The organism is Burkholderia sp. BCC0398, from assembly GCF_902833245.1.
Taxonomy (GTDB): domain Bacteria; phylum Pseudomonadota; class Gammaproteobacteria; order Burkholderiales; family Burkholderiaceae; genus Burkholderia; species Burkholderia sola.
This window is the reverse complement of record NZ_CADFEM010000010.1, coordinates 285,820-343,490: the sequence shown is the minus strand read 5'-3', so window position 1 is coordinate 343,490 and position 57,671 is coordinate 285,820. Positions and strand designations below refer to the sequence as shown.

Sequence of the window (57,671 nt, the reverse complement as noted above, 5' to 3'; positions counted from 1 at the left end):
CGGTCGCAAGCGACGTGGACAACTGCGCGACGGCCGGCAGCACGGCGGGCGTCAGTTCGCGATGCTGCACGTAGTATTCGACATCGGCGCGCGGGTTCGCGGACGGCGCGACGCCGTTCGTGTATTTCCCGAACGTCGCGGCCGCCTGGTTCGCGACCGCCACGAAGGTCTGCGATTCGGCGGGCGTGACGGCCTTGTTCAGCGCATACGCGGTGGGCACCGTGCCGATCAGGATCAGCATGATGAGGCCCATCCCTTTCTGTCCGTCGTTCGACCCGTGCGCGAACGACACGCCGGTGCAGGTGAGGATCAGCAGGCAGCGAATCCAGAACGGCGGCGGCTGATCCTTCGGCGGCTCCTTGTACAACTCAGGAATCCGCACGGCGGCCTTCAGCACGAGCAGCAGCAGCGACGCACACAGGAAGCCGACGATCGGCGACAGCAGCAGCGACTTGCCGACGCCGAGCGCCTGGCCCCAGTCGACACCGCTCGTGCCGGACGGCCCGTGCAGCAGCTGGTTCATCAGCCCGACGCCGATGATCGACCCGATCAGCGTGTGCGAGCTCGACGACGGCAACCCGAAATACCAGGTCGCGAGGTTCCAGACGATCGCGGCGATCAGCAGCGCGAACACCATCGCGAAGCCCGAGCCGCTGCCGACCTGCAGGATCAGCTCGACCGGCAGCAACTGCAGGATCCCGAACGCGACGGCGCCGCTCGAAACCATTACGCCGAGGAAGTTCCACATGCCCGACCAGATCACCGCGACGTTCGGCGTCAGCGAGTGCGTATAGATCACGGTCGCGACCGCATTCGCGGTGTCGTGGAAGCCGTTGACGAATTCGAAGCCGAGCGCGATCAGCAGCGCGGCGCCGAGCAGCAGGTACGGGAACAACGTCCCTTCGCGGACCGGCGCCAGATCGTCGATCAGGTGCGTGGCGATATAGACGGCGCCGAGCACGAGCACCAGCAGGAACGCGGCATAGCCGATCTGCCGGGTGCGTGCGACGGAACCCAGATTGTTCGGGGCGGATGAAGCAGGTTGATTCATGACGGCATCTCGTGAGGGAACCGCGTCCGATCCTAGCTGCGGCTAGCAGTCAGTTTGATGACAGTCGGGATGACGAACGGTGTGTCTTACGGGATGTAAGGCGAGCGGCGACATGCGACGCGTCGGCGCGCATCGTTCGCTCACATAGTGAGCAGGACAGTGAGTTTACGCGCCGGTGTCGCGCACGTTGGCGGCCGTCGCGGCCAACGTCCAGCCGCTCGGCGACGCGACGAATGTCGTGCACGACAGCGGCGCGACGTCGAGACGCGCGGCGGCCTCGAGGCTCATCCGCCGCACGTGCGCGAGGGTTGCGCGGACGATCGGCGCATGCGTGATCGCGACGACATCGCGATCCGTCGGCAGCGTGCTCAACCATGTGCCGACCCGATGCGCGGCGGCGTCGAACGATTCGCCGCGATGCGGCGACGCGGACGGCGTGCCGATCCACGCGGCCAGTTCGTCGGGCAGGTCGCGCGCGAGATCGTGCAGCCGCTTGCCGCGCCAGTTGCCGTAGTCGATGTCGCGCAGCGCGTCGTCGATGTCGGCGTGCAACCCGAGCGCATCGGCGGTCTGCGTTGCGCAGCGTGCCGGGCTGCACAGCACGAGCGAGCCGGCAGCACCCGTCAGCCGGCCGCGCAGCGCAGCGGCTTCGGCGAGCCCGTGCGCGTCGAGCAGGTCGTCGTCGGGAAACGTGCCGGTGCGCATCGCGCGGGTCGATGCGTGTGCGATCAGGCAGAGCGAGGCAGGTTTGGTCATGTCGGTTGTCGGATGATCCGGAGCGGGACGCGCTTACCCGTGTGTCATCGCTTCAATACGCGAACGTTCGCGCGTACAATTCGCCCGATACGAAGCGCGGAAGCCGGTGCAATTCCGGCGCGGTCGCGCCACTGTAACCGGGGAATCGACGATCCCGGAAGCCAGACCTGCCTTCGTACCCATCCATCATTTGTCGGGGCGCGATTCCCCTGAGGTGCATCCATGAGCGAAGCAGTGCTGAAGCCGGCGGTCGTGCCGGCCCCCATCCCCGTCCGCGAGCTGTTGCCCTGGGCCGTGTTCGTCGGCCTGATCCTGCTGCTCGCGCTGTATTTCGTCGGTGCGGAACAGGGCGCGACGTCGCTCGTGCCGGGCATGTATGTCCACGAATTCGTCCACGACGGCCGCCATCTGCTCGGCTTTCCCTGCCACTGACGCGGAGCCTGCGATGGTCGGAAAGCTACTCATGCGCGGGATGCTCGCAGGCATCGCCGCGGGCCTCCTCACGTTCGGTTTCGCCAGGATCGTCGGCGAACCGCAAGTCGATCAGGCGATCGCCGTCGAAGAGAAAACCGCCGCCGCCCAAGGCGAGGCGCCGGAACCCGAGCTGGTCAGCCGCCACACGCAGGCCGGCCTTGGGCTGCTGACGGGCGTCGTGACGTACGGCGCGGCATTCGGCGGGCTGTTCTCGCTGGTGTTCGCGTATGCGTACGGACGCGGCAGCCGCCTGCCGGCACGGCCGCTGGCCGCGTGGCTCGCGCTGGCGGCGTTCGTCGCGCTCGTGATCGTGCCGAACCTCAAGTACCCGGCCAATCCGCCGTCGGTCGGCGACCCCGACACGATCGGCTATCGCACCGGCCTGTTCTTCCTGATGATCGCGATCTCGGTCGCGACGATGGTGTTCTCGGTCGGCGTGCGCCGCCATCTGCTGGCGAAGCTCGGCCCGTGGAACGCATCGATCGTCGCCGGGCTCGTGTTCGTCGCGATCATCGTGGCCGTGCAGATCGGGCTGCCGTCGGTCAGCGAGTTGCCGGCCGATTTTCCGGCGACCTTGCTGTGGAAGTTCCGCGTGGCGGCCATCGGCATGCAGGTGATCATGTGGACGACGATCGGCCTGCTGTTCGGCGCGTGGGTCGAGCGCGGCGAACGCGCCGGCCTGCGCGCCGCCTGACGCGCGGGGCAACCGGGCGCGCCTAGCGCAGCATGCGCGGCGCGCTCCACGTCGATTCGCGCGCCAGCGCGACGAACGCGGCCAGATAGTCGATCGCTGCGTCCGCTTCGCGGATGCCGAGGAAGATCTGCTTCGCGATGCCGTTCTTGCCGAGCTTGACCGGCACGACCGGCATCCGGTCCGCATACTCGTCGGCAAGCCACCGCGGCAGCGCGGCCACGCCGCGCGCGCTCGCGACCATCTGCAACATGATGTCGGTCGTCTCGATCGACTTGTGCCGCCTCGGCACGATGCCGGCCGGCGTCAGGAACTGGTTGTAGATGTCGAGCCGGTCGGTCTCGACCGGGTACGTGATCAGGATTTCGTCGGTCAGTTGTTCGGGCGTCACGTAGTCGACGTTCGCGAACCGGTGCGAATCCGCGACCACCAGCACCTGTTCGTAGTCGAACACCGGGTCGAAGCGCAGCCCCGGCTTGTTCAGCGGATCGGGCGTCACGAGCACGTCGATGTCGTAACCGAACAGCGCGCCGATGCCGCCGAACTGGAAGCGCTGCTTCACGTCCACGTCGACGTCGGGCCAGCGCGACAGGTACGGCGACACGACCTTCAGCAGCCACTGATAGCACGGGTGGCACTCCATCCCGATGCGCAGCGTGCCGCGCTCGCCCTTCGCGTACTGCTTCATCCGCTCCTCGGCGAGCTCGAACTGCGGCAGCAGCCGGTTCGCCAGCTTCAGCAGATAGTGCCCGCCCTGCGTGAGCCGCAGGCCGCGGCCTTCGCGGTCCCAGATCGCCGTGCCGAGCTGCTGCTCGACTTTCCTGACGGTGTGGCTGAGCGCCGATTGCGTGAGGTGCAGCGCATTGGCCGCCGCGGTCAGCGAGCCCTGGCGCTCGACTTCACGTATGACGACGAGATGGAATCGTTCCAGCATGGATTGCGTGCATCGGGTAGAGGCATGAAAAATGTTAATGGATGAATGAAATAATGCCATTTTATTTCATGGTTTGAAATCCCTATGATGGCTGCCGGATCTACACTTTCTTCTGGACGGCAGCTTCATGGTCACGACACACAACCTCGGTTTTCCGCGCATCGGCGCGAAGCGCGAACTCAAGTTCGGTCTCGAACGCTACTGGAAGGGCGAATCGTCGCGCGACGAACTGAAGGCGCTTGGCGCCGAGTTGCGCCGGCGTCATTGGCACGACCAGCGCGATCTCGATCTCGCGCCGATCGGCGACTTCGCGTTCTACGACCAGGTGCTCGACATGAGCTTCACGCTCGGCAACCTGCCGAAGCGCGTGCAGGATTTCCACGGCGATGCGCTCGACAACACTTTCCGCGTCGCACGCGGCCGTTCGGCGCAGTCGACGGAGGAGCACGCCGCGTGCTGCGGCGGGGTCGCGGCCGGTGAAATGACGAAGTGGTTCGATACGAACTACCACTACATCGTGCCGGAGTTCCATGCGGACACGAATTTCTCGCTCGATCCGTCGCGTCTGCTCCAGCAACTCGCCGAAGCGACCGCGCAGGGCGTGAATGCGAAACCGGTGATTCTCGGCCCCGTCACGTACCTGTGGCTCGGCAAGGCGAAGGACGATTCCGACCGCCTCGCGCTGCTGCCGAAGCTGCTGCCGGTGTACGGCGCGCTGCTCGACACGCTGACCGCGCAGGGTGTCGAATGGGTGCAGATCGACGAACCGATTCTCGTGACCGAGCTCGATGCCGAATGGCGCCAGGCATTCCGCATCGCGTACGAGGCGCTGGAAACGCGCCGCATCAAGCTGCTGCTCGCCACGTACTTCGGCCAGCTTCAGGACAACCTGACGCTCGCGGCGTCGCTGCCGGTCGACGGCCTGCATATCGACGCGATCAACGCACGCGACGAAGCCGACGCGCTGGTGCGCGAACTGCCGCCGGAGCGCGTGCTGTCGGTCGGCGCGATCAACGGCCGCAACATCTGGAAGACCGACCTGAACGCCGCGCTCGACTGGCTCGAGCCGTTCGCGAAGCAACTGGGCGACCGGCTGTGGCTCGCGCCGTCATGCTCGCTGTTGCACGTGCCGGTCGATCTCGCGAGCGAAGAGAAGCTCGACGCGGAAATCCGCTCGTGGCTCGCGTTCGCGCTGCAGAAGCTCGACGAGCTGAAGGTGCTTGCGACCGCACTGAACGAAGGCCGCGACAAGGTGGCCGACGCGCTCGCCGCGAATGCCGCCGCGATCGATTCGCGGCGCCGCTCGCCGCGCGTGAACAACCCGGCGGTGAAGGCCGCGCTCGCGCGCATCGACGCGCCGCTCGGCAACCGCGCGAGCCCGTATACGCAGCGTGCATCGAAGCAGTCGGCGCGCCTGAACCTGCCGGCGTTCCCGACGACGACGATCGGCTCGTTCCCGCAGACCGCCGACATCCGCCAGGCGCGCAGCCGGTTCAAGGCCGGCGCGCTGGACGAAGCCGGCTATCGCGCGGCGATGCAGGCCGAGATCGAACGCAGCGTGCGCGAACAGGAATCGCTCGAACTCGACGTGCTCGTGCATGGCGAAGCCGAGCGCAACGACATGGTCGAATACTTCGGCGAACAGCTCGACGGCTATGCGTTCAGTCAGTTCGGCTGGGTGCAGTCGTACGGTTCGCGCTGCGTGAAGCCGCCGATCTTGTTCGGCGACATCAGCCGCCCGAAGGCGATGACGGTCGAATGGATCGCCTATGCGCAGTCGCTGACGGACAAGCCGATGAAGGGCATGCTGACCGGCCCCGTGACGATCCTGAACTGGTCGTTCGTGCGCGACGACCAGCCGCGCTCGGTGTCGTGCTACCAGCTTGCGCTGGCGATCCGCGATGAAGTGCTCGATCTCGAGAAGGCCGGCGTGCGCGTGATCCAGATCGACGAAGCCGCGCTGCGCGAAGGGCTGCCGCTGCGCCGCGCGCAATGGAGCGACTACCTGAAGTGGGCGGTCGAGTCGTTCCGCATCACCGCGAACGGCGTGCAGGACGATACGCAGATCCACACGCACATGTGCTATTCGGAGTTCAACGACATCATCGCGTCGATCGCCGACATGGACGCGGACGTGATCACGATCGAGACGTCGCGCTCCGACATGGAGTTGCTCGATGCGTTCGACACCTTCAAGTATCCGAATGAAATCGGGCCGGGCGTGTACGACATTCACTCGCCGAACATCCCGACGCAGGATCATATCGTCGGGCTGATGAGGAAGGCGGCCGAGCGGATTCCGGCGGAACGTCTGTGGGTGAACCCGGACTGCGGGCTGAAGACGCGTCAGTGGGCGGAAGTGATTCCGGCGCTGACGAACATGGTCGCCGCGGCGAAGACGCTGCGTAGCCAGGTGCGGTAACCACGCAGCGAACGCAGGGCGGTAGCGGTCGCCGATCGTCGATCATCGATCATCGATCATCGATCGGGCGGCAAAGAAAACGACCCGCGAAAGCGGGTCGTTTTACGTCATGCATGCATGTGCGACAGGGCGCTACGCGTCGAGCGCTACGCGGCGCGTGCGCCGCGCGGCAGCGCTTCGCGCGTCTTGCCGGGCGCGCCCGCATCGTCGATGCTGACGCGGCGCGAGATCAACCACACGCACAGCGACGACAGCACGGCGGCGCTCGTGTATTGGAGCGCGAGCGGCCACCATTGCGGGGCCGCGTTCTGCGCGATCAGCGTCGCGACGAGCGGCGTGAGGCCGCCGGCGAGCGCGCCGCACACCTGGTACGCGATCGAAATTGCCGTATAGCGGATCCGTGCGATGAAGATGCCGCTGACGAAGCCCGCGACGACCGAGTAGTAGCCCGATTCCGCGAGCGTCGCGAGGCCGACGCCGACCGTGATCGACACCGGCGTGCCCATATGCACGAGCGGCAGCATCACGAACGGGACGATCATCGCCCACGCGCCGGTGATCAGCAGCACGCGCGTGGTGCCGAAGCGCTGCGCGAGGAACGCGGCCGCGAGCTGCACGACGAACTGCAGCACCGCGACGATCGTCATGCAATGCAGCACCATCGACCGGTCGAGCGACAGGAACTGGGTCGCGTAGCTGATCATGAAGATGTTGCTGAAATACACGCCGGCGATCCCGTACACGTTCGCGCCGATCGCGAGCAACAGCAGCGGCCAGGCCTTGAGCGCCTCGCGCAGCGGTTTTTGCGCGATGTTGCCGCTCTTCCTGACTTCCTCGAACTCGGGCGATTCCGACACGCTCGCACGGATCACGAAGCCGACGACCAGCAGCACGGAACTCGCAAGGAACGGCACGCGCCAGCCCCAGCTCATCATGTCGTCCTTCGACAGCGTGCTGATCGCGCCGAACGCGAGCATCGACAGGATCAGGCCGCTTGCGCTGCCCAGCTGCGCGAACGACGCGAAGAACGTGCGCTTGCCTTCGGGCGCATGCTCGCCGGCCAGCAGCACCGCGCCGCCCCATTCGCCGCCCACTGCGATGCCTTGCAGCACGCGCATCAGCACGAGCAGGATCGGTGCGATCACGCCGGCTTGCGCATGCGTGGGAAGCAGGCCGATCGCGACCGTCGACACGGCCATCAGCATCAGCGTCGCGAGCAGCGACCGCTTGCGGCCGAAGCGGTCGCCGAGATAGCCGAACATCACGCCGCCGAGCGGCCGCGCGAAGAAGCCGACCGCGAACGAGCCGAACGATGCAAGCAGGCTGATGAAACGGTTTTCGCCGGGAAAGAACAGCGGCCCGAACACGATGGCGGCGGCGGTCGCATAACTATAGAAGTCGTACCACTCGATCGTGGTGCCGACGAACGACGCGAGCGCCGCCCGCTTCGGTTGCTTGACGGAAGTCCCCATCTTTCTGTGTGCTCCTCTGGAATCCTCTGATTTGGAATAGTGGCGGCGCCGGGATCAATCGCGGTACTTGACGCCCGGCAGCACGCACAGCAGCTCGTACGCGAGGTTCGCGCCGAGCAGCGCGGTGGTGCCGAACGGGTCGTACGGCGGCGCGACTTCGACGAGATCGCAGCCGACGATGTTCAGCCCCTTCGCGCCGCGGATGATCTCGAGCGCCTGCGGCACCGTGAGGCCCGCGATTTCCGGCGTGCCGGTGCCCGGCGCGTAGGCCGGATCGATGCCGTCGATGTCGAACGTGATGTAGACGGGCGTGTCGCCGATGCGCGCGCGCACTTCTTCCATCAGCGGCGCGAGCGACTTGTTCCAGCATTCCTCGGCCTGGACCACGCGGAAGCCCTGCTCGCGGCACCAGTCGAAATCCTCGGCCGCGTAGCCGGTGCCGCGCAGGCCGATCTGCGTGACCTTGTCGCCGTGCAGCAGTCCTTCCTCGACCGCGCGGCGGAACGGCGTGCCGTGCGCGATCTTTTCGCCCATCATCGTGTCGTTCACGTCGGCATGTGCATCGACGTGGATCAATGCAACCTTGCCGTGCTTGCGGTGGATCGCGCGCAGGATCGGCAGTGCGATCGTGTGGTCGCCGCCGAGCGTGATCGGCTTGCAGTCGTGCTCGAGAATCGCGTCGTACGCGGCTTCGATGCGGGCGATCGAATCGTGCAGGTTGTACGGGTTGATCGCGACGTCGCCGATGTCGGCGATCTGCAGCGAATCGAACGGTGCTGCGCGCGTGGCCATGTTGTACGGGCGCAGCAGCACGGATTCGGTGCGGATCTGGCGCGGGCCGAAGCGCGCGCCGGTGCGGTTCGACGTGCCGAGATCGAACGGCACGCCGACGAAACAGGCGTCGAGGCCTTCGGCGCTCGACACGTGCGGCAGGCGCATCATCGTCGCGATGCCGCCGGAGCGCGGCATTTCATTGCCGCCGAGCGGCTGGAAATGGATGGGGTCGTTCATGGGGTCGTCTCTTCCGGTGTGGGGCTGCCGTATCATGCGACGCGGCCTGGCGCACAGTTTTACGCGCTCGGCCGGGAAAGAAGAATGCGAAGATATCGACGTAAACATCGATCTTCATCGATGTATGGAAGGGGATGAACGTGCTGGGGAATCTGTCGACCCTCGATCTGCGGTTGATCCGCGTGTTTCTCGCGGTCACGGACGCGGGCGGCGTGTCGGCCGCGCAGGCGATGCTGAACGTCGGCCAGTCGACGATCAGCGCGCAGCTGTCGTCGCTCGAGACGCGGCTCGGCTACCGGCTCTGCGAGCGCGGCCGCAGCGGCTTCCGGCTCACGCCGAAGGGCGAGCGGTTCCACGCGATGAGCCGCAGGCTGCTCGCGGCGCTCGACGAGTTCGGGATGGCCGCGCGGCACATGGACCGCCAACTGGTCGGCACGCTGAACATCGGCCTGATCGGTCATACGCCGGTCAGCCAGAATGCGCGGATCGCCGAGGCGATCGCCGCGTTCCGCACGCGCGACGAGGCCGTGCGCTTCTCGATTTCGGTGCGCGCGCCGGGCGATCTCGAGGAAAAGCTGCTGAGCAACGAGATCCAGATCGCGGTCGGCTATTTCTGGCATCGCGTGCCGACGCTGCACTACACGCCGCTGTTCATCGAGCGGCAGGTCGCGTACTGCGGCCGCGGCCATCCGCTGTTCGAACGCGCCGGCACGCTGACGCCGGCCGACGTCGCCGGCTTCGAGTGGGCCTGGCGCTCGTATCCGCTGCCGGAGGCGCAGATGTCGACGACGCCCGATCGCGTGACCGCGACCGCCGACAACATGGAGGCCGTCGCGCTGCTGATCCTGTCCGGTCATCACCTCGGCTACCTGCCGCAGCACTTCGCGGCGCCGTATGTCGCGCAGGGGCTGCTCGCGCCGCTCAATCCCGAGCAGCTGCACTATGAAGTCACGTTCCACGTGGTCGTGGCGCGCGACGGGCGCGGCGATCCGGTCGTCGAAGCGTTTCTCGAGGATCTCGAACGCGCGCATCAGTCGCCCGACGCGGTGTGACGCCGGCGCGGCCGACAATGTGAACAAGCGTTGCGCGCGCGGCTTGTCGGCCCGGCGTGCGTCACGGCACCGGCAACCCCGCGTCGTGCTTCACCTCGCGCAACGACAGCGCCGATTCGATCGACGTCACGCCCGGCAGCATCCGCAGCGAATCGCGCAGGAACGTGCCGTAGTCGTCGAGGTCGCGCGCGACCACCTGCAGCAGGTAATCGGCCGTGCCTGCTACGTTGTGGCACGCGAGGATCCGCTCGATGCCGAGCACTTCCCGTTCGAACCGGTCGGCGACCTTGCGGTCGTGCGTCGCGAACCGCACGAGCACGAACGCGACCACGCCGAAGCCCAGCGCCTGGCGCGACAGCTGCGCGCGATAGCGCTCGATGTAGCCGTCGTTTTCCAGACGTTTCAGGCGCCGCGCGCACGGCGTCTCGGACAGGCCGACGGATTCGGCGAGCCGCGCGATCGGCAGGCGGCCGTCGCGTTGCACCGCGGCGAGTATCGCGCGGTCGGTTTTGTCGAGCTCGGTCATGTTGGTGGAATCCTTTTTACAGTTTCGTGATTGTGGCGGATTCCCCTACGAATCGCCATTCCTGAGCCAAAGTTGGCCAATAATCCCTCCGCCTTCAGCGGCAACATATCGTCATTGAAGGACGGGGGCAGACCATGATTTCCACGCATTTGCTGTTGATTTATCTCGCCGCGCTGGCGGCCATTTACGCGGTGCCCGGGCCCGACATGGCGCTCGTGCTGCAGACCAGCATCGGCCGCGGCGTGCGGCCGGGGATGGCCGCGGCGGCCGGCCTGTCGCTCGCGCGCACCGCGCACGTGACGCTGTCGGCGTGCGGTGTCGCGGCGCTGATCCGCAGCGCGCCCTGGTTGTACGAGGTGATCCGCTACGGCGGCGCGTTCTATCTCGCGTACGTCGCGATCCAGGTGTTCCGCTCGCCGGTGTTCGCGCTCGGCGACGGCGACGCGGCGGCGGGCGAGTTGCGGCAATCGTTCGTGAAAGGGCTGCTGACCAACCTGCTGAACCCGAAGGCGCTGCTGTTCTGCTCGGTGCTGCTGCCGCAGTTCGTGCGGCCCGAGGCCGGGCCGGTCGTCTGGCAGATGTTCGCGCTCGGCGCGCTGCTGGTGGCGGCCGGCGTGTGCTTCGACCTCGCGTGCGTGTTCGGCGCGTCGCGCATCGCGGCGTGGATGCGCGCGCATCCGCTCGCGCAGACGGTGCAGCGCTGGACTTTTTCCGCTGCGTTGATCGGTTTTGCGCTGCGGTTGTCGATGGACTGAGACCGAGCGCCGCCGCATGGTCGCCGCGGGGTAGGCAGGCCGCGCGCGATGCCGGCCTTCGCGCGCACGCTTGCCGCAGAAGGGCGTGCGCGCAAATCGTCTGACTGTTCTAAACTTCCTCTACCTTCGCGCCGTCGCAAACGCGCCGTCGCAAACGCGCCGTCGCAGACGCGCCGTCGCGAATCGACTGACCGAACGGAACCGTCTTCCGCGGGCTATGTCCGATTTCCTGGCTGTTCCGTGCAACGCGGTACCAAGGAGGGTCTGAACATGGCAAGGCATCTTCAAGCCGACCGTGAACCCCGTATCGTCGCCGAGTCCAAGTGTCTCGGCCAGTGCGATCCGGCAGAACGCATCCACGTCACGATCATGTTGCGGCGGCAGGAAGAAGGGCAACTCGATGCATTGGTCCACCAGCTCGCCAGCGGCGACGCCGGTGCAAAACCGCTGTCGCGCGACGCATTCGCGCAGCGTTTCTCCGCCAATCCCGACGACATCCGCAAGACCGAGGACTTCGCGCACCGTCATCAACTGGCGGTCGATCGTGTCGACCCGGTCGAAAGCGTCGTCGTGGTGTCCGGCACGATCGCGCAGTTCGAAGCCGCGTTCAGCGTGAAGCTCGAGCGTTTCGAGCATCGGTCGATCGGCCAGTATCGCGGCCGTTCGGGCCCGATCACGCTGCCCGACGAGCTCGGCGATGCGGTGACGGCCGTGCTGGGCCTCGACAGCCGGCCGCAGGCGCGGCCGCACTTTCGCTTCCGTCCGCCGTTCAAGCCGGCGCGCGGCGCGGCGGCCGTCACGTTCACGCCGATCCAGCTTGCGTCGCTGTACGACTTTCCGGCCGGCGACGGCGCCGGGCAATGCATCGCGATCGTCGAACTCGGCGGCGGCTATCGCGCGGCCGACATCCAGCAGTATTTCCGCGGGCTCGGGATCACGACGCCGCCGACGCTCGTCGACGTGAACGTCGGCACCGGCCGCAACGCACCGACCGGCGAGCCGAACGGCCCGGACGGCGAAGTCGCGCTCGACATCGAGATCGCCGGCGCGATCGCACCGGCCGCGAAGATCGCCGTCTACTTCGCGCCGAACAGCGACGCGGGCTTCATCCAGGCCGTCAACGCGGCCGTCACCGACAAGACCAACCGGCCTTCCGTGATCTCGATCAGCTGGGGCGGCCCGGAAGCGATCTGGCAGGCGCAGTCCGCCCATGCGTTCAACCGCGTGCTGCAGGCGGCCGCCGCGCAGGGCATCACCGTCTGCGCGGCGTCGGGCGACAGCGGCTCGGGCGACGGGCTGCAGGATGGCGCCGATCACGTCGATTTCCCCGCGTCGAGCCCGTACGTGCTCGGCTGCGGCGGCACGCAGCTCGACGCGCTGCCCGGGCAGGGCATCCGCAGCGAGGTCACGTGGAACGACGAGGCGGCCGGCGGCGGGGCGGGCGGCGGCGGCGTCAGTTCGCTGTTCGACCTGCCGGCATGGCAGCAGGGGCTGAAGGTCGCGCGCGCCGACGGCACCACCACGCCGCTCGCGAAGCGCGGCGTGCCGGACGTGGCCGGCGACGCGTCGCCGCAGACGGGTTACGAAGTGTCGGTCGCCGGCACGCCTTCGGTGATGGGCGGCACGAGCGCGGTCGCACCGCTGTGGGCCGCGCTGATCGCGCGGATCAATGCGACGGCCGGCGCGCCGGCCGGCTGGATCAATCCGGTGCTGTACAAGCATCCGGGCGCGCTGCGCGACATCACGAAAGGATCGAACGGCACGTATGCGGCCGCGTCCGGCTGGGACGCGTGCACGGGCCTCGGCAGCCCGAACGGTGCGCAACTCGCCACGATCCTCGCGCGCAAGCCGTCGAGCTGACGCGCCGGCGCACGCCTTTCCGTTCGACGCGGGTGGTCTGCCCGCGTCTTTTTTCACCTCCAGGAGCAGCACGATGGGCATCGATTCCGCATCTTCCGGCGGCGTGTATCCGCTGCATCACGGCGACCACAATTCGCATGGCGTGCCGCCGACCATCAACCCGGTCGCGCTGAGCCACGGCCGCGACCAGCCGTTCTTCGATCCGGTCGCGTACGGCAACGGCCCCGACGACTCGGTGACGGACACGACCGAGGCGGCCGCGATCACGCACCACACGATCCTGATCGATGGCAAGCGGATCGCGTACACGGCGACGGTCGGCCACCTGGTGACGGTCGATCCGAGCAGTTCGCAGCCGGCCGCGAAGATTTTCTACGTCGCGTTCACGGCCGACGGCGCGAAAGAGGAAACGCGGCCCGTGACGTTCTTCTATAACGGCGGGCCCGGTTCGTCGTCGGTGTTCGTGCTGCTCGGCTCGTTCGCGCCCAAGCGTATCAAGACGTCGATGCCGGGGTTCACGCCGCCCGCGCCGTACCAGATCGAGGACAACCCGGACAGCATGATCGACCACAGCGACCTGGTGTTCATCAATCCGGTCGGCACCGGCTATTCGGCGGCCGTCGCGCCGAACAAGAACCGCGACTTCTGGGGCGTCGACCAGGATGCGAATTCGCTGAAGCAGTTCATCAAGCGCTACCTGACGAAGAACAACCGCTGGAATTCGCCGAAATACCTGTTCGGCGAATCGTACGGCACCGCGCGCAGCTGCGTGCTCGCGTACAAGCTGCACGAGGACGGCGTCGACCTGAACGGCGTCACGCTGCAATCGTCGATCCTCGATTACCGGCAGGCCGGCAACCCGGTCGGCGCGCTGCCGACCGCCGCGGCCGATGCGTGGTATCACAAGAAGCTCGGCATCAAGCCGGCGCCGAGCGATCTCGGCGCGTTCGTCGAGGAAGTCGCGCAGTTCGCGCGCACCGACTACCTGAGCGCGCTGCGCGCGATGCCGCATGCGAACCCGGCCACCGTGCAGAAGCTGTCGGCATACACGGGCATCGATACGGCGACGCTGCAATCGTGGGGGCTCGACATCGCCGGCTACGACACGCGCGGCAATTCGCTGTTCCTGACGACGCTCCTGCATGCGCAGGGGCTCGCGCTCGGTTCGTACGACGGCCGCGTGACCGGGATCTCGTCGGGCATCGCCGGCAAGATCGACCCGAATTCGGGCGGCAACGATCCGACGATGACGGCCGTGACGGGCGTCTATACGGCGATGTGGAACAGCTACCTGAACGAGCAGTTGAAGTTCACGTCGAACTCGGCGTTCACGGACCTGAACGACCAGGCCTTCAAGAACTGGGATTTCAGCCACATCGACCCGACCGGCGCGCAGCAGGGCATCGATGCGCAGGGGAACGTGATCCTCTACACGGCCGGCGACCTCGCCGCGGTGATGGCGCTGAACGTCGACCTGAAGGTGCTGTCGGCGAACGGACTCTACGATTTCGTCACGCCGTTCTACCAGACCGTGATCGATCTGCAGCAGATGCCGCTGGAGGACCAGAAGGTGCGGCAGAACCTGTCCGCGCGATTCTATCCGTCGGGGCACATGGTGTATCTCGACGGCGGCTCGCGCACCGCGCTCAAGCGCGACCTCGCGACGATGTACGACGCGACGGTCAGCGATACGGGCGCGCGGCTGCGGATTCGTGCGCTGCAGGCGAAAAAGACGGGCGGGAACGCATAGCGTTGCCCGGCGCCGATGTGCCGCGCGCAGCCGTGACGGTGCGCGCGGCGGTATGTCGATAGCCGGGCGGCCGGCTTAGGCGGTCGGCCAGTCGAACATCGTGTACGGCAGCGCGCGCTTGTGGCGCGACCCGTCGTAGAAGCGCAGCACCGTTTCGTAGACGCGGTCGGCGACCGGCTTGCCTTCGAGGAAATCGTCGATCTCGTCGTAGGTCACGCCATACGCGTGCTCGTCGGGGCGCAGCGGGCGCAGTTCCTCGAGGTCGGCCGTCGGCACCTTCATCACGATCAGCTCGTCGCCGCCGAGCGCGCGTGCGACCCCGCGCACACGACGCTTGCTCAGGCCCGCGAGCGGCAGGATGTCCGCGCCCCCGTCGCCGAACTTCGTGAAGAAACCCATCAGCGATTCGGCCGCGTGGTCGGTGCCGATCACGATGCCGCGCCGCGCGCCGGCCACCGCGTACTGCGCGATCATGCGCTCGCGCGCCTTGATGTTGCCGTGCACGAAATCCTGTTGCGCGGGGTCTTCGAACGCGTGGCCCGACGCGACCAGCGAACGGAGCATCGCATCGGCGGCCGGCTTCACGTCGACCGTCAATACCTCGTCCGCGCGCACGAACGCGAGCGCGCGCTGCGCATCGTCTTCGTCGTTCTGCACGCCGTTCGGCAAGCGCATCGCGATGAAGCGCGCGTCGTAGCCACCGGCGCGCAGCTTTTCGACCGCGAGCTGCGCCAGCCGGCCGGCCGTCGACGAATCGACGCCGCCGCTGATGCCGAGCACGTAGGTCCGCAGGCCGGTCGAACGAAGGTATTGCGCGAGGAAATCGACGCGGCGGTCGATTTCGGCCTCGGCGTCGAAGTGCGGGGCGACGTTCAGTTCGGCAATGATCGCGCGTTGGCGGCTGGCGTAATCGGCGGATGTCATGAGGAAAGTTCCGGGACGAAATGCAAGGCGCTCATCATAAGCGCAATCGCGGCGCGCCGCCGCGCCGGACAGGCGTTTCCGGCGGTTTCGCGTTGCATCGGCGAGACGCGCCGCATCGCCGTGGTGCGCGGTGCGCCGGGCGGGTGCAGGAGATGCTGCGCGAAGGGCGGCCGTGCGCGCGGCTTCAGCGAGGAGGGATGGAGGCCCGATGATGGCGTGGCCGCTCGATCCCGCGTGCGTCTTCGCCCGTCAGCGCCGCGCGAGCACGACGCCCACCAGCGCGAGCGCGAAGCCGGCGAGCTGGATCGTCGCGAGCGTTTCGCCGAACAGCGCGTAGCCCTGCAGCGCGGCCAGCGGCGGCGCGAGAAACAGCAGCGACGTCGCGCGCGCCGCATTGCCGTGCCGCAGCATCCACATCAGCATCGTGACCGCGCCGCCGGACAGGAACACGACGCCCCACACGAGCGACACCCACAGCGCCGGCGCGTCGATCCAGCGGGTTTCATGGAGCAGCACGACGAAGACGGCCGCGACGAGCGCCGCGCCGAAGTTCTGCACGGCGACCGCCGTGCGCAGGTCGCTCTGCGCGAGCTTGCCTTTCTGGTACAGCGAGCCGGCGGTGATCGACCCGACCGCCAGCACCGACACGGTGACGACGAGCCACGCAGGCGCGGCGCCCGGCGGCGGCGCGACGCCGCCGGTGACTTTCGGCGCGAGCACGAGCGCGACGCCGGCCAGCCCGAGCGCCATCCCGAGCCAGCCGCGCGCGGGCAGACGTTCGTTGAACAGCGGAACCGCGAGCACGGCGGTGGCAAGCGGCTGCAGCGCGCCGAGCAGCGCCATCACGCCCGCATTCAACCCTTGCGCGACGGCCCAGTAGCTCGCGCCGAGATAGACGCCTTGCAACAGCGCGCCGGCGATCAGGTGGCGCGGCCATTCGCGGCGGGCCGGCCACGGCGCGCGCGCGGCGAGCGCGACCACGCCGAACAGCGCGGCCGTGCCCGCGAAGCGCGCGAGCAGGAACAGGTTCGGATCGGCGTAGGGCTTGATTGCCCGTGCAACGATGAAGCCGGTGGACCACAGCGCGACGAAAACGGCGGCGACGATCGAGTTGAGCATGCGTGACGGGCCGCGACGCGGCCGGACAGATCCGGAAAGTCGGCCAGTATCGGGCGAAGCGACGCTGGCGTCTTGTCGAATCCTGCACTCATGCCGCGCGGCGCGTGAGCGGGGCGGCGGTCATCGCGCGCCGGTGCGCGGCGCGGCGGGGATGATCGTCCGCGGCACCGCACGGCACGGCGCTGCGCGGATGGGCGCGCAGCAGCGACGCTCAGTCGATCGAGAACGTATCGAGCGGCTGGTTGGCGCGTGCGTCGGTCGCGAAGCGCGCGGCGAGCTGTTCGTAGAGCCGACGCGCTTCGTCGAGCGTCAGGTCGATCCAGTACGGATCGCCTGCCGCGTCGTTGAGGCGTTCCGGCGGAAACTGGATTTCGATCACACTGCCTTTGCGATACATGGCGCGAGCCCCTTTATTGGTCGGTCTTGGTCGGTCTTGGTCGGTCGTTCGGCGAAGCGCAAAGTGTAGCAACCGGCGCCGCGCGGATTCGCGCGCGCCGGGCAATACAGAATTTCGCTTTCGGGCAACGCGCGCGGCCGCCGCCCGGCCGTGTTACCGGGCCGTGTTTCCCGGCCCGGTCAAATGGTCGTCAAACGTCCGTAATACAATGGCCGGCTTACCCATTACCAGTCGCCTCGGGCGCACACGCGATGCTGGCGGAACAACGTCATCAATACATCCTGTCGGCGCTCGGACGCTCGGGCGCGCTGACGGTCGCGGAACTCGTGCGTTCGCTCGACGTGTCGCGCGAAACGGTGCGGCGCGACCTGAACGCGCTGGCCGCGCGCGGCCTGCTCGTGATGACACATGGCGGCGCGCTGGCCGCTGATCGCCGCGAGCCGAGCCTGTCCGAGCGCGAAGCCGCGAACGCCGACGCGAAGCGCACGATCGGGCGGCGCGCGGCCGAATTCGTGCCCGACGATGCATCGGTGCTGATCGATTCGGGCAGCACGCCGCATGCGGTCGCGCTGGCGCTCGCCGACCGGCACCGGCTGTCGATCTACACGAACGACTGGCGTACCGCGTTCGTGCTCGCGCGGCGCAACGGCAACCGCGTGACGTTGCTCGGCGGCGAGCTGTCCGACGACGAGGACGCCACGTTCGGGCTCGACACGATCCACCAGCTCGCGCAATACCACGTCGATTTCGCGTTCGTCGGCGCCGGCGGCATCACGCCCGACGGCGAGTGCACCGACTACTCGCGGCTCGCGGCCGAAGTGCGCAGCCGGATGATCGCGGCGGCGGGCACGGCGATCATCGTCGCCGACCATTCGAAATTCGGCCGCGTGACGCCGGTGCGGATCAACGGCACGTCCGCCGCCCGCTATCTGGTGACCGAACGCGCACCCGACAAGGCCGTGCGCCGCGCGCTGACGGCGCGCGGGATCGAGCTGCTCGTGTGCGACTGACGCGCGTCCGACATACAAGGTTCATCGAACGGTCATCGCGCGGGAAGAACCGCCATCAAGACTGACGCATTCATCTCGACCGGCCGCCGGGCCAGGGAGCAACGAATGACCGTCAGCGTGCGCAGCTATCTTTCCCCCACCCTGGTCCTGCTGGCTTTCGACTGGCCCGATGCGGCGTCGCGGTCCGATTTCCTCGGCTTCGCGATCCGGCGCACGCCGGGTTTCTGGTCGGCCGACGGCAAGACGCGTGCGCCGGACAGCTGGCTGCCCAACCGCCTGACGTTCGACGGCCCGGCCGCCGACACGCAGGGCGATGCGCCGACCGATCAGGCGCCGATCCAGAAATTCATGTGGTGGGACGCGCGCATCGATCCGCAGGACCGCGGTGCGTCGTTCCGCTACGACGTCTATCCGGTCGTCGGCACGCCGGCGAACCTGCAGGTGCTCGACGCGCAAGCCGGCGTGTGCGACGTCGTGCTGCCCGCGCACGTCGAGGACGGCATCGGCACGTGGTTCAACCGTGCGGTGGTCAGCTCGCAGGCGTTCGCGAAGCAGGTCGCGGCGCTCGGCCTCGCGCCGAACGAGGCGCCGAGCGCCGCGCAGGCGCTGAAGCTGCGCACGTGGCTCGCGAACGACATGGAGCAGGTGTTCGCGCAGATGCTCGATCCGGCATCGCGCGCGGCGTCGGCCGTCTATCACCTGACCGACACGCTGTGGGCGCTGCCCGCGTTCGACGCGTTCGGCCGCCAGCACGGCGAAGCGTCGCTCGCGATCGTCTACGACGCGCACACGACGGCGCGCAAGGGCAAGCCGCCGCTGCCGTCGCCGAACCAGCCGGCCGTCGATGCACTGCAGGGCCTCGCGACGCTCGCGCCGCGCGACCAGACGCACATCATGCACGACAAGTTCATCGTGACCGATGCGCCGTCGAACCCGGCGCCCGCGCGCGTGCTGACCGGTTCCGCGAACTTCACGACCGAGGGGCTGACTGAGCAGGCCAACGTGCTGCATGCGTTCGACTCGCCTGCGCTCGCCGCGCTGTACAACGAGCGCGCGCATGCGCTGGCCGGGAATCCGTCGATTGCGGAGACCGCGCGGCTGTCGCCGGGCTGGTCGGCGCCGATGACGATCGGCAGCGCGCAGGTGCGCGTTGCGTACTCGCCGGAGCCGGCGGGGCAGCGTACCGAGATCGATACGATCGTCGCCGCGATCGCGGCCGCGAGGCATTCGGTGTCGTTCTGCCTGTTCATGCCGACCGACGCGGCGCTGCGCGACGCGTGTTTCGCGGCTGGCGACCGCGGGCTGATGATGTTCGGCCTCGTGAACAAGATCAGCGTCGGCAGCGCGACGAAGGCCGATACCGCGCAGCACGACGGCCAGACGCTCGATGCGGCGACGCTCGCGAACCTCGAGCTGTACCACCGCAGCCGCGACAACCACGACGTGATCGACGCGTCGTATTTCTCGCCGGCCACGGTGCCGCAGGGTTTCGAGCCGGAGTTGCGGCTTTTCCCGGGCGAACCGGCGCCGGCTTTCCCGCCCGTCGTGATCCATCACAAGTTCATCGTGATCGATGCGGAAGGCGCGAATCCGGTCGTCTATACGGGTTCGGCGAACATGAGCCGCAATTCCGAGCAGTACAACGACGAGAACCTGCTCGAGATCCGCGACAAGCGGATCGCGGCGATCTATCTCGCGGAATTCCTGCGGCTGTACGAGCACTACCGCGCCCGCGCGCTGGCGATCCATGCGAAGCAGCAGCACGGCACGGGTACGCATGCGCGGCTCGCGCTCGCGCCCGATTCGAGCTGGGCGAAGAAGTATTACGTGGCGGGGAGCCCGGAACAGAAGGCGCGGATCGCGCTGGCGTCGACCGCGCCGACGGACTGATGCGCTGAAGTGCTGAATGAAGTTCGCGGGGTGCGGATGTCGCGTGCCCCGGCCGGCGACTACCGCCGCTTACGCGGCGACGTAGCGGAGCACCGCGTCGGCGATCGTGTCGCGATGTCGCGCGCGCAGGCGCGGTGCCGACGGGTCGCGGCCGAATGCAGCGCCGAACGTGTAGCGGTTCGCCACGCGGTGGAAGCAGAACGAGCTGATCAGCAGGTGCAGATCGAATGCGTCGATGTCCTTGCGGAACACGCCGCTGGCCGCCCCGCGCTCGACCAGTTCCTCGAGCGTCTTGATGATGCTGACGTTGCGGTTCTTGAACGACTTCAGCTGTTCGACATACTTCGCGCCGTGGATGTTCTCGATCGACACGAGGCGGACGAAATCGCGATGCTTGTCGTGATAGTCGAACGTGAATTCGACGAGACGGCGCATGCCTTCGCGCGGCTCCATGTCGCCGACGTGCAGTTCCTGCTCGAGCGCGCGGATGTCGCCGTATACCTTCTCCAGCACGGCCTCGTACAGGCCTTCCTTGCTTTCGAAGTAGTAATAGAGCATCCGCTTCGTCGTATTCGTGCGCTCGGCGATCGCGTCGACGCGCGCACCGGCGAGGCCCATCGCGGAGAATTCCTGCGTGGCGACATCGAGGATGTTGCGCTTGGTTTGCTCGGGATCGTATTTGCGCCGCGCGTCGGACGCAAGCGCGCGGGGGTCGGACGTGGCGGCCTTGCTTCCTGCTTTCATGTGACTTTGTTCTGGTTCGCGGCGGCTTGGAAAAGGCATTCTAGCATGTGGGAAATGCCCGCCCGGCCGACCTTCCGCTCTAATCGGCAAGGCCGCGGCGGGCGCTCAGCGGCGGCAGGACGCGAGCGCGTCGCGGGCCTGGTACGCCGTATACGTGAGCTGCGCGGCGGCGAGGCCGGCCAGCCCGAACGTGCGCGTGAGCCCGAACGCGGCGAAGCCGTTCGGCACCGGACGCTCTCCCGCCAGCGCGGCGGCGAGCACCTCGCCGGCGACGGTGGTCGGCGCCATCCCGTGACCGCCGAATGCGATCGCGTGCCACACGCCGTCCGTGTCGCGGCCGATCTGCGGCATCTTGTGCCGCGCATAGCTCATCAGCCCACCCCACGCGTAGTCGACCTTCACGCCGTCCAGTTGCGGATACACGCGCAGCAGGTCGCGCCGCAGCAGGCGCGCGATCGCGTCGGGGCCGCGATCGAGCACGGAGATCCGGCCGCCCCACAGAATCCGCGTGTCCTTCAGCGGACGGTAGTAGTCGAACGCGAAACGCGTGTCGTAGATCGCGTACGGCGCGTCGATCGCGTCGGGCAGGCGCGTGCCGAGCGGTTCGGTCGCGATCACGTAGGTCGCGATCGGCAGCACCGCGCGCTCGATGCGCGGCGACACGCCGCGCGCGTAGCCGCCGCCGGCGAATACGACGTCCTTCGCACGCACCGCGCCCTGCGCCGTGCGCACGACGTAGCCGGCGCCGTCGCGCGCGATGCCGAGCGCGGCCGAGCGTTCGTACACGCGTGCGCCGCCGCGCGACGCGGCCGCCGCGACGCCGAGCACGTACTTCAGCGGATGAAAGTGGAATGCGTTCGGCTCGAACAGGCCGCCGTAATAGCGCTGCGTCTTCAGCCGCGCACGCAGCGCGTCGGTCGCGACCGGTTCCCAGTCGACGTTGAATTCCTGCTTCATCAGCGTGCGCACGCCGTCGAGCCGCGACGGATCGTCGAACCAGTTCGCGAGCATCACGCCTTCGTCGACGATGTCGCAGTCGATCCCGTAGCGGGCGATGCGCGCGCGGATCAGGTCGACCGCGTCGACGGTGAGCCGGTACAGCCGGCGCCCTTCGTCGCGGCCGAGCGTGCGCAGCAGGTCGGCGTTGTCGAGGCTGTAGCCGCCGAACACGAAGCCGCCGTTGCGGCCCGACGCGCCGAAGCCGACCCGTTCGCCGTCGAGCACGACGACGTCGTGCACGCCGCGCTCGACGAGGCCGAGCGCCGTGCACAGCCCGGCGAGGCCGCCGCCGACGATGCAGACCTGCGTATCGATCGTGTCGGTCAGTTGCGGGTAGGGCTGGCGGCTAACGGTGGCTTCGTAGAAGTTCTGCATGCGTGTTCGGTGACTCGTGACGGCGGAAAGGCGGACGGCGCGCGTCGATCTTGCCTGAACGCGCGCGCCGCGTCGAATGGGGATTTCAGCGCAGCGGCCGCCGCGAAGGGGCGGCTGCCGGCGCGTGACCGGGCGTCAGGCGCCCGGCGTCGGGTTGGCCGGACGGGCGACATAGGCCGGATAGCCGGCGTCGGCCTTTTCGGTCGCTTCATGCGTCGCGTTGCGTTCGATCCACGGCGCGATGTCCATGTCCTCGTAGCGCACCAGCCGGCATTTGCGCACGAGCGCGTAGCCGAGCCAGATCGCGAGGAAGAACGGCAGGCCGACGTAGGTCGCGGCGACGCCGGTCCAGTCGATCTTGTCGGCGAGGAACGCCTGATAGTCCTGGCCGAGCGCGACGGCCGCGCACAGCGCGAACGCAAACAGCGGGCCGAATGGGAACCACTTCGACCGGTACGGCAACTGGTCGAGCCGGTAGCCTTGTTTCAGGAAGCCTTTGCGGAACCGGTAGTGGCTGACCGCGATGCCGAGCCACGTGATGAAGCCGGCCATGCCCGACGTGTTCAGCAGCCACAGGTAGACGGTCTTGTCGCCGTACAGCGACGTGAGGAAGCACAGTGCGCCGATCGCGGTGGTCGCATACAGCGCGTTGCGCGGCACGCCGCCCGGCGACAGCTTCGCGAACAGCTTCGGCGCGCGGCCTTCGACCGCGAGGTTGTAGAGCATGCGCGTCGACGCGTACATGCCCGAGTTGCCGGCCGACAGCACGGCCGTCAGGATCACCGCGTTCATCACGCCTGCGGCGAAGGCCAGCCCAGCGTGGCGGAACACGAGCGTGAACGGGCTCACGCCGATATCGGTCACGTCGCTCTTCAGCAGGCTCGGATCGGTGTACGGAACCAGCACGCCGATCACGAAGATCGCGAACACGTAGAACAGCAGGATGCGCCAGAAGATCTGGCTCACCGCGCGCGGAATCGTCGTGCGCGGGTTTTCCGATTCGCCGGCCGCGACGCCGATCATCTCGGTGCCCTGGAACGAGAAGCCCGCGATCATCGCGACGCCGAGCATCGTCGCCCAGCCGCCGACGAACGGCGCGTCGCCGATCGTGAAATTGCCCCAGCCGGCGCTCGGGCCGCCCTGCATGATCCCGAAGATCATCAGCAGGCCGACGCCGACGAACGCGAGCACCGTCAGCACCTTGATCAGCGCGAACCAGTATTCGGCTTCGCCGAAGCCGCGCACCGACAGCGCGTTGAGCGCGAAGATCAGCGTGAGGAACAGCGCGCTCCACCAGACGCCCGGCACGTGCGGGAACCAGTAGTGCATCACGAGCTGCGCGGCGACGAGCTCCACCGCCAGCGTCACGGCCCAGCTGTACCAGTAGTTCCACCCGAGCGCGAAGCCGAAGCCTTCGTCGACGAACTTCGCGCCGTAGGTCGCGAACGAGCCCGATACCGGCATGAACGCGGCCATTTCGCCGAGGCTCGTCATCAGGAAATAGACCATCAGGCCGATCATCATGTACGCGAGCATTGCACCGCCGGGCCCGGCCTGCGAGATCGACGCGCCGGACGCGACGAACAGGCCCGTGCCGATCGAGCCGCCGATCGCGATCATTCGCAGATGGCGCGCCTGCAGCGCACGGTGGAGGGACGGCTTCGCGGGCGGCGAGCCGGACGGGCGGGACGAATCGGGGCGGGCGTCTGAATGCATGGCGGGCGCTGGGCGCTGTCTCCGGGATTGTTTTTCGGTGACGAAGCGCGACGCGTTGCCGGCCGTGGGCCGGGCAGCGGTGATGCGGTGCGAAGCGGGCCCGCTGACCCGGGCCGTGGTGCGTGTCGCGTTCGTCGGTCGTCCGGCGGCGGTCGTGGCGGCCGGCGGCGCGCCGGGTGCGTTGCACCTCGACGTCGCACCGATTGTGTGGGGTCCGATGCACGGGCGGCAAACGATATTTCCGCACAGGGTGATGCGGGATCGTCATCAACTTGCGTCGGGCCGGGACGCGTCCGCGTGCCCGTCTGCGGGCTTTGGAACCGTCTGATATCAGCGTAGGCAAAGGCGCGGCTGCGCGGCTGACTTCTTGCGTTTTGGGAATGAAGTCGTGAGTTAATATCAATAGCGGCCCGACTTGTGGCCATCGACAATGTGTTTCATGGATCGTGCCTCGCGAGGCTGGGGCGCGCCGTCCGGCCGGGCTTGCCGGCGGCGGCGCCGCGCGATGCGCCGGATGGCGCACCGGGCCCGCCGCGCGGCGCATCCGCTTGCACGAGGCGCTCGAACGCGCTCCAATCGAATCACGCGGGCGGCGCTGCCGCCGCACCGATCAATCTGTCCCTGAAGAGGAAGTGATGCAATTCAACGACATTCTTGCCGCGCTCGACATCGATCTCGCCCAGTGGAAAGGCAACGCGCTGACCGCGCGTTCGCCGCTCGACGGCGCGACGCTCGCGACGCTGGCCGTCGACACGCCCGCCGACGCCGAGCGCAAGATCGACGCCGCGCACGACGCGTTCCTCAAGTGGCGCACGGTGCCGGCGCCGGTGCGCGGCGAACTCGTGCGCGTGTTCGGCAACGTGCTGCGCGAGCACAAGGCCGAGCTGGGCCGCCTCGTCACGCTCGAAGCAGGCAAGATCACGTCGGAAGGGCTCGGCGAAGTGCAGGAAATGATCGACATCTGCGATTTCGCGGTCGGTCTGTCGCGCCAGCTTTACGGCCTCACGATCGCGTCCGAGCGCCCGGGCCACCGGATGATGGAAACGTGGCACCCGATCGGCGTGTGCGGCGTGATTTCGGCGTTCAATTTCCCGGTCGCGGTGTGGGCCTGGAATGCGGCGCTCGCGTTCGTGTGCGGCGATTCGGTCGTGTGGAAGCCGTCCGAGAAGACGCCGCTTACCGCGATCGCGTGTCACGTGCTGCTCCAGAAGGCGCTCCGTGAGTTCGAGAAGACGCATCCGGGCGTCGCGCCGGCTGAGCTGAGCCAGCTGGTGCTCGGCATGCGCGATGTCGGCGAGGTGCTGACGGCGTCGAAGAAGGTGCCGGTCGTCAGCGCGACGGGCAGCGTGCGGATGGGCCAGGAAGTCGCGAAGGTGCTGAGCCAGCGCCTGGCGCGCGGCATCCTCGAACTCGGCGGCAACAACGGGATGATCGTCGCGCCGAGCGCGGATCTCGACCTCGTCGTGCGCGCGGTCACGTTCGCGGCGGTCGGCACGGCCGGCCAGCGCTGCACGACGCTGCGCCGCCTGATCGTGCATCGCAGCCTCGTCGAGCAACTGCTGCCGCGCATCGAGAAGGCTTATGCGTCGGTGAAGGTCGGCAACCCGCTCGAGGAAGGTACGCTGGTCGGCCCGCTCGTCGATCGTGCGTCGTTCGACGCGATGCAGAAAGCGCTGGCCGATGCACGCGAGCAGGGCGGCGAAGTGAAGGGCGGCGAGCGCGTCGACGTCGGTCATGCGGATGCGTACTACGTGCGTCCGGCGATCGTGCGGATGCCGAAGCAATCCGCGGTGGTCGAGCGTGAGACGTTCGCACCGATTCTGTACGTGATGGTCTATGACGACTTCGAAGACGCGATCGACGTGCACAACGCGGTGCCGCAAGGCCTGTCGTCGGCGATCTTCACGAACGACATGCGCGAGGCCGAGCAGTTCATGTCGGCGGCCGGTAGCGATTGCGGGATCGTCAACGTGAACATCGGCACGAGCGGCGCGGAAATCGGCGGCGCGTTCGGCGGCGAGAAGGAAACGGGCGGCGGGCGTGAGTCGGGTTCGGACGCGTGGAAGGCGTATATGCGCCGGGCGACGAATACGATCAATTACAGCCGGCAACTGCCGCTGGCGCAGGGGGTGAAGTTCGACGTGTGAGGGCGGGCGCCCGGCCAGGGCGCATCGACGGTCGAATGAACAGGGCCGGTTGTCGCGAAAGCGGTAACCGGCCCTTGTTGTTTATTGCGAGGCGTGCGGCACGCCGATCGATCGCGAGCGTACCCGCTCGATGGCTTGCTTACGATTCGTGCGGCGTCGGACCATCGTTCGTCGGCATGTTCTGCACGACCAGCATCTGCGGGCTCGACAGCGTGATCGCCGCCGCGCGCAACTGCTTGAGGATCTCGAACAGCAGGTCGCTCTTCGTCGAACTCGCGATCCGCGGGCTCGACACGTAACCCGTCACGCTCAGCGTGATCCCGTCCGGCGCGAGCTGGCTGAACGTCACCGACGGCGCCGGTTTGTCGAGAATCGCCGGATGCTCGCGATACGCATCGAGCAGCAGGTCGCGCACCTGCTCGGGATCGGTGTTCAGCGGGAACGTCAGCACCAGCGTCGCGACGCCCTGCGTGCTGTTGCCCATCGTCACGTTGCGCACGTTCTGCGAGATCAGCTGCGAATTCGGCACGATCACGGTCGAGCGGTCGCTGAGCTGAATCTCGGTCGCGCGCACGTTGATGCGGCGGATGTCGCCTTCGACGCCCGCGATGCTGACCATGTCGCCCACCTTCACCGGGCGCTCGGTCAGCAGGATCAGCCCCGACACGAAGTTCTTCACGATTTCCTGCAGGCCGAAACCGATACCCACCGACAACGCGCTGACGATCCACGCGAGATTGCTCCACCGGACGCCGAGCAGCCCGAGCGTCATCAGCACGAGCAGCACGTAACCGACGTTGGTGAACAGCGTGATCAGCGACACGCGCATGCCCGTATCCATGCCGAGCGCGGGCATGAACTCGCCGTCGAGCCAGCGGCGCAGCGAGCGCAGCAGGTAGAAGCCGATCGCGAAGCCGATCACGGCGTTGAAGATCCGGTCGGGCATGATGTTCAGGCTCTGCAGCCGCTGGCTGCCGATCATCGCGACCGCGCTGTCGAGCAGGTCGCCCGGCGTCGTGCCGAAGCCGCCCGTCAGCAGCGCGATCGCCGCGATCAGCATCAGCAGGCTCGTGCCGAAGCCGGACAGGACCGTGCGCGCCTGGTCGAGGTGGCGATCTTCGAGCGCGAACAGATGCTTGATCTGCTGGCCCGTCGACAGGCTCGACGAGAACAGGCTTTCGCTCGCGTCGCGCGTCAGCTGGATCAGGATGTAGGTCGCACACAGCACGATCTCGAACCACACGAGCTCGTACGTGATGAAGCGCGCGACCGTGATGTAACCGATCAGGAGTGCGATCAACGACGCGACGATCGCGAGCGTGACGCCGGCATGGATTAGCCCGGCAAGCGTCGAGCGCTGCTCGGGCGCCTCGCCTGCCGCCGCGAGGGCGCTGCGCGCGCGGTTCGCCCGCAACAGCGACGCGCCGACCGTCAGCGCGACGACGAGCGATACGATGCCGCGCCCGAACAGCGTGACCGACAGGCTGGTGTCGACGATCCGGTTGATCGATTCGAGCGTGCCCGACACCAGCAGCAGCCCGGCCAGGACGGCGGGGAACGGCTTCATCGCGAGTGCGACGGGATCGGCGAGCGCGGGCAGGCGCCACGACGGATGTTTCGTGCAGAGCAGTGCGCGGCCGAGCCCGGCGATCAATGCGCAGGTCGCGGCGAGTTTCGCGAACTGGTCCCACAGATCGGTCAGCGACGGCGTGAGTTCGTAGTGGCGCGCGACGGCGAGGTAGAGGATCTGAATCGCGACGGCCGTCGCCAGGAAGGTCGACAGCGCGGTCGACAGCGCCAGCGCACTGCGGCGCAGGCGGGTGGGCGGCAGGCGGTTCAGCGCGATCCACGCGAGCCCGCGCTCGATGAGCCGGCGGCCGCCGAGCCATGCGGCGAACGCGGCGATCAGCAGCAGCGTGGTGAGCACCCGTTGTCCGGGCACCCACGACGAGCGCAGCATGTCGAACAGTTCGCCGTTGAAATCGTCGAGCCGCTGACGGTCGTCCGGCGACAGGTGGAACAGCGGCAGCCAGAACTGCGCGCTGAAGATGCTGCCCGAACGGAACGCGAGCTGGTTCTTCAGCAGGCTGCGGTGCAGCTTCGCGAACTGCTCGGTGAGGTTCGTGAGGCTCGTCTTCTGGTCGGCGGCCTGCTTCAGCGCCGCATCGATCTGCGTCTTGCGTGCGTCCAGCGCGGCCCGCTGCTTCGCGACGGCGGGCGTTTCCGGCGCGGCCCCCTCGGCCGGCGGCGGGCCGAGCACGTCGAGTTGCGCCTGAACCTGCGCGCGTTGCGGCGTGAGATCGCTCTGCAGTTTCGCGACATCGGCGCTCAGCTCTTGCGCCGAGTCGTCGAGCCCGTCCAGCTCCTTGCTGTTGGACGCGGTCGACGTCTGCTGCTTGATGCGGTCCAGCTCGGCCTGCATCTGCTTGAGCTGCGCGACGGCGTCGGGCAGCGAGATGGCCGGCACGGTTGCGCCGACGCCGCTCGCGACGGGAGCGGAAGCGGCCGCCGGAAACGCCGACGCGGTCGCGATCGCCGCGAACTGCAGCAGCGCGATCAGCGCGATCCGGCGGGCATACGTGGATAGTCGTTGTATAGACATGGAATGCTTACGATTTGCCGACAATGCCGGTTGCCGAAAGGCAGCCGGAAGCCGGTAGTTGGCCCGGTAGCATGTTACCGGGGCGCGGAGATGAACGACTTTCGAATCTGCTTCCGCGGTGTCTGCGACGCGGGCATGGGCGACGGACCGGCGGAAGTCCTGTTCATCCCGTCGCATCGGGGCCGTGTCGATCGAGCCATCCCCCGGAAGGCCGCCGTTTTCAGCGTCGGGCGGCCGTTGTCGCCACGACAGACGGTTACGAAATTTACATAAAGTCGGTGCGACGGCGAGCCGCGATAAATGGGGTGCGAAGGATTGGGCGGCTGCCGGGAAACCGGACCTTTCATTTTCCCGTCGCCCAATCGTCGGTACAATGCCGCGAGCCGTTGGCCGGTCACCCGGGACACGAGAAGGCGAGGCCGTCGCCGCACGTCGAAAGCCGAACAACCAGAAGAATCCTGAGAGCATGGCAGATCAAAAACTCCCTCCGGGCGCGGAGTATGAGCAGGCCACCCCGTGGTTGACCGATGTTCATCCGGACGACGTCGTCGCATCCGGCGAAGGCTTCAACGCGTGGCTGATCAGCGTGACGCATGGCTACGTGGACGTCGATCGACTGAAAACGGTCGCGAGCATGATTCCGGTGCTCAACAACCTGATGGCGCTGGCCGATGCGCTCACCGACATCGTCTCGATCATCCGCAAGCGCGGCGGAGAACTGCTCGACTATCTCGGACTCGCGATCAACCTGATCGGCGTGATTCCGTTTCCGCCGGTGCTGGCGCCCATGCGTCTCACGGCGCGGCCGCTGCTGGCGCTGATTCGCAATGAAATCCTGATTCACAAGCGCGATATCGGCGCCGCGCTCATATTGATCGTCGTCACGCATGTCCAGGCGTCATGCGCGACCGAGATCGAGGATTTCCTGACGAAGCTGCAGGCCGTGCTCAACGACGTGATCGACCACTGCGCGGCGAAAGCCCGGGAGATCCTGACGAGTCTCGCGGACGGCATCGATGCAGTGTTGGCGGGGCAACTGTTCGATCCTGCGGAGAACGAGCGGCGGGCCGCCGAGTATCGTCAACAGATGAAGAAGAGCGGATGGTTCAGCAAGGATCTGGTAACGGGGGCGTGGGGATATCTGGCCGAGTCCAGGACGGCGCTCGTCAAGCGCGGCGCCAACGCCGCGACCAGCACGGCGACCGGGCTTATTTCGGAGGAATACGTCGCACCGATTCGCCAGATTGCCGTGTCCTTGCGCACGCTTGCTCCGGTGGTGGTCGGCAAGATCAACGAGCTGAAGGGCAGCGACGAAGGCAAGCTGATGTGGCTGCTGCTGAAGCTCGTCAACGCGTTGCGGCACAAGCGCGACGCGATGCGGGCCGCATCCATCAAATCGCAGGGCACGACGGAAGCGACGGCCCAGCGGCCGCAGGTGCCCCTTGCCGCGACGAAGAAGGAGACGAGAGCGAAGGGCTCGGGTGTCGACCACTGCGAAGAGTGCGGGGTCGGTGCGTCGGGCGGTTCGATCAGCTACGCGTTCGGCGACGAGACGTTTTCCCATGCCGATTTCGAATTGCCGGGTGCGATGCCCGTCGTCTGGATACGCGTCTATCGGTCCCGGCTGGCCGGATACGATGCCGGCGAACTGGGCGCGCGCTGGCTCTCGCCGTACATGACGCGCATCGATGTTCGGGACGGCAAATGGATCTACAGCGATTCAACCGGCCGCAACATCGAATATCCGGCGCTCGCGGCAGGTGCGGTTCACGACGACCGCGTGGAAGGTGTGACTCTGAGCCGGCTCGACGACACGTGGACGACTGTCGCGTACGGTCACGATCTACTGCACGTATACGAGAAGCGCGGCGATTCGTTCCGCCTCGCGTTGCAGAAGGATCGCGCGGGCAATACGATCGCGCTCGATTACGATGACGCGAATCGTCTGGCGCGGCTCGTCAGTTCGGCCGGCCATACGCTCGCGTTTCGTCACGACAGCCGCGGGCGTGTCACGACGATCGAGCAGATCGTCGACGCGAACACGCGCACCACGCTTGCCCAATACCAGTACGACGAGAACGGCGATCTCGTGCGTGCGGCGGATCGTTACGGCAACGTGCGCCAGTATGCTTACGACCGTCATCTGATCACGCGCTATACCGATCGCACCGGCCGCGGCATGAACCTCGAGTGGGAAGGGGCGGAGCGCGACGACAACACGAATGCTCGGTGCGTGCGCGAATATGCCGACGACGGCAGCCACGACGTTCGTCTCATGTGGCACCCGAACATCCGCCTGACCTATGTCACCGATGCACTGGGCAACGTCACGCGGTACTACTACAACATCCGCGGATACATGTACCGGATCGCGTATCCGGATGGCACCGAGGAGTGGATGCGGCGCGACCAGGACAACAACCTGGTCATGCATGTTCATCGCGACGGCGGCATCGAGGAGATGGACTACGACGCACGCGGGAACATGACGAAGCATTACCGCGTCGACGGGGCTGTGGTCGAGATGGGTTACGACGACCGCGATCAACTCGTTCGTCTCAAGGATCCCGAAGGATATGAGTGGGAGCGCTCGTACGATGACGCGGGTAATCTGGTCGCGCAGAAGGACCCGCTCGGGCACGAGACGAAGTATGCGTACAACGCCGCCGGGATGCCGGTCAAGATGGTCGATGCGAAGGGCGGTACGAAGGTACTTGTCTACGATGACGCGGCACAACTGTTTCAGTACACCGACTGCTCGGGCAAGGTGACGAAGTGGCGCTACGATGCCGACGGGCGACTGGCGCAGTCGATCGATGCGGCTGGCAATGCCACGGTTTACCGGTACGGCCCGAATGGGGCGGTCAGCGAGATCTCGTCTCCGGCAGGCACCTATCGATATACGCACGATGCCGAAGGCCGCCTGCTGTCTCATACCGATCCGCTCGAGCGCATGACGCGTTTTTCATACGACGTCGCGGGGCGTGTGGCCGGCCGCGTCGATGCGCTCGGCTACACGCTCGCCTACCGTTACGATCGCCTCGGTCGCTTGACGGCGTTGACCGATGCGAATCGCGCGACCTATCAATTTCACTATGATCCGGCCGGGCGATTGCTGGAAGAGATCGGGTTCGACGGCAAGCGGACCACATACGGATACAGCGAGGGCACGCTGCAGCCGGTGAAGATCGACGAGGGCGGGCAGGTGACCGAACTCGAATTCGATCAGGCCGGCCGCATCGTATGCCGGACCTCGGGTGCGAGCAAGGAGCGATTCGCATACGACGCCAGCGGGCGACTCATCGAGGCGCTTAACAGCCACAGCCGGACGCAGATGTTTTTCGATTCGGTCGGCAATCTGGTGCGCGAACATCATGCTTATCGGCTGTTCGGTGAATCGCGCAGCTATGTGTGGCATCACGAATACGACGAAATCGGCACGCGGATCAAGACCGTCCGCCCCGATGGTCATGTGCTGGACTGGTTGATCTACGGGTCGGGTCACGTGCACGGGCTCGTGCTCGATGGTGAGGAGCGAATCCAGTTCGAGCGCGACGATTTGCATCGAGAAACCGGGCGGATGCTGTCGAGCAAGGTCGGGCAGCAGACGCAGTACGATCCGGCCGGACGAATCACCCGGCAGGCCATTCGGCGAGCGAATGCGCCTGCCGCATTGGCCGAGCGCCGGTATCGGTACGATGCCGTGGGGCAGCTCGAGCATATCGAGGACAGCCGCAAGGGGTTGATCAACTATCGTTATGACCCGGTTGGCCGCCTCATCGCGGCGATCGGGCCGCTCGGTACCGAGACTTTCGCCTTCGACCCGGCAAGCAACATCATTGACCCCGGTAGTCCCCGGCACGCTCGTACGCCGGGGGCCGTGAAAGCGAGTCCGGTTGTGCCGGACAGCGTGGACAGCACATTGCCTGCGGAAGTGCCGCGCGTGCTAGGGAATCTGTTGAAGGAATATGCAGGTACCCACTTCGAATACGACGCGCGCGGGAACCTGATCGGCAAGCGATCGCCGGTGGGGCGGCAGGAATACGAGTGGGACGGATTCAACCGGTTGCGAGTGGCGCGTGTCGAGGAGACCGGGCGGCAGCATGAGGCGCGGTATTTCTACGATTCCTTCGGACGCCGGATCGGCAAGGACGTGGATGGCGTGCGGACCGTTTTCGGCTGGGATGGGGATCAGCTGGCGTACGAAAGTAATGAAGCCGGTGCGACGCAGTACGTGTATGAGCCGGAAACGTTCGTTCCGCTTGCCCAATATGTGACGGCGCAACCAGTCGCGGGGATCCATACGCCGGTGTGGCAGGAGGGCGAGCCGTACGTGCCGGAGAAGGATCCGCTGCAACGTGTGCCGGAAAGACAGTCGGACGCGCATTTGTTCTATTACCACTGTGACCAGATTGGTACGCCGTTGTTGATGACGGATGAGGTCGGGGAGGTGGTGTGGGAGGCGTCGTATCGGGCCTGGGGCGAGGCGCGGGAAGTGATCGCGCGGGTGTCGAAGGCGGCGGGCGTGGAGCCGAGGAACCCGATTCGGTTCCAGGGGCAGCAGGAGGATGCGGAGACGGGGCTGAGGTATAACCGGTATCGGTACTATGATCCTGTTCTTGGGCGCTTTGTCAGCAGGGATCCGATTGGTCTGGTTGGCGGGTTAAATGCCTATCAATATGCACCCAATCCGGGGCAGTGGATTGATCCGCTCGGGCTGGCAAGAAAGTGCCAACTTGGCAGCTATGGAGGCTTGACTGGAAAGGCAAACGCTCGAGACGAGCTGGACGCACACGAGTTTGTTCGGAATGAGGCTTTGGAGCAGATGGGACTTACCCCTGAGGGGGTACGCAATAAAGCGAATCCGTCGATTGCACTTCCGCGTCCGATGCACACGGAAGTTCACAAGAATGAGAACGCGTTAGCGGCCCTCCATCTGGGGGTTGGTCGAGATGAGTTTCAATTCGGCGAGAACGGGCTGCCTACGAAGCGCCAGATGGATGTTTGGCAAGGGGCCTTGCGCCAGGCAGGTGTTCCTGCGGCACGTGCGCGCGAACTTCGAAGGCAAGCGGGACGCTTCCTGTCTCGGTGCCCATGTCCATGTAATTAGGAGGATCGTAGATGTTCAATGAATTGATCTTTGTTGACGGGGAGCCAACCCCATCCGTGGCCTATTTCGGAGGGAGCCCCTTTTTGCCCGGAGCGTTCAATTGGCCGGCTGATTCAAACGGTGCTCCGTTGCTTCATCTGGCTACCTTTCCTGCCGAGTTTCTCTGCAAATATGTGTCTGGGCTCCGTGTGAAGAGCGACTTGGTGGTGTCCATCTTTTCCCCATACTCGCTAACAGACGACGGATACATCGATAGCGCGATGAGCGAAGGTGGGGTCGCATTGGCCTATCGTCCTAGCAATATTTCGGTGGACCGGTACGGAAGCCCTATTCTGCCGCCCAAGCGGATTGACGTCGTGCAGAACCCCGCTGACGACAGCGAAGAAAATGGCATTGCAAAAATCGCAGGTATTCCCGCGTGGGTGCAGGATGAGGAAGAAAGAGACGGGATGATTTATGTCCTACAACTCAACAACTCACGTCTAAACAAAGCCGCGCCCACGCACAAGAGCATTCTGGTGGGTGGGGTCGGCTACTTGCTTCTGAAAAGTGATCTTGATCATGAGGGACCAGACGCGGGAGTGTTCATTATCCAGACGTCGTAGAGCGGGCTCGCATTACAGGGAAGTTTGATATTGTGGTGGTCGATTCGTCTGTAAGGATCTGATCCACATTGTGATCAGTCGGGACGGAAGGGGGGGCTGATGTGTCAGGAATTAGTTCCCCCCAGAGCGGCGGCCAAGACAACGTATATGTCGGTTGGAGAGCTTATCTTCCGACCGATGTCCGCTGGCCGATGTCTATCAGTGGCTAGCCGCTGGTTCAGCTGATGAATCTTCCAGGAATATGGTTTGGCCTAAATATCAAAAATGATGATTTCTGTATTTACCCATTATATAGAAGGTAAAGTTGATTATTATCGATAGCTTCGCGAAAGAGATGGCCGTCGAGGCAGTCGTTGCTGGGCATCTGGCGAGCGAATCTGATGCATTTATTGCCACGTCTTGATTGAATATTTAGAGAGATTTTTAGTGCGAGGCCGAGTAAGCGGCCTTTGTTTTTTAGGCGGCAGATCAACGTGAGTCGACTAGGTTCCTTGGCCTCGGTCGTCGAGGACCCGATCGCCTGGATTGACCCGCTTGGTTTGGCGTGCCGCCGGCCCCGGCGGCTATCGCGTGAATGACGCAGATCAACACGGCAACCTTAGCCGCAAAGCGAATCGCGCGCCAAGTAACACGAATACGGTTGCCGACGGGGGTGGTGCAGTCACATCATCCGATTCAGCAGGAATGGGCGAAGCAACAGATGTTTCCTAACGGGGACTATAGTTCACGAGCTGCGCCGGCGGTTTTGCTGTCGAGCACTTCGGGCTCCATCCATGCCCAAATCTCCGGTATGCAGCGGGCATTCCGAAATCAAAACGGCTTCAATACGGATGTACAAACTGAGTTTAACGAGGCCGCCCGGCAGATGGGGGCGGCCGGTGTTCCAGAAAGTGTCGTGAGACGAGCGATACGGAAAAATTTGACGTATTTAGACTGTTTGGGGGGGCTTTCAATGCTAAATAAAGCGTATCTTAGTCAACATTTCGAACTGAGAATTCCAGCGACCACTAGTCAGATTCATGTTGCGGAGGCGAAGGTCGGGTTGTCTTTTCCTAAAGAGTACGTTGACCTTCTCCAAATCACCAACGGGCTAAATTCGATGGGCTGCTTGGCTCTGCATGAGATAGAAATTTTGCCGGAGCGGAATGTCGATTATGAAGTCCAGAAGTGCCTCCCTGGATATTTCATGATCGGGGATGATGGTGGTGGTCAAGCAATTTTGATCAATTCCAGCGGAGAGGTATTTGAAGTAGGAATGGGGGTGATGAACCCGAAATTTCTGGAGAGATCGGCCGACTCACTGACCGATTTGTTGGTGAATCTCAAAGGCTTGACGCTTGGCGAAAGATGAACTCTAGGCCGCCTGCTTGAAGTCGTTGATCAGTCAAGATCCGATAAGGCTACTGAAGGCAGAACCATCGACCATGGGCGTGTCCGACCTGAGCGGGGAAGTATGACGAAAATCTGGACCACGGAGGCGGACTATCCGGAAAGTCGGATGGCACTCTACGACGAGGCAAAAAATGGGGTGGATCGCTTCGAGTTGCAGGAGGCAAAGCGCCTCGCAAGACTCGATCCCTTATTATTCGAGCTTCCCAAGAAAGGGCTGTCAAAGATTCGAGACTACGGCGTCATCTGGTCAGACATCTTGATTCCGCTCGTAAGTGAAGCGGTGCGTGTTGCGATTGAAGAACTGGCGAATGACGATGATGTTCAGTTCATCCCGGCTGTCGTTAGATCGAACGGAGAGGCGATTGATGGCCCGTACTTTCTTCTCAACCCGACTAGGAAAGTTGACGTGGTTGATCACGATGCTTCAGAGCCGATAATGGTGAAAGTCTCGGGATTTCCTGACGCTAAGGTCGGTTTCAAAAAGATGGTCTTGCGCCCCGATTTCCCAGCCAATGGCATTGGCCGGCAATACGACTCCCCGACATACATTGTCGTCGGCGATCAATTGGCCGATGCTGTTTTGCGTGCCACGAAGAAAGGAGTGAGATTCACTACTGGTATCCCACCGGTCAGTTGATGCCGAACTGACCGGCAGTGCCCGGACGGTTCCACCTGAGCCACAACCTGATGCAGCACGGAAAGGCGCCCCTCTCGTTCCAGGGGCAGCAGGAGGATGCGGAGACGGGGCTGAGGTATAACCGGTATCGGTACTATGATCCTGTTCTTGGGCGCTTTGTCAGCAGGGATCCGATTGGTCTGGTTGGCGGGTTAAATGCGTATCAATATGCGCCTAACCCCGTTCAGTGGACCGATCCCACAGGGCTTACACGATGCTGTTGCCCGTCGTTGCTTCCCGGCGAAGGAGACGTCGGAAAGTACAGGGATTTGAAGAGAGCCGGATCAACGGGTGACAATCTCACTCCGCATCACATTCCATCTGATGCGTATATGGAGGGAATTGCTGTGCCAGGTTATACGCGCGGCGACGGTGTGTCTATTAACATGGAAATGCCTCCGATCGGAGGACGTCATCGTCAAACTAGTTCTTATGGGACAACCCCTGATCTAACGATGGCGCCTAGGGATATGTTGGCGCAGGATATTCGAGATGCTAGACGAATTTACCAGCGACAAAATTGTTATACGTCTAAAGTTCGTGCTGGGCTGCAGAAAGTTATTGCTCAAAACAAGGCTCAGTATCCGTCGACATTTGGGAAGGGATTATGAAAAAAGATTGCTTGGAAGATCTGCTGCGTGTTCGTCAACTTGAATCCCCGGATGAAGTTGCCGTATTCGATGGGGTGCTTGAGACTCTTAGTTCTGACGTTTTATCGAAGGGGGACCTTGTGGATCTCCTTTCTGTATTTATTGACCGAACTAGAAATGAAGAAGTCATGTATGGTCTTCTTCATTTAATAGAGGGTGGTGATATAAATTTAGTTGTCGATGCTTTAATGCAGGTAGCCCCGGATATGAGAGCAACTGCGTCTGATTGGCTGGATACGTTCATCTATCGACTACTGAATGGTGATCATTCTCGGGGTGTATTGATTGATCATCTAAAGCAGAGCAAGCATACACCCGGCGGCGCAGAAATTGTTTATCGGCTTGCCGCGATGGAGCAGGATGCCTCCGAGAAAATCAGAGAGAGGGCATCATTCGTTCTGTCTAAATTAAATTAAATATATTGATGGCGTGTTGATTTGCTGGTTGGCGGGCAGTGTGGCAGTTACCTGCTAAAAAAATGCGCAAAATCAATGGATGGTCACTCTGCCTGGAATCGAGGTTGATTATGGGGATTCCCGGCTGCTGCTGAATTATGTGAAAGGCGTGCGGTTATTGCGTTTATCAACTCGGAAGAGTTCTTGTCTGAGTATCGGGGAGTTTCGAAATATTTGGCCCGGATGTAAGTGGTGTAGCCGTGAGGGCAAGGGCGAGATGAACCCGTGCTCGTTCAGACATTCATCGCGAAACCGCCCGTTGAACCGCTCCGAAGACATTCGGCCCACCCCGCCATCACCCGATTGATGTGCTCCCGCACGCGCCTCGCTAAAATGCGCGAAGCCGCTCGCCAGTTTCCTCTGCTGGCGCCAACGACAATCAAGAATCCGGAGACTCGCCACCATGGCATCCACCCAGCCCGACCCGCTCACGGCAGCAGGCGCCGCCCTTCCTGCCGAGATCGACCCCGGCTCCATCTCGGCCCGTCTCGACCGCCTGCCGCCGACGCGCAGCGTCTGGAAGCTCGTCGTGCTGCTGAGCCTCGGCTTCTTCTTCGAGCTCTACGACCTGCTGTACAGCGGCTACGTCGCGCCCGGCCTCGTGAAAAGCGGCATCCTGTCCGCGACGACGCACGGCCTGTTCGGCACCACGGGCGTCGCGAGCTTCATCGCCGCGCTGTTCTCGGGACTCTTCATCGGCACGATCGCGTGCGGCTTCCTCGCCGACCGCTTCGGCCGCCGCGCGATCTTCACGTGGTCGCTGCTGTGGTACACGGCCGCCAACGTCGTGATGGCGTTCCAGGACACGGCCACAGGTCTGAACTTCTGGCGCTTCGTCGTCGGTCTCGGCCTCGGCGTCGAGATGGTCACGATCGGCACGTACATCTCCGAACTCGTGCCGAAGCAGATACGCGGCCGTGCGTTCGCGTGCGAGCAGGCAGTGGGGTTCGTCGCGGTGCCGGTGGTCGCGTTCCTCGCTTATCTGCTCGTGCCGCACGCGCCGTTCGGCCTCGACGGCTGGCGCTGGGTCGTGCTGATCGGCGCGCATGGCGCATTGTTCGTGTGGTGGATTCGCCGCGAATTGCCGGAAAGCCCGCGCTGGCTCGCGCAGCAGGGCCGGGTCGACGAAGCCGACCGCATCATGCGCGCGCTCGAGGCGAAGGTCGAGGCCGAATACGGGCGGCCGCTGCCGCCGCCCGCGCCGGCCGAACCCGTGCCGCCGCGCGGCAGCTTCCGCGACATGTGGGTGCCGCCGTATCGCAGCCGCACGATCATGATGACGATCTTCAACGTGTTCCAGACGGTCGGCTTCTACGGCTTCGCGAACTGGGTGCCGACGCTGCTGATCAAGCAGGGCATCACGATCACGTCGAGCCTGATGTATTCGAGCGTGATCGCGCTCGCGGCGCCGATCGGCCCGCTGATCGGCCTCGTGATCGCCGACCGCTTCGAGCGCAAGTCGGTGATCGTCGCGATGGCGGCGGCGATCGTCGTCTGCGGGCTGCTGTTCAGCCAGACCACGGTGGGCGCGTTCCTGATCGTGCTCGGCATCGGCCTCACGCTCGCGAGCAACATCATGTCGTACAGCTTCCACGCATACCAGGCCGAGCTGTTCCCGACGTCGATTCGCGCGCGGGCCGTCGGCTTCGTCTATTCGTGGAGCCGCTTCTCGGCGATCTTCTCGTCGTTCGTGATCGCCGCCGTACTGCGCGGTTTCGGCACGTTCGGCGTGTTCGCGTTCATCGCGGGCGCGATGGTGATCGTGATGGCCGCGATCGGGGGGATGGGGCCGCGCACGAAGGGCATCGCACTCGAAACCATCTCGAAGTAGTCGGCATCTGCGCATGCGTGTCGCACGGTTCGTGCGGCATGCGTGCGGTGCGGTTGCGTTCCGGTGTTCGCCATCGTCGAAATGATTTGGGATGCAAATCAACTGCGAGGCGATATCGGAACCGCATGAAACACGCAAGCGCGCCGAAAACATCCAACACGCCAGCCTGCCACGCAACGAAAGCTCAAGCGGCAGCGAGTTGAAACAAAGCGTGACGAAGCGCAATTACACGTAAAAGCGCGCTTCCGGTCGCTGCCGATTCGCGTATCGACGAGTAGAATGAAGGGCCTGACGACTCATTATCCGCCATCGGAGCGCCCGCGTTGCACAGCGACGGCTCCGCCGCGAAGAGGCGTCGGCGCCGGGCGCGCACGATGCGCCGGACGTGTCGATGGCTTGCGCGGAAGATGCGCCGCTCGCACCAGCAGCATGCGGCGGCCGGATCGGCCGATGGCTTCGAACGTATGATTCTTGCCCCTCTGGCGCGGCGCTTTGCGAAGCCGCGTTGCCTCGAACGTGCAGCCGCCGCATACGTGTCGCTCGCTGTCGCGATGTCGATTTCCGTTCTCGCCGAGCAGCCTGCCTTTGCCGCGTCCGACGCTGCGCCGTCTTCGTCCACTGCGTTGCCGGCTTCAGCGGCGTCCCGCACGCCGCCGGCTTCATCTGCGCACGCAGTGTCGGGCGCATCGGCTGCCGCGCCAACATCCGCCGCGTCACACGCGAATCACGCGGAATCCGCGAGCGCAACATCGGGGGCATCCGCGGCTTCCGCCGCGTCGGCCGCCGCGCCCGCATCGGCCGCATCCGGCACGCCCGCCAGCGAGGCCGAGCCGCCTCCACCCACTCCGCCGCGCCGGCATCCGCCGCTGTCGGTCGAGGAGGCGCAAAACGCGACGACCCGTGCGCTCGACATGCGCAAGCGCTTCACGCAGGAAGTCACGCGACGCCTGAACGTGCCCGCGAACGAACAGCGCGCGTACGGGGACCGCCTTCAGAAAGCGCTCGCCGATGCGGATCTCGGCGATCTCGCCGGCGAATACGTCGTAATGGTCGATCGCGCGCCGAACGTGCAGGCGCTGTTCGTCTATTTCCGCGCGACGCCGGCCAATGCGTGGTTGATGATTGGCGCATCGCCGGTCGGCACCGGGCTGCCGGGCCAGTACGACCATTTCCTGACACCGCTCGGCGTGTTTCATCACTCGCCCGACACGATGGATTTCCGCGCGGAAGGCACGACGAACGAGAACGGTATTCGCGGCTACGGCCACCGCGACATGCGCATCTACGACTTCGGCTGGGTGGATGGCGAGCGCGGCTGGGGCAAGGGTGGCGTGTCGCCGATGCGCTTCCAGATGCATGCGACCGACCCCGATCGGCTCGAAGCGCTGCTCGGCATCCGGCATTCGAAGGGCTGCGTGCGGATTCCCGCGTCGCTGAACACGTTCCTCGACCAGCACGGCCTGCTCGACGACGACTATCAGGCACGCGTCGAGGCCGGCAAGTCGTTGTGGGTGCTGCGTCGCGATCGCGACGTCACGCCGATCGCGGGCCGCTACCTGGTCGTGATCGATAGCGCCCGCAAGACTCGCCCGGCCTGGTCACCGATGCCGGGGCGCGGCGCGTGGTCGAAGCTGCCGAAGGGCGGCGACACGGCGGACTGAGCGCCGGTTCACCGACAGCGGAATGCGCGAGGATGAGAATAAATCCGTTTTATTGACATATAAGGAAAGCAAACTTTTATTATCCGATCCGGGTTCGTATAGTCGAGTCCAGTTTCGCGGAACCCTGCCGCGCCTGGACTACCACCGACCACACGACCCGCATGAAAACTCTCTACAAGCTCGCTCCGCTCGCGATGCTCGGCGCCTTCGCGACCCATGCCGGTGCGCAAAGCAGCATCACGCTGTACGGTCTCATCTCGGCCGGTGTCGGGTTCGCGACGAACCAGGGCGGCAAGAACGCGTGGCAGGCGTTGTCCGGCACGAACCAGAACCCGCGCTGGGGGCTGAAGGGCAAGGAGGATCTCGGGCAGGGGCTGTCCGCCGTCTTCCAGCTCGAGAACGGCTTCAACGTGATGACGGGCACGGCCGCGCAGAACGGTCGCGAGTTCGGGCGCATGGCGTACGTGGGGCTCGCCGACCGCACCTACGGTTCGCTGACGTTCGGTCGCCAGTACGATGCGATCCACGACTACATCGGGCCCGTGATCATCGCGAGCAACGGCGTGAACATCGGCGACAACGACAACGGCTACAACGACATCCGCGTGCAGAACTCGGTGAAGTACGTGAGCCCCGTCTACTACGGGCTGAAGTTCACCGCGCTGTACGGCTTCAGCAATACGACCGGTTTCGCGAACAATAGCGCGTACAGCTTCGGGCTCGGGTATGAGCGCGGCCCGCTGCGCTGGAGCGTGGTCTATGCGCAGTACAACCATCCGTACAGCGCGACGAACCAGAACGGCGCGATCGCGAACGACTATGCGTCGCCGCTGCTGATCTTCAGCAAGAGCGCGATGTCGCCGGCCGCATACGCAAGCCGGCAGCGGATCGCGGGCACGGGCGGCTTCTACACGATCGGCCGTGCGCAGTTCGCGGCGATGTTCACCGACGTGCGCTACGATTACCTCGACAATTCGCACCTGCACCTGCAGAACCTGGGCGTGAACGTCGTCTACACGATGACACCGCAACTCTTTCTCGGCGCCGCGTATGCGTTCACGAACGGCAAGTACGACGTGATCGACAAGCGTCCGAAATGGCATCAGGTGAACCTGCAGGCCGATTACTTCCTGTCCAAACGCACCGACGTCGCGCTGACGGTGATCGCGCAGCAGGCGGCCGGCGACGCGGACCATGCGCAGATCTTCGCGTATGCGCGTTCGACCGGCACGCGCCAGATGATGGCGACGCTCGGCGTCCGGCACGTGTTCTGAGCGCCCGACCATGACCCATCCGATCGCCTCCCGCCGCACCTTCCTGAAACTGTCCGCCGCGCTGGCCGGCACCGCGTTGCTGCCCGAAACGGGCGCATTCGCGGCCGGCGGCGACGCCGCGCGCCGCACGGTGATCATCGACACCGATCCGGGGCAGGACGACGCCATCGCGATCCTGTTCGCGCTCGGCGCGCAGGACCGGCTCGACGTGCGCGCGCTGACGGCCGTGGCCGGCAACGTGCCGCTCGAGCTGACCGAACGCAATGCGCGGATCATCCGCGACTGGGCCGGCCGCACGAACGCGCTGCCGGTGTATGCGGGCTGCCCGCGGCCACTCGTGCGCGATCTCGTGACGGCCGCGAACGTGCACGGCAAGACCGGGCTCGAAGGCGTCGAACTGCATGCGCCGCGCGCGCCGCTCGCCGCCGGTCACGCGGTGTCGTACCTCGTCGATACGCTGAGCCGCGCGGAGCCGAACAGCGTGACGCTGTGTGCGCTCGGCCCGTTGACGAACCTCGCGACCGCGCTGGTCGAAGCACCGCAGATTCGCGCCGCGTTGCGCGACATCGTGCTGATGGGCGGCGCGTTTTTCGAGCGCGGCAACATCACGCCGGCCGCCGAGTTCAACATCTACGTCGATCCGCACGCGGCCGACGTGGTGTTCGGCAGCGGTGTGCCGATCGTCGTGCTGCCGCGCGACGTCGCGGTGAAGGCGTCGATCACGCCGGCGCGCGTCGCGCCGTTCCGTGCGCTCGGCAACCGCTGCGGCGCGATCGTCGCCGACATCATGGAGGCCGAGCTCGCCTACAACAAGAAGCGGCGCGGCGTTGAAGACGCGCCGATGTACGACCCGACGGCCGTCGGCTATCTCGTCGATCCGACGCTGTTCGGCGGCCGCAAGGTGAACGTGGTGGTCGAGACGACCGGGCAGTGGACGCTCGGCGAGACGATCGTCGACTGGAACGGGCGCAGCGGCCGTGCAGCGAATGCGACATGGATCAACGAGGTCGACGCGGACCGCTTCTACGCGACGCTCGTCGAGCGCATCGCGAAATTGCCCTGAGTGCGGGCGGCCGTGCGCGGCGAACGGAATCAGATGCGCTGCTCGATCCACTCGCGGCACGCGCGCACGTGCGGGCCGCGATCGTCGGTGGCGAGCGAGATCAGCGAGATCGCGCGCGTGACGCGCGGCTTGTCGACGCGCAGCGCGACGAGTTCGGGATCGTGCAGATGCATCGTGTAGAGGCTCGGCAGCACGGCGGTCGCGAGGCCGTTGCGCGCGAGCGCGTAGAGCGGCTCCGTGTATTCCATCCGGTACGTGACGTTCAGGCGCAGCTTTCCGGCGCCGCCGGTGCGATGCAGCGATTCGCTGACGCTGCCGCGCACGAACACCGCGAGATCGCGATCGGCGAGCTTCGCCCACGTGACGCTCTTCGCGCGGGCGAGCGGATCGTCGTGCCGCACGACGATCACGATCTCGTCCTCGAACAGCTGCTGATAGCGCAGCGTGCCGTCGTCGCCGTCGGGTTCGCGCACGCCGATGCCGAGATCCGCGACGCCGTCGCGCACCGCTTCGACGAGCGCGCTGTTCGGCAAATCGGTGAGCGTGAAGCGCAACGTCGGGTGCGTGGCGCGCAGCGCGTTGAGCGCGGGCAGCAGGCGGCCCGCGACCGACGGGATGAACGCGATGCGCACGGTCTGGATGCGTTCGCCGATGAGCCGCGTCATGTCGTCGAAGGTGCCGCGCGCCTGATTGAGCAGGCGCTCGGCGAGCGGCAGCACGGCTTCGCCCGCGGCGGTCAGCGTGAGCCGGTGCGCGGTGCGTGCGAACAGGCGGCCGCCGAGCAGGAACTCGATCTGGCGGATCGACGCGGTGAGCGCGGGCTGCGTGAGCGACAGCGCCTGCGCGGCCTGCGTGAAGCTGCGTGCGTGTGCAAGGACGACGAAGTGCTGGACCTGCCGCAGCGTGAGCGCGGGAAGCAGCGACGAGCGGTCGGACATCGGGCAATGACGGTCGGGATGCGGTACGCGGCAGTATAAGACCGCGCTGCACGACCCGACACAGGACAATATTCGGAATCACAGGAGAACCACCATGTCAGCGACTGACACGATGCCGGCGCGCGTGCCGGCCAACTGGCTCGAACGCCGCTTCGCGCTCGCCGCGCGCGGCACGAGCGTGCGCACCGAGACGATCGCGGGCGTCACGTCGTTTCTCGCGGCCGCGTATCTGCTCGTCGTGATCCCGTCGCTGCTCGCGACGGGCGGCATGGACCGCGGCGCGGCGACGACCGCGACGATCATCGTGTTCGTGCTGTTCACCACGCTGATGGGGTTCTACGCGAACCTGCCGTTCCTCGTCGGCCCCGGTATCGGCGGCTCGGTGATCATCGGCGTGACGCTCGCGACGACCGAGCACGTCGGCTGGCAGACGGGCCTGGGCATCGCATGCGTGTCGGGCGTGCTGTTCTTCCTGCTGACGATACTCGGCGCGCGCGGCGTCGTGGTGCGGCTGATTCCGGTGCAGATCAAACTCGGGCTCGGTGCGTCGATCGGGCTGTTCGTCACGATGCTCGGGCTGCGCAATGCGGGGATGGTCGTCGCGAACGCGAAGACCAACGCGTTCGCGCTCGGCGACTTCTCACGGCCGGGCGCGTTGGTTGCGCTGATCGGCCTCGCGGTCGCGATCGTGCTGCAGGCGCGCAAGGTGCCCGGCGCGATCCTGATCGCGATCCTCGTCGCCGCCGCGGCCGGTGTGCCGCTCGGCGTCACGCACCTGCCCGCGTCGTTCATGTCGCTGCCGCACGGCATTGCGCCGATCGCGTTCAAGCTCGATATCGGCAGCGCGTTGAGCCTGGCCGCCGCGCCGTACCTGTTCGCATTCTTCGCGGCGGAATTCTTCTCGACGCTCGGCACCGCGCTTGCGGTCGGCGCGAAGGCGAACCTGCTCGACGAGCACGGCAACCTGCCGAACATCAACCGGCCGTTTCTCGTCGACTCGCTCGCCGCGACGCTCGGGCCGGTGTTCGGCATTCCCGCGCTGACCGCGCTGATCGAATCGGCCGCGGGCGTCGAGTCGGGCGGCCGCAGCGGGCTGTCGTCGGTGGCGGCGGCCGTGCTGTTCGCCGCGATGCTGCTGTTCGTGCCGGTCGCGCTCGCGATTCCGAAGGAGGCGACGGCGCCGGCGCTGATCCTGATCGGGCTGTCGATGTTCGCGACGATCCGCCATACGCATTTCGACGACTTCACCGATGCGCTGCCCGTGATGTCGATGGTGCTGCTCACGCTGATGTCGAACAGCTTCGGCACCGGCATCGCGGGCGGGCTGCTGTGCTACGTGCTCGTCAAGCTGCTGGCTGGGCGCTGGCGCGACGTGTCGTGGGGGCTCGTCGTGCTCGCGCTGCCGCTCGGTTATTACTTCTGGACCGTCGTGAAGCCGCACTGAGAGACGGCTTCGCGACGCAATGGCACTACCGAAAAAAGAGACTGACATGAAGGGAACACCAGGCAACGTCCCGGCCGCGCGCACGGGCATCGAGATCACGCCGGCCCATCGGGCCTTCTTCCGCGCGCTGCCGAAAGTCGAGCTGCATTGCCACCTGCTCGGCGCGGTGCGGCACGACACGTTCGTCGCGCTGGCCGAACGCAGCGGCGCACCGATTGAACGCGCGGAGATCGACGCGTTCTACGCACGCGGCGAGAAACCGGTCGGCGTGCTGCACGTGCTGCGCGCGCTCGATAAATATCTGCTGACGCAACCCGACGACCTGCGGCGTATTACCTATGAGTATCTGGAAGACGCAGCCGCCCACAACGTGCGGCACGCGGAATTCTTCTGGAATCCGACGGGAACGGTGCGCGTGTCGGGCATCGCGTATGCGGATGCGCAGGCCGCGATCGTGACGGGAATTCGCGATGCCGCGCGCGATTTCGGAATCGGCGCGCGCGTGATTCCGAGCATCGACCGCGAGCAGGACCCCGACGAAGCGGTTGCGATCGTCGAGTGGATGAGCGCGCATCGCGCGGACGAAGTCGCGGGACTCGGTATCGATTATCGCGAGAACGACCGGCCGCCCGAGTTGTTCTGGAAGGCGTACCGCAGCGCGCGTGCGGCCGGCTTCCGCACGACTGCGCATGCGGGCGAGTTCGGGATGCCGTGGCGCAACGTCGAGACGGCCGTCGATCTGCTGCAGGTGGACCGCATTGATCACGGCTATACGATCGTCGACAACCCCGAGCTGTGCGCCCGCTATGCGGAGCGCGGCATCGTGTTTACCGTCGTGCCGACGAATTCGTATTACCTGCGCACGCTGCCGCCGGCGCAATGGGCCGAACTGCATCCGATGCGCAAGATGCCGGGGCTCGGGTTGAAGATCCATCCGAACACTGACGATCCGACGTTGCACAAGGTGAACCCTTCGGAAGCGTGGGAGCTGATGTTCAGCCATTTCGGCTTCACCGTGGCCGAGTTGAAGCAGTTCATGCTGAACGGGATCGACGGCGCGTGGGTCGATGACGCGACGAAGGCGGCGTGGCGTGCAGCGTGGGTGCCTGAATACGACGCGCTGGCCGCCACGCTCGCGGCCGGCTGAACGCGGTCGAGTGCCTCGCCGGCCGGTACGTCGCCGGGCCGGCGATTCATTCGAATCGGGAAGATAGTCGCGGTCGAAATCGGATAGCGTATTGCGCGCCGTCATGGTCGAACGATGACGGTGATGGTGCGCGGCGCAGGCGGCCACCGCCGGCGTCATCGCGTGCTTCTATAATGGGCGCCGACACGATCACGGCAACAATAATAACGAGGGCGACCCTTCCGATGGGCAATCGAGCATGGCTTTATCTCCAGCCAGGTAATGGCGACGACGCGCGAACGATCGAGTTCGCGGAATCCAATAATCACTTTCCGCTGCTGTGGCGCGTGCTGTTGGCCGACGGCGGCGCGGGCGACGCGATTACCGATCAACGCGTGTTCGGCGATGCCGGCACGCCGAATCTCATGAGCGATGCACGCGCCGCGCTTGCGCGCCTCAGCCGGCTCGCGGCGTTCGTCACCGCGTATCCACTGCCGGGCGACGATCCGGCGCTCGCGCGCCAGTTCGATGCGGTCGTGCGTCATCTCGGCGAGTCGATCGATGCGCTCGGCGACGCGCACGGCGCGGCCCGGCTATCCGCGAACCTCGACGAACTGTCATGGCTCGACGACGGCGATCCGAACGACTACATCGACGAGGAACGCGATGCGTGCACGCGCCTGTGGTGGCAGGTCGCGAACTGCATGGACTTCCGCGACGTGCGCGGCGTGCGCGATGCACTCGAGATCGATACGCCCGCTGACTGGGGCGACTGGGCGTGGGGCTTCGGATTCGGCGGCGTGTCGCATCATTATTTCCGGCGGCAGAATCCGCCGCGCCGCGTGACGTTCGCCGAGATGTTCGACGCCGGTGAGCTGCACGGCAACTGGCTCGATCACGACACGTTCAGCTTTCGCGGAAGCAACGGCCTGTGGGGCGTGCGGCGTGAAACCGACGACGCGTGGGACGTGATCGTGCCGCCCGAGTGGACGAACCTGTGGGCCAGTGGCGCGCGTGACGACCGGTTGTTGTGGGCCGCGCGCGACGGCAAGGTCGGCCTGCTGCTTGCCGATGGGGACGTCGAGGGCGACGGTGTCAGGATCGTGCGCGAACCGGCGTTCGACGCGGTGTGGGATTTCAGCGGCGACGTCGCCTGCGTGCGCGTGGGCGAGCGGTTCGGGCTCGTGCGCACGGACGGGGCGTGGGTACTCGAACCGACGCTCGACGATTTCGGCGAGTTCACCGGCGGTGTCGCGTCGGCGAGCCTGAATGGCCGCTGGGGCTTCGTCGATACGCATGGCGCGTGGACGATTCCGCCGCGTTTCGACGACGCGCACGAATTCGTGAACGGCGCCGTCGCGGCGGCAGCCGAAGGCGAGCGATGGGGGCTGATCGGGCGCGACGGGCAATGGCGCGCACAGCCCGAGTGGGCGTCGCTCGAATGGTCGTCCGAGTGCGGCGCGTTCGTCGCGCGGCGTAACGGTCACGTCGGTCTCGTCGATGCGAAAGGCCGGGTGATCGTCGAACCGCATTACGCGGAAGTTGCACCGCTGACCGGCGGCGAACACGCGGAAATGTTCGATGAGCTCGGCACGATCCGCCATATCGTGCGGCGCGACGACGGCCGTTGCGCGATCGTCGACGGGCAGGGCCGCGTGCTCACGCCGTTCGACTTCGTCAACATGGGCGCGCTGTCGTGGCTGCCCGACGACGAAGCGGTGCCGGGCGAGCTGTTCACGCGTTACGCGATCGGCGGCCTGCCGGGCGAGCCGGTGCAACTGGCGATCTGCGATCTCGAGACGGGCGCGACGATCGCGCAGGGGCGCTACGACGACGTGGCCGGCCTGTTCTGGGGCGCCGATCATGGCTGGCTCGCCAGCGTGCAGGACGACGACGGCCACGACGTGCGCGCGACGGTATTGCGCGCGGACGGCACCGTGCTGCATCCGGCGCGTTACACGCGAATCGGCGACGATGCGCTGTTCGACGACGATCGTGACGACGATGCACGGCATGCGACGTTGATGCCGTGGTTCGTTCGCCGTGTCGAGATCGCGCAGCGCTGGCGCATGGATGAACCGGTCGCCGCATTGCGCGATGACGGCGCTCCCGTGTGGCTGTACGCGGATGGGCACGCGACGACGACGCTGCGGTAGCCCGGAGCGCCGCCGGCACGTTTAGCGAAAGAACCTCAACCAGTCGAACAGGCCCGAATGCGGCGGTGCGCGCCGCTTCGGCGCCGGCGCGCTGCGCGGCCGGAAGTCGGGCGAGAACTGCACGTGCGGATCGATCGCCCGCGCGCGCAGCGCCGCATCGTAGAACGACCCGACGATCGGCAGCGCGCTGTGCGCGCCCGCGCCCCAGTAGTCGCTGCGCAGCGTCACGCTGCCGTCGTCGAAGCCGACCCATGCGCCGGCCACCAGTTGCGGATGCATCAGGATGAACCAGCCGTCCGTGTTGTCCTGCGTCGTGCCGGTCTTGCCCGCGACGTCGATCCGGATCCCGTAGCGCGAGCGGATGTCCGCGCCGGTCCCGTAATCGACGACGCCGCGCATTGCGTCGACCAGCGTCTGCGCGGCAGGCGCGGGCAACGCGCGTTCCGGCGGCGCGCTGCCGAACGCGGCGAGCACCCGGCCGTTGCGATCCTCGATGCGCGTGATCATCTGCGGCGCGACGTACACGCCGCGGTTCGCGATCGTGCCGTACGCGGACACCATCTCTTTCAGCGTGACGGGGCTCGTGCCGAGCGCGAGCGACGGCACCGCATCGAGCGGGCTGTCGCGTACGCCCATCGCGCGGGCGAGCTGCGCGACCTTCGCGGCGCCTTCGTGCTGCATGACCTGCGCCGTGATGCGGTTGCGCGACAGCGCGAGCGCGTCGCGCAGCGTCATCGGCTCGCCGGTCGGCGGTTCCGCATCGGTCGGATGCCACACGGCGCGGCCGTCGATCGGGATCGCGACGGGGCGGTCGACGAAGGTATCGCCCGGCCGCATCCCGTCCGCGAACGCGGCGCCATAGACGAACGGCTTGAACGTCGAACCCGGCTGGCGCCGCGCCTGTACCACGTGATCGAATGGCTCGCTGCCGAAATCCGGGCTGCCGACCCACGCGCGGATCGCACCGTTGCGCGGATCGATCGCGACGAAGCCGGCCTGCACCTGCGTCTTGCGCTCGCACAGCGTGCGCATGAATTCGCGATTCGCGCCGAGCTGCTTCAGCGCGAGCACATCGGTGAGCCCCGTGTCGCGCGCCTGGCGATACTCGGGCGTCTGCCGCATGAAGCCGACGAACAGGTCGTTGCGCAGCCCGCAACCGGACGGCCCGCGCCATGCGCCGTCGGCGATCGCCTGCAGTCGTTCGGTCTGCCGCGTCAGCGCCTGCGTGGCCATGTCCTGCAGCCGTGCATCGAGCGTCGTGCGCACGACGAGGCCGTCCGCGTACAGATCGTAGTTGTTGCGGTCGGCCCATGCGATCAGCCACTTGCGCAGTTGCACCGCGAAATGCGGCGCGAGGCCCGGCTGCGCGGTCTGCGGTTCGAAGTCGACGTGCAGCGGCCGGCGCTGCAGTTTCGCGAGCTGCTGCGGCGACAGCATGCCCATCTGCGCCATCCGGCCGAGCACGATGTTGCGCCGCTGGACCGCGCGGTCCGGATTCAGCACCGGGTTGTAGTAGCTGTTGCCCTTCAGCATCCCGACGAGCGTCGCGCTTTCCGTAATGTCGAGCTGATCGGCCGATTTGCCGAAGTACGTGCGCGCGGCCATTTCGACGCCGTACGCGTTGTACAGGAACGGCACGGTGTTCAGGTAGGTTTCGAGGATCTCGTCCTTGCTGTACACCGCTTCGATCTTGAACGCGGTGATCAGCTCCTTCAGCTTGCGCGTGAGCGTCGGCGCGCGGCCGACTTCGTCGGGATACAGATTGCGCGCGAGCTGCTGCGTGATCGTCGAGCCGCCCTGGCGGTCGCCCGAGAACGTATGCAGTCCGGCCGCGAGCGTGCGGCGCCAGTCGATGCCGTGATGCGCGTAGAAGCGGTGATCCTCGGTCGCGATCAGCGCATCGACCATATGCGGCGAGATCTGCTTGAGCGGCACCCATTCACGGTTCACGGGCCGGAATTCGGCGATCAGCTGGCCGTCGGCCGACAGCACGCGCGCGGGGCGGTCGATGCGCGCCTTGCGGATGTCGCCGATGCTCGGCGTGAACGGAACGAACGCGAGCAGCACCAGCAGGCCGAGCACCGGGATCGCGGCGAGCGTCAGCGCGACGCCGCGCCGGGTCGGATGGCGCAGGCGATGCAGCGCGCCCGCGCCCAGCGCGCGGACGCGCGTGCGGCACGCGGCGGCGAGCGGCGCGACACGGGCGCGGCAACGAAGCCACGCATCTCGGAGAAACGGCACGAAGCGATTCAAGGCGGCAGGAGCGCGGAGGGAAGACGCGCGATCCTAGCAAACGGAACCCGGGCGCCGGTGCCCGAAACGGCCGTTTGCTTGCAGGATTTACAGACGATTACGTTTGTTGCCCCCCGCGAACCTTTTACCGCGCGCGGGGCCGCTATTCCGCCGACGAAACGACGTCCGCGAGCCGCTGCGCGGCCGCTTCCATCTGCGCACGGTCGAACCCGCCGAAGCCGAGCACGAGCCCGGCGCGCGCCGTGCCGGGCGCGAACATCGGCGACACCGCACGCACCGCGACACCGGCCCGGGCGGCGCGTGCGACCACGTCGAGATCGTCGATCCCTTGCGCGAGCCACAGGACGACGTGCATCCCCTGGTCGCCCGGCTGTACCCACGCGCGTTCGCGCGGCAGGCGCGCGCCGAGCGTGTCGATCAGCAGCGCGCGCTGTTCCGCATAGACGCCGCGCACGCGACGGATGTGGCGATCGAGATGACCTTCGGCGATGAACGCGGCGAGCACGTGCTGGTCGGCGGTGGGCGCATGGCGGTCCATCAGCACGCGCGCGCCGCAGAACGAGGGTACGAGATCGTCGGGGGCGATCACGTAGCCGAGTCGCAGCGACGGAAACAGGATCTTGCTGAAGGTGCCGAGATAGATCACGCGGTCGGGCGCGAGACCTTGCAGCGACGGGAACGGGTAGCCTTCGTAGCGCAATTCGCTATCGTAGTCGTCTTCGACGACCCAGGCGCGATGCGCGCGCGCCCATGCCAGCAGCGCATTGCGCCGCGCCATGCTCAACGGCATGCCGAGCGGGTACTGGTGCGACGGCGTGACGAATGCGGCGCGCGCATCGGGGGCGACGCGGATGCCGGCGTCGACGTCGAGGCCGTCCGCGTCGACCGGCACGCGCACCATCGCATCGCGCCGCCCGGTGCTGTCGAGCAGCGCGGTGATGCCGCGATAGGCCGGATTCTCGACCCACGCGCGGTCGTGTGCGCCGAGCAGCACCTGGCTCGCGAGATGCAGCCCTTGCTGCGTGCCGCTCGTGATCACGACCTGGCTCGCATCGCAGCGCACCGAGCGCGACCGGCGCACGTAATCGGCGATCGCTTCGCGCAGCGGCAGCGCGCCTTGCGGGTCGGCATAGCCGGACGGCGCGCCGGCGCCGCGGGCGCGCAGGCGATTGCCGAGCCGGCGCCAGATGTCGTCGGGCGCGGTGAGGCCGACCGGCACCGAGATCGCGAACGGCATGGCCGGCAGCGGACTGAATTCGCGGGCGATCCGCGCGAAGGTGGCGGCCGGCTCGGGCAGGCCGTTGCGCGCCGGGTGCTGGCGGCTGTCAGCGGGAGCGGGTTCGTCGACGGGCGGCGGTTCCGCGAGTGCGTTCGCGACCCGCGTGCCCGCGCCGCCGCGCGATTCGAGAAAGCCTTCGGCGATGAGTTGCGCATACGCGTCGACGACGGTACCGCGGGCGACCTGCAGCGATGCCGCCAGCAACCGCGTGGACGGCAGCGCGTCGCCGGGCCGGACGTCGCCGCGGCGCACCGCGTCGCGCAGCGCCTGCGCGAGCTGGCGGCTCAGGTCGCCGGCCGCGCGGTCGAGCGCGCCGAGCGACGGGATTTCGACGATCCGGGCCGTTCTTGCCATGATTCTGGTCTGCTGAAATTGTTTCAAACCGGCTCTACAGCATAAACCAGTTTCGGCACACAATCGGCGCATGACGGGCCAGCACCCGCGCCATTTCCCACCCCGCACGACCGTGGAGCCGACATGTACGTCCCCGCCGATTTCAACGAACCCAATCCCGACGTGCTGCGCGAACTGATCGTGCAGCACCCGTTCGGCAGCCTGATCACGCACGGCAGGAGCGGGCTCGACGCGAACCACCTTCCGTTCGAGCTGATGCCCGACGACGGCGGGCTCGGCGAACTGCATGCGCACGTCGCGCGCGCGAATCCGGTCTGGCAGGACGTCGCGGACGGCGACGAGGTGCTCGTGATCTTCCGCGCCGGCGACGCGTACATTTCGCCGAACGGGTATCCGAGCAAGCACGTCGCGCACCGGCAGGTGCCGACGTGGAACTACCGCGTCGTGCATGCGTACGGCCGCATCACGGTGCGCGACGACGAGAAGTTCGTGCGCGGCGTGGTCGCACGGCTGACGCGCACGCACGAGGCGTCGCAGCCGGTGCCGTGGAAGATGGGCGACGCGCCGAAGGACTATATCGACACGATGCTGCAATCGATCGTCGGGCTGCAGATCGAGATCACGCGGTTCGTCGGCAAGCGCAAGCTCGGGCAGAACAAGGCCGAGGCCGATATCCGCGGCGCCGGCGAAGCGCTGGTCGCGGACGGGAAGCGCGCGATCGGGGAAGCGATGCTGGCCGAAGCCGACGCGAAGCGCACTTGAGCGTATGAGAGCCACGGCGTGCGGGCGAGCATCGCGCCCGCACGCCGCACCGGTCACTGCGTGCGCGTCGAACCCTTCGCCTCTTCGCCCGCCTGCGCGAGGGCGCTCCGAATCGCCGCCTCCGTCTTGTCGTATCCGCCCTCGCCATACCGCGTATAGACGATCTTGCCGTTCGCATCGATCAGGTACAGCGCGGGCCAGTACTGGTTGCCGTACGCGCGCCACGTGTCGTAGTGGTTGTCCTGCGCGACCGGATAGCGGATGTCGAAGCGCTTGATCGCATCGGCGACGTTCTTCGCGTCGCGTTCGAACGGATATTCCGGCGTATGCACGCCGACCACGACGAGCCCCTGGTCGCGATATTTCCGATACCAGTCGTTCACGTACGGGATCGTATGAATGCAGTTGATGCACGAGTACGTCCAGAAATCGACGAGCACGACCTTGCCGCGCAACTGGTCGAGCGTCAGCGGCGGGCTGTTGTGCCAGCGGTCGATGCCGGTGAAAGCGGGCGCCGCCATGCCGGCCGGCGACGCCTGGATGCCTGCGTCGTCGCGGGTGCCGGCGAACGCGGCGAGCCCGGCCGTGGCGGCGAGGGCGAGGACGAGGGCGGCGGTCTTGAGTCGGGGCAGCATGGCGTTCTCCTGATCTTTGGGGCCGCGGCGCGAGGGCGGCGGCCCGACGTGTTTCGACAGGCCCCATTAGGCGGCGCCGACGTATCTGCGATGTGTCCGGCCCGTCGCGCGTGTGCAATGTTGTGTGTCGTCGCGGTTGCGCGATACATTGGGATACAAACGCGTGCCCGCCGTGCGGTATAAAAGCGGACATCGCCCGCCCGAACCCCGATACCGCCCCCGACTCATGGACAAGATCGACCACGTGCTGATCGTCGACGACGATCGCGCGATCCGCGAACTGATCGCGGACTACCTCGAGAAGAACGGCATGCGCGTGTCGCTCGCCGCGAACGGCCGAGAGATGCGCAACGTGCTGGACGACGGCGCGCCCGACCTGATCGTGCTCGACCTGATGCTGCCCGGCGAGGACGGCCTGACGCTGTGCCGCGACCTGCGCGCCGGCAAGTTCCGCACGGTGCCGGTGCTGATGCTGACCGCACGCGGCGAGGAAACCGACCGCATCATCGGCCTCGAGATGGGCGCCGACGACTACCTGGCCAAGCCGTTCGCGGTGCGCGAGCTGCTCGCGCGGATCCGCTCGGTGCTGCGCCGCGCGCGCATGCTGCCGCCCGGCATGCAGGTGACGGAAACGGCCGCGCTGCTCGCGTTCGGCGAATGGCAACTCGACACGACCGGGCGCCACCTGCTCGACGCCGAAGGGACGCTGGTCGCGCTGAGCGGCGCCGAATACCGGCTGCTGCGCGTGTTTCTCGACAACCCGCAACGCGTGCTGACGCGCGACCAGTTGCTGAATCTCACGCAAGGGCGGCAGTCCGACCCGTTCGACCGCTCGATCGACCTGCTCGTGAGCCGGTTGCGCCAGCGTCTGCGCGACGGCGCGCGCGAACCGCGCTACATCAAGACGCTGCGCAACGAGGGCTACGTGTTCTCGTCGACCGTCACCGCCGTCGACGGTACGCCATGAGCGCGCGCACGCCGTGGCATTGGCCGCGTTCGCTGTTCGCGCGGCTCGCGCTGATCCTGTGCGTGGGCCTCGCGCTCGCGCAGACGCTGTCGTTCTGGCTCACCGTGACCGAGCGCGACCAGGCGACCACGAACCTGATGATGGGCTACATCGAGCGCGAGGTCGCCAGCTCGGTCGCACTGCTCGACCATCTGCCGCCCGCCGAGCGCGCTGCGTGGCTGCCGCGCCTCGCGCGGCGCAGCTATGCGTTCATCCTCGGGCCCGGCCAAACCGGCACGCCGCCGGAAGCGCGGCTGTCGGCGCGCGTCGAGCGCTCGATCTCGGACGGCATCGGCGGCGACTATCCGCTGACCGCGAATTCGATCCCCGGCGACAGCGAACATCTGCAGGTGCATCTGCGGCTGACCGACGGCTCGCCGCTGACGATCGACATCCATCCGATGTCGACGGTGCCGCTGTCGGGCTGGCTGCCGGCCGTGCTCGTGGTGCAGCTCGCGGTGCTGGCCGCGTGCTGCTGGCTCGCGGTGCGGCTCGCGACGCGGCCGCTCAAGCAGCTCGCGCAGGCCGCCGACGCGCTCGGGCCGGACCTGAAGGGCGAGCGGCTGAACGAAGACGGGCCGTCGGAAGTCGCGCGCGCCGCGCGGGCGTTCAACGCGATGCAGGACCGCATCGCGCAGTACATGGCCGAACGCATGCAGATCCTCGCGTCGATCTCGCACGATCTGCAGACGCCGATCACGCGGATGCGGCTGCGCGTCGACGTGATGGACGACGACACGCAGGGCGCGAAGCTGCGCCAGGACCTGCTGGAGATGGAGCATCTGGTGAAGGAGGGCGTCGCGTATGCGCGCACGCTGCACGGCACCGAGGAAGCCGCGCGCCGCATCGATCTCGATGCGCTGCTCGACAGCATCGTGTACGACTACACGGATGCGGGGCAGGACGTCGCGCTGCACAGCCATGCGCCGCTCGCGCTCGTTACGCGGCCGAAGGCGCTGCGCCGCATCGTCGGCAACCTCGTCGACAACGCACTGAAGTTCGCGGGCACGGCCGAGATCGACGTGCGGGCGGCGCCGGACGGCGGCGCGGTGATCGCGGTGCTCGACCGCGGGCCCGGCATTCCGGACGATCAGCTCGACGCGGTGTTCGAGCCGTTCAGGCGCGTGGAGACGTCGCGCAATCGCGATACGGGCGGCACGGGGCTCGGCCTCGCGATCGCGCGGCAACTCGCGCTTGCGATGGGCGGCACGCTCACGCTGAACAACCGGACGGACGGCGGCGGGCTCGAAGCGCGGCTGACGCTGAGGAACGCGGGGTGATGCGCTGGTGTTGCAGGCGTCGAAGCCGCGCGAGGGGCGGATGACGAGCCGGGACGCGCGCGTCAGCAGCGGCCGGTGCGCAGCGCGACCGCCCAGTCGTCGCGTCCGCGCGACGCCGCGATCGCGGCGGCCGTGTGCCAGTCGTATTCGACCGCATGGAATTCGACGTTCCAGCCGGCCGCCGTGCGCGACACCGTCGCGTAGCGCGCATGCGGCGAGCCCGTCTCGATTCGGTGCGGATGCGGCAGGTCGTCCGCGTACGCCTGCAGCCCGACGCTGCCCGGATTGACGATCAGCCGGCCGTCGTCGAGCTTCGCGGTGCGCGGCACGTGCGTGTGGCCGCACAGGATCAGCGAGGCCGCCGTGTCGCCCGCGCGTTGCTCGACTTCGTCGGGCGTGGCCGCGCGGCAGCCGTCGGGCGTGACGGTTTCGAGGAAATAGACGAGATCGCTGGCCGGCGTGCCATGCACCATCAGCACGTCCTCGTCGAGCGTCAGGCGTTCGGGCAGCGCGGCGATCCACGTGCGGTGGTCGGCGCGCAGCGTGTCATGCGCCCAGCGATCCGACAGCCCCATCGCGTCGCGCTCGTGCGTCAGCAGTTGCCGTTCGTGATTGCCCTTGATGGTCGGCAGGTCGAGCGCGATCAGGCGATCGGCCGTCTCGACCGGATGGAGCGCGCCCGACAGGATGTCGCCGAGGTTGACGATCACGTCGGCGCCGCGGCGGCGGACGTCGTCGAGCACCGCGTCGAGCGCGGCGAGGTTGCCGTGGATGTCGGACAGCGCGGCGATTTTCATGGCGGCAAGGCGATGTGGGGAACGGCGATTGTCGCCAATTCGGCGCGGGGCGTCTAATTGCGTCGCGGCATCGGCGCGTGACGCGCGGCGCAGTGGCGCGTCAGTCGGTCGCGAGCCGCGCGTACATCGCGAAATCGCCGGGCGTGCCGCGCACCATCTTGTAGGCGCGCAGCAGCCCTTCGTAGCGGTAGCCGCACTTCTGCAGCACGCGCGCGGAGCCCGCGTTGCGGGTTAGCACGACGGCCTG

Annotated in this window: 45 protein-coding genes and 1 riboswitch (2 of these 46 only partly in view); of the genes, 26 read left to right on the top strand and 19 right to left on the bottom strand. The window is 66.3% G+C overall.

Going from position 1 to position 57,671, the window contains the following annotated elements; all coding sequences use genetic code 11:
• Both HWX76_RS23215 and HWX76_RS23210 read right to left on the bottom strand, forming a co-directional pair.
• Positions 1-1,051, bottom strand: partial view of an inorganic phosphate transporter gene (locus tag HWX76_RS23215; protein WP_176016391.1) — the 5' portion only. The gene continues 542 nt to the left of window position 1, outside the view; only the first 1,051 of its 1,593 coding nucleotides appear in the window; the start codon lies at positions 1,049-1,051; its stop codon lies off the left edge, out of view.
• A gap of 165 nt (positions 1,052-1,216) precedes the next feature.
• On the bottom strand, positions 1,217-1,807 hold the full coding sequence (locus tag HWX76_RS23210) for a histidine phosphatase family protein (RefSeq protein WP_050016327.1): 591 nt from the start codon (positions 1,805-1,807) through the stop codon (positions 1,217-1,219).
• A gap of 46 nt (positions 1,808-1,853) precedes the next feature.
• Positions 1,854-1,997, top strand: a riboswitch (cobalamin riboswitch).
• Positions 1,998-2,029: 32 nt separating this feature from the next.
• On the opposite strand from HWX76_RS23210, the gene HWX76_RS23205 reads away from it, so the two are divergent.
• Both HWX76_RS23205 and HWX76_RS23200 read left to right on the top strand, forming a co-directional pair.
• The gene (locus HWX76_RS23205) at positions 2,030-2,239 is read left to right on the top strand and encodes a CbtB-domain containing protein (RefSeq protein ID WP_006488502.1); all 210 of its coding nucleotides are present in this window, start codon (positions 2,030-2,032) and stop codon (positions 2,237-2,239) included.
• 13 nt (positions 2,240-2,252) lie between these two features.
• Entirely contained in the window at positions 2,253-2,975 is a 723-nt protein-coding gene (locus tag HWX76_RS23200) for a CbtA family protein (RefSeq protein ID WP_176016390.1), read from the top strand.
• A gap of 22 nt (positions 2,976-2,997) precedes the next feature.
• Here HWX76_RS23200 and HWX76_RS23195 read toward each other — a convergent pair whose 3' ends face one another.
• Positions 2,998-3,906: a LysR family transcriptional regulator gene (locus HWX76_RS23195; protein ID WP_050016323.1), complete on the bottom strand. Its 909-nt coding sequence runs from the start codon at positions 3,904-3,906 to the stop codon at positions 2,998-3,000.
• A gap of 127 nt (positions 3,907-4,033) precedes the next feature.
• Between HWX76_RS23195 and metE the strand changes: the two genes are divergently transcribed.
• Positions 4,034-6,328 carry a 5-methyltetrahydropteroyltriglutamate--homocysteine S-methyltransferase gene (gene metE / locus HWX76_RS23190; protein WP_176016389.1) on the top strand — a complete coding sequence of 765 codons (2,295 nt, stop codon included), beginning with the start codon at positions 4,034-4,036 and terminating at the stop codon, positions 6,326-6,328.
• A gap of 146 nt (positions 6,329-6,474) precedes the next feature.
• On the opposite strand, the gene HWX76_RS23185 is transcribed toward metE, so the two are convergent.
• Together HWX76_RS23185 and speB are read right to left on the bottom strand one after the other, a co-directional pair.
• Complete coding sequence (locus HWX76_RS23185) at positions 6,475-7,800, bottom strand: MFS transporter (RefSeq protein ID WP_176016388.1); 1,326 nt, start codon at positions 7,798-7,800, stop codon at positions 6,475-6,477.
• Between the two features lie 54 nt (positions 7,801-7,854).
• Positions 7,855-8,811, bottom strand: coding sequence for an agmatinase (speB, locus tag HWX76_RS23180; RefSeq protein WP_176016387.1), 957 nt, complete (start codon positions 8,809-8,811; stop codon positions 7,855-7,857).
• Positions 8,812-8,945: 134 nt separating this feature from the next.
• Between speB and HWX76_RS23175 the strand changes: the two genes are divergently transcribed.
• Entirely contained in the window at positions 8,946-9,863 is a 918-nt protein-coding gene (locus HWX76_RS23175) for a LysR family transcriptional regulator (RefSeq protein ID WP_176016386.1), read from the top strand.
• 61 nt (positions 9,864-9,924) lie between these two features.
• Here HWX76_RS23175 and HWX76_RS23170 read toward each other — a convergent pair whose 3' ends face one another.
• Positions 9,925-10,389 carry an Lrp/AsnC family transcriptional regulator gene (locus HWX76_RS23170; protein ID WP_050016315.1) on the bottom strand — a complete coding sequence of 155 codons (465 nt, stop codon included), beginning with the start codon at positions 10,387-10,389 and terminating at the stop codon, positions 9,925-9,927.
• Positions 10,390-10,523: 134 nt separating this feature from the next.
• On the opposite strand from HWX76_RS23170, the gene HWX76_RS23165 reads away from it, so the two are divergent.
• From HWX76_RS23165 to HWX76_RS23155, 3 genes are all read left to right on the top strand, one after another.
• Positions 10,524-11,144: a LysE family translocator gene (locus HWX76_RS23165; protein ID WP_050016313.1), complete on the top strand. Its 621-nt coding sequence runs from the start codon at positions 10,524-10,526 to the stop codon at positions 11,142-11,144.
• Between the two features lie 270 nt (positions 11,145-11,414).
• Positions 11,415-13,004: a S53 family peptidase gene (locus HWX76_RS23160; RefSeq protein WP_089489688.1), complete on the top strand. Its 1,590-nt coding sequence runs from the start codon at positions 11,415-11,417 to the stop codon at positions 13,002-13,004.
• Positions 13,005-13,077: 73 nt separating this feature from the next.
• A complete protein-coding gene (locus HWX76_RS23155) occupies positions 13,078-14,754 on the top strand; it encodes a peptidase S1 (protein WP_089489687.1) in 1,677 nt (558 codons plus the stop codon).
• Positions 14,755-14,829: 75 nt separating this feature from the next.
• Here HWX76_RS23155 and nadE read toward each other — a convergent pair whose 3' ends face one another.
• The 3 genes from nadE to HWX76_RS23140 all read right to left on the bottom strand — a co-directional run bounded on the left by nadE (position 14,830) and on the right by HWX76_RS23140 (position 17,194).
• A complete protein-coding gene (nadE, locus tag HWX76_RS23150; protein WP_050016307.1) occupies positions 14,830-15,678 on the bottom strand; it encodes an ammonia-dependent NAD(+) synthetase in 849 nt (282 codons plus the stop codon).
• 249 nt (positions 15,679-15,927) lie between these two features.
• Entirely contained in the window at positions 15,928-16,797 is an 870-nt protein-coding gene (locus tag HWX76_RS23145; RefSeq protein ID WP_050016305.1) for a DMT family transporter, read from the bottom strand.
• Between the two features lie 211 nt (positions 16,798-17,008).
• Positions 17,009-17,194 (bottom strand): hypothetical protein, encoded by a 186-nt coding sequence (locus HWX76_RS23140; RefSeq protein ID WP_006480515.1) that lies wholly within the window; start codon positions 17,192-17,194, stop codon positions 17,009-17,011.
• A 251-nt stretch (positions 17,195-17,445) separates the two neighbouring features.
• On the opposite strand from HWX76_RS23140, the gene HWX76_RS23135 reads away from it, so the two are divergent.
• A complete protein-coding gene (locus HWX76_RS23135; protein WP_050016302.1) occupies positions 17,446-18,204 on the top strand; it encodes a DeoR/GlpR family DNA-binding transcription regulator in 759 nt (252 codons plus the stop codon).
• Positions 18,205-18,309: 105 nt separating this feature from the next.
• A complete protein-coding gene (locus HWX76_RS23130) occupies positions 18,310-20,094 on the top strand; it encodes a phospholipase D-like domain-containing protein (protein ID WP_176016385.1) in 1,785 nt (594 codons plus the stop codon).
• A gap of 69 nt (positions 20,095-20,163) precedes the next feature.
• Here the strand turns inward: HWX76_RS23130 and HWX76_RS23125 are convergent, their stop codons facing one another.
• The 3 genes from HWX76_RS23125 to HWX76_RS23115 all read right to left on the bottom strand — a co-directional run bounded on the left by HWX76_RS23125 (position 20,164) and on the right by HWX76_RS23115 (position 23,832).
• Positions 20,164-20,838 (bottom strand): TetR family transcriptional regulator, encoded by a 675-nt coding sequence (locus tag HWX76_RS23125; protein WP_012339399.1) that lies wholly within the window; start codon positions 20,836-20,838, stop codon positions 20,164-20,166.
• A gap of 105 nt (positions 20,839-20,943) precedes the next feature.
• Positions 20,944-22,212: an FAD-binding oxidoreductase gene (locus HWX76_RS23120; protein ID WP_176016384.1), complete on the bottom strand. Its 1,269-nt coding sequence runs from the start codon at positions 22,210-22,212 to the stop codon at positions 20,944-20,946.
• 135 nt (positions 22,213-22,347) lie between these two features.
• Entirely contained in the window at positions 22,348-23,832 is a 1,485-nt protein-coding gene (locus HWX76_RS23115; protein WP_347880198.1) for an amino acid permease, read from the bottom strand.
• Positions 23,833-24,563: 731 nt separating this feature from the next.
• On the opposite strand from HWX76_RS23115, the gene HWX76_RS23110 reads away from it, so the two are divergent.
• Positions 24,564-26,075 carry an aldehyde dehydrogenase family protein gene (locus tag HWX76_RS23110; protein ID WP_050016288.1) on the top strand — a complete coding sequence of 504 codons (1,512 nt, stop codon included), beginning with the start codon at positions 24,564-24,566 and terminating at the stop codon, positions 26,073-26,075.
• 139 nt (positions 26,076-26,214) lie between these two features.
• On the opposite strand, the gene HWX76_RS23105 is transcribed toward HWX76_RS23110, so the two are convergent.
• A complete protein-coding gene (locus tag HWX76_RS23105) occupies positions 26,215-28,677 on the bottom strand; it encodes a DUF3772 domain-containing protein (RefSeq protein ID WP_176016382.1) in 2,463 nt (820 codons plus the stop codon).
• A 466-nt stretch (positions 28,678-29,143) separates the two neighbouring features.
• On the opposite strand from HWX76_RS23105, the gene HWX76_RS36945 reads away from it, so the two are divergent.
• The 10 genes from HWX76_RS36945 (at position 29,144) to HWX76_RS23055 (ending at position 43,394) form a co-directional block, all read left to right on the top strand.
• Positions 29,144-33,787 carry an RHS repeat-associated core domain-containing protein gene (locus HWX76_RS36945; protein WP_176016381.1) on the top strand — a complete coding sequence of 1,548 codons (4,644 nt, stop codon included), beginning with the start codon at positions 29,144-29,146 and terminating at the stop codon, positions 33,785-33,787.
• Between the two features lie 11 nt (positions 33,788-33,798).
• Positions 33,799-34,392, top strand: coding sequence for a DUF1963 domain-containing protein (locus tag HWX76_RS23095; protein WP_176016380.1), 594 nt, complete (start codon positions 33,799-33,801; stop codon positions 34,390-34,392).
• A 574-nt stretch (positions 34,393-34,966) separates the two neighbouring features.
• Entirely contained in the window at positions 34,967-35,743 is a 777-nt protein-coding gene (locus tag HWX76_RS23090; protein ID WP_176016379.1) for an SMI1/KNR4 family protein, read from the top strand.
• Between the two features lie 147 nt (positions 35,744-35,890).
• On the top strand, positions 35,891-36,421 hold the full coding sequence (locus HWX76_RS23085; protein WP_235356268.1) for a DUF1629 domain-containing protein: 531 nt from the start codon (positions 35,891-35,893) through the stop codon (positions 36,419-36,421).
• A 50-nt stretch (positions 36,422-36,471) separates the two neighbouring features.
• The gene (locus HWX76_RS36940; protein WP_204383877.1) at positions 36,472-37,071 is read left to right on the top strand and encodes an RHS repeat-associated core domain-containing protein; all 600 of its coding nucleotides are present in this window, start codon (positions 36,472-36,474) and stop codon (positions 37,069-37,071) included.
• Between the two features lie 11 nt (positions 37,072-37,082).
• Positions 37,083-37,526 carry an Imm30 family immunity protein gene (locus HWX76_RS23075; RefSeq protein WP_160300525.1) on the top strand — a complete coding sequence of 148 codons (444 nt, stop codon included), beginning with the start codon at positions 37,083-37,085 and terminating at the stop codon, positions 37,524-37,526.
• A gap of 442 nt (positions 37,527-37,968) precedes the next feature.
• Positions 37,969-39,396 (top strand): MFS transporter, encoded by a 1,428-nt coding sequence (locus HWX76_RS23070; RefSeq protein WP_176016378.1) that lies wholly within the window; start codon positions 37,969-37,971, stop codon positions 39,394-39,396.
• Positions 39,397-39,770: 374 nt separating this feature from the next.
• Positions 39,771-41,057, top strand: a complete 1,287-nt coding sequence (locus HWX76_RS23065; protein WP_176016377.1) for a L,D-transpeptidase — start codon at positions 39,771-39,773, stop codon at positions 41,055-41,057.
• A gap of 161 nt (positions 41,058-41,218) precedes the next feature.
• Positions 41,219-42,331, top strand: coding sequence for a porin (locus tag HWX76_RS23060; protein ID WP_089489679.1), 1,113 nt, complete (start codon positions 41,219-41,221; stop codon positions 42,329-42,331).
• Between the two features lie 10 nt (positions 42,332-42,341).
• A complete protein-coding gene (locus tag HWX76_RS23055) occupies positions 42,342-43,394 on the top strand; it encodes a nucleoside hydrolase (protein ID WP_089489678.1) in 1,053 nt (350 codons plus the stop codon).
• A gap of 29 nt (positions 43,395-43,423) precedes the next feature.
• On the opposite strand, the gene HWX76_RS23050 is transcribed toward HWX76_RS23055, so the two are convergent.
• On the bottom strand, positions 43,424-44,332 hold the full coding sequence (locus tag HWX76_RS23050) for a LysR family transcriptional regulator (RefSeq protein ID WP_050016266.1): 909 nt from the start codon (positions 44,330-44,332) through the stop codon (positions 43,424-43,426).
• A gap of 94 nt (positions 44,333-44,426) precedes the next feature.
• On the opposite strand from HWX76_RS23050, the gene HWX76_RS23045 reads away from it, so the two are divergent.
• The 3 genes from HWX76_RS23045 (at position 44,427) to HWX76_RS23035 (ending at position 49,058) form a co-directional block, all read left to right on the top strand.
• Complete coding sequence (locus HWX76_RS23045) at positions 44,427-45,776, top strand: NCS2 family permease (protein WP_089489677.1); 1,350 nt, start codon at positions 44,427-44,429, stop codon at positions 45,774-45,776.
• Between the two features lie 46 nt (positions 45,777-45,822).
• On the top strand, positions 45,823-46,923 hold the full coding sequence (add, locus tag HWX76_RS23040; RefSeq protein WP_124595047.1) for an adenosine deaminase: 1,101 nt from the start codon (positions 45,823-45,825) through the stop codon (positions 46,921-46,923).
• Positions 46,924-47,096: 173 nt separating this feature from the next.
• Entirely contained in the window at positions 47,097-49,058 is a 1,962-nt protein-coding gene (locus tag HWX76_RS23035) for a WG repeat-containing protein (RefSeq protein ID WP_244137998.1), read from the top strand.
• 21 nt (positions 49,059-49,079) lie between these two features.
• Here HWX76_RS23035 and HWX76_RS23030 read toward each other — a convergent pair whose 3' ends face one another.
• Together HWX76_RS23030 and HWX76_RS23025 are read right to left on the bottom strand one after the other, a co-directional pair.
• Complete coding sequence (locus HWX76_RS23030; RefSeq protein WP_050016254.1) at positions 49,080-51,311, bottom strand: transglycosylase domain-containing protein; 2,232 nt, start codon at positions 51,309-51,311, stop codon at positions 49,080-49,082.
• Between the two features lie 142 nt (positions 51,312-51,453).
• Positions 51,454-52,944, bottom strand: a complete 1,491-nt coding sequence (locus HWX76_RS23025; protein ID WP_050016252.1) for a PLP-dependent aminotransferase family protein — start codon at positions 52,942-52,944, stop codon at positions 51,454-51,456.
• Between the two features lie 123 nt (positions 52,945-53,067).
• On the opposite strand from HWX76_RS23025, the gene HWX76_RS23020 reads away from it, so the two are divergent.
• Complete coding sequence (locus tag HWX76_RS23020) at positions 53,068-53,706, top strand: FMN-binding negative transcriptional regulator (RefSeq protein ID WP_050016249.1); 639 nt, start codon at positions 53,068-53,070, stop codon at positions 53,704-53,706.
• A 53-nt stretch (positions 53,707-53,759) separates the two neighbouring features.
• On the opposite strand, the gene HWX76_RS23015 is transcribed toward HWX76_RS23020, so the two are convergent.
• The gene (locus tag HWX76_RS23015) at positions 53,760-54,341 is read right to left on the bottom strand and encodes a thioredoxin family protein (protein ID WP_050016247.1); all 582 of its coding nucleotides are present in this window, start codon (positions 54,339-54,341) and stop codon (positions 53,760-53,762) included.
• Positions 54,342-54,567: 226 nt separating this feature from the next.
• On the opposite strand from HWX76_RS23015, the gene HWX76_RS23010 reads away from it, so the two are divergent.
• Both HWX76_RS23010 and HWX76_RS23005 read left to right on the top strand, forming a co-directional pair.
• Positions 54,568-55,308 (top strand): response regulator, encoded by a 741-nt coding sequence (locus HWX76_RS23010; protein WP_050016245.1) that lies wholly within the window; start codon positions 54,568-54,570, stop codon positions 55,306-55,308.
• A complete protein-coding gene (locus tag HWX76_RS23005) occupies positions 55,305-56,627 on the top strand; it encodes an ATP-binding protein (RefSeq protein WP_050016244.1) in 1,323 nt (440 codons plus the stop codon). The genes HWX76_RS23010 and HWX76_RS23005 overlap by 4 nt, the downstream gene beginning before the upstream one ends.
• 62 nt (positions 56,628-56,689) lie before the next feature.
• Here the strand turns inward: HWX76_RS23005 and HWX76_RS23000 are convergent, their stop codons facing one another.
• Positions 56,690-57,424 (bottom strand): metallophosphoesterase family protein, encoded by a 735-nt coding sequence (locus HWX76_RS23000; protein WP_050016242.1) that lies wholly within the window; start codon positions 57,422-57,424, stop codon positions 56,690-56,692.
• 100 nt (positions 57,425-57,524) lie between these two features.
• Positions 57,525-57,671, bottom strand: the final stretch of a protein-coding gene (locus tag HWX76_RS22995) for a GNAT family protein (protein WP_050016240.1). 390 nt of this gene lie beyond the right edge of the window; 147 of the gene's 537 nt are visible here — the last part of the coding sequence; its start codon lies beyond the right edge, outside the window; it ends in the stop codon at positions 57,525-57,527.

Coding starts and splice junctions, on each gene's coding strand:
- HWX76_RS23205 (WP_006488502.1), top strand. CDS start 2,030: ATGAGCGAAGCAGTGCTGAAGCCGGCGGTCGTGCCGGCCCCCATCCCC.
- HWX76_RS23050 (WP_050016266.1), bottom strand. CDS start 44,332: ATGTCCGACCGCTCGTCGCTGCTTCCCGCGCTCACGCTGCGGCAGGTC.
- HWX76_RS23010 (WP_050016245.1), top strand. CDS start 54,568: ATGGACAAGATCGACCACGTGCTGATCGTCGACGACGATCGCGCGATC.
- HWX76_RS23140 (WP_006480515.1), bottom strand. CDS start 17,194: ATGTATCGCAAAGGCAGTGTGATCGAAATCCAGTTTCCGCCGGAACGC.
- HWX76_RS23155 (WP_089489687.1), top strand. CDS start 13,078: ATGGGCATCGATTCCGCATCTTCCGGCGGCGTGTATCCGCTGCATCAC.
- HWX76_RS23020 (WP_050016249.1), top strand. CDS start 53,068: ATGTACGTCCCCGCCGATTTCAACGAACCCAATCCCGACGTGCTGCGC.
- HWX76_RS23115 (WP_347880198.1), bottom strand. CDS start 23,832: ATGATCGCGATCGGCGGCTCGATCGGCACGGGCCTGTTCGTCGCGTCC.
- HWX76_RS23125 (WP_012339399.1), bottom strand. CDS start 20,838: ATGAAAGCAGGAAGCAAGGCCGCCACGTCCGACCCCCGCGCGCTTGCG.
- HWX76_RS23110 (WP_050016288.1), top strand. CDS start 24,564: ATGCAATTCAACGACATTCTTGCCGCGCTCGACATCGATCTCGCCCAG.
- nadE (WP_050016307.1), bottom strand. CDS start 15,678: ATGACATCCGCCGATTACGCCAGCCGCCAACGCGCGATCATTGCCGAA.
- HWX76_RS23095 (WP_176016380.1), top strand. CDS start 33,799: ATGTTCAATGAATTGATCTTTGTTGACGGGGAGCCAACCCCATCCGTG.
- HWX76_RS23200 (WP_176016390.1), top strand. CDS start 2,253: ATGGTCGGAAAGCTACTCATGCGCGGGATGCTCGCAGGCATCGCCGCG.
- speB (WP_176016387.1), bottom strand. CDS start 8,811: ATGAACGACCCCATCCATTTCCAGCCGCTCGGCGGCAATGAAATGCCG.
- HWX76_RS23145 (WP_050016305.1), bottom strand. CDS start 16,797: ATGCTCAACTCGATCGTCGCCGCCGTTTTCGTCGCGCTGTGGTCCACC.
- HWX76_RS23005 (WP_050016244.1), top strand. CDS start 55,305: ATGAGCGCGCGCACGCCGTGGCATTGGCCGCGTTCGCTGTTCGCGCGG.
- HWX76_RS23055 (WP_089489678.1), top strand. CDS start 42,342: ATGACCCATCCGATCGCCTCCCGCCGCACCTTCCTGAAACTGTCCGCC.
- HWX76_RS23105 (WP_176016382.1), bottom strand. CDS start 28,677: ATGTCTATACAACGACTATCCACGTATGCCCGCCGGATCGCGCTGATC.
- HWX76_RS23090 (WP_176016379.1), top strand. CDS start 34,967: ATGACGCAGATCAACACGGCAACCTTAGCCGCAAAGCGAATCGCGCGC.
- HWX76_RS23130 (WP_176016385.1), top strand. CDS start 18,310: ATGACCGTCAGCGTGCGCAGCTATCTTTCCCCCACCCTGGTCCTGCTG.
- HWX76_RS23065 (WP_176016377.1), top strand. CDS start 39,771: ATGCGCCGGACGTGTCGATGGCTTGCGCGGAAGATGCGCCGCTCGCAC.
- HWX76_RS23160 (WP_089489688.1), top strand. CDS start 11,415: ATGGCAAGGCATCTTCAAGCCGACCGTGAACCCCGTATCGTCGCCGAG.
- HWX76_RS23015 (WP_050016247.1), bottom strand. CDS start 54,341: ATGCTGCCCCGACTCAAGACCGCCGCCCTCGTCCTCGCCCTCGCCGCC.
- HWX76_RS23085 (WP_235356268.1), top strand. CDS start 35,891: ATGGCACTCTACGACGAGGCAAAAAATGGGGTGGATCGCTTCGAGTTG.
- HWX76_RS23045 (WP_089489677.1), top strand. CDS start 44,427: ATGTCAGCGACTGACACGATGCCGGCGCGCGTGCCGGCCAACTGGCTC.
- HWX76_RS36945 (WP_176016381.1), top strand. CDS start 29,144: ATGGCAGATCAAAAACTCCCTCCGGGCGCGGAGTATGAGCAGGCCACC.
- HWX76_RS23035 (WP_244137998.1), top strand. CDS start 47,097: ATGGGCGCCGACACGATCACGGCAACAATAATAACGAGGGCGACCCTT.
- HWX76_RS23185 (WP_176016388.1), bottom strand. CDS start 7,800: ATGGGGACTTCCGTCAAGCAACCGAAGCGGGCGGCGCTCGCGTCGTTC.
- HWX76_RS23135 (WP_050016302.1), top strand. CDS start 17,446: ATGCTGGCGGAACAACGTCATCAATACATCCTGTCGGCGCTCGGACGC.
- HWX76_RS23000 (WP_050016242.1), bottom strand. CDS start 57,424: ATGAAAATCGCCGCGCTGTCCGACATCCACGGCAACCTCGCCGCGCTC.
- HWX76_RS23170 (WP_050016315.1), bottom strand. CDS start 10,389: ATGACCGAGCTCGACAAAACCGACCGCGCGATACTCGCCGCGGTGCAA.
- HWX76_RS23070 (WP_176016378.1), top strand. CDS start 37,969: ATGGCATCCACCCAGCCCGACCCGCTCACGGCAGCAGGCGCCGCCCTT.
- HWX76_RS23175 (WP_176016386.1), top strand. CDS start 8,946: ATGAACGTGCTGGGGAATCTGTCGACCCTCGATCTGCGGTTGATCCGC.
- HWX76_RS36940 (WP_204383877.1), top strand. CDS start 36,472: ATGCAGCACGGAAAGGCGCCCCTCTCGTTCCAGGGGCAGCAGGAGGAT.
- HWX76_RS23120 (WP_176016384.1), bottom strand. CDS start 22,212: ATGCAGAACTTCTACGAAGCCACCGTTAGCCGCCAGCCCTACCCGCAA.
- HWX76_RS23195 (WP_050016323.1), bottom strand. CDS start 3,906: ATGCTGGAACGATTCCATCTCGTCGTCATACGTGAAGTCGAGCGCCAG.
- HWX76_RS23165 (WP_050016313.1), top strand. CDS start 10,524: ATGATTTCCACGCATTTGCTGTTGATTTATCTCGCCGCGCTGGCGGCC.
- add (WP_124595047.1), top strand. CDS start 45,823: ATGAAGGGAACACCAGGCAACGTCCCGGCCGCGCGCACGGGCATCGAG.
- HWX76_RS23210 (WP_050016327.1), bottom strand. CDS start 1,807: ATGACCAAACCTGCCTCGCTCTGCCTGATCGCACACGCATCGACCCGC.
- HWX76_RS23060 (WP_089489679.1), top strand. CDS start 41,219: ATGAAAACTCTCTACAAGCTCGCTCCGCTCGCGATGCTCGGCGCCTTC.
- HWX76_RS23025 (WP_050016252.1), bottom strand. CDS start 52,944: ATGGCAAGAACGGCCCGGATCGTCGAAATCCCGTCGCTCGGCGCGCTC.
- metE (WP_176016389.1), top strand. CDS start 4,034: ATGGTCACGACACACAACCTCGGTTTTCCGCGCATCGGCGCGAAGCGC.